The 47,924-nt window shown below is 35.1% G+C and carries 40 protein-coding genes and 1 tRNA gene; 10 read left to right on the top strand and 31 right to left on the bottom strand.

Translation table 11 applies throughout. The features are described from left to right. Positions 1-195 precede the first annotated feature (195 nt). Positions 196-1,029 (top strand): S1-like domain-containing RNA-binding protein, encoded by an 834-nt coding sequence (locus PSU83_RS08170; RefSeq protein ID WP_300588799.1) that lies wholly within the window; start codon positions 196-198, stop codon positions 1,027-1,029. Here the strand turns inward: PSU83_RS08170 and PSU83_RS08175 are convergent, their stop codons facing one another. The 11 genes from PSU83_RS08175 to recF all read right to left on the bottom strand — a co-directional run bounded on the left by PSU83_RS08175 (position 1,030) and on the right by recF (position 12,290). Next, entirely contained in the window at positions 1,030-2,262 is a 1,233-nt protein-coding gene (locus tag PSU83_RS08175; RefSeq protein ID WP_300588719.1) for a serine hydrolase domain-containing protein, read from the bottom strand. A gap of 157 nt (positions 2,263-2,419) precedes the next feature. Next, the gene (locus PSU83_RS08180; RefSeq protein ID WP_300588722.1) at positions 2,420-3,235 is read right to left on the bottom strand and encodes an energy transducer TonB; all 816 of its coding nucleotides are present in this window, start codon (positions 3,233-3,235) and stop codon (positions 2,420-2,422) included. Between the two features lie 161 nt (positions 3,236-3,396). After that, positions 3,397-3,948 carry a sigma-70 family RNA polymerase sigma factor gene (locus PSU83_RS08185; protein ID WP_300588724.1) on the bottom strand — a complete coding sequence of 184 codons (552 nt, stop codon included), beginning with the start codon at positions 3,946-3,948 and terminating at the stop codon, positions 3,397-3,399. Continuing rightward, positions 3,939-5,045 (bottom strand): glycosyltransferase, encoded by a 1,107-nt coding sequence (locus tag PSU83_RS08190; RefSeq protein ID WP_300588801.1) that lies wholly within the window; start codon positions 5,043-5,045, stop codon positions 3,939-3,941. Before PSU83_RS08190 ends, PSU83_RS08185 begins: the two co-directional genes overlap by 10 nt. Before the next feature lie 75 nt (positions 5,046-5,120). Beyond that, entirely contained in the window at positions 5,121-5,732 is a 612-nt protein-coding gene (locus PSU83_RS08195; RefSeq protein ID WP_300588726.1) for an FMN-binding negative transcriptional regulator, read from the bottom strand. 47 nt (positions 5,733-5,779) lie between these two features. Further along, positions 5,780-6,793 carry a UDP-N-acetylmuramate dehydrogenase gene (gene murB / locus PSU83_RS08200; RefSeq protein ID WP_300588728.1) on the bottom strand — a complete coding sequence of 338 codons (1,014 nt, stop codon included), beginning with the start codon at positions 6,791-6,793 and terminating at the stop codon, positions 5,780-5,782. 41 nt (positions 6,794-6,834) lie between these two features. Beyond that, positions 6,835-8,682, bottom strand: coding sequence for an asparagine synthase (glutamine-hydrolyzing) (gene asnB / locus PSU83_RS08205; RefSeq protein WP_300588731.1), 1,848 nt, complete (start codon positions 8,680-8,682; stop codon positions 6,835-6,837). 6 nt (positions 8,683-8,688) lie between these two features. Further along, the gene (locus PSU83_RS08210; protein ID WP_300588733.1) at positions 8,689-9,756 is read right to left on the bottom strand and encodes a glycosyltransferase; all 1,068 of its coding nucleotides are present in this window, start codon (positions 9,754-9,756) and stop codon (positions 8,689-8,691) included. Positions 9,757-9,762: 6 nt separating this feature from the next. Beyond that, positions 9,763-10,437 carry a DUF2461 domain-containing protein gene (locus PSU83_RS08215; protein ID WP_300588735.1) on the bottom strand — a complete coding sequence of 225 codons (675 nt, stop codon included), beginning with the start codon at positions 10,435-10,437 and terminating at the stop codon, positions 9,763-9,765. Between the two features lie 37 nt (positions 10,438-10,474). Then, positions 10,475-11,170: a rhodanese-like domain-containing protein gene (locus PSU83_RS08220; RefSeq protein ID WP_300588737.1), complete on the bottom strand. Its 696-nt coding sequence runs from the start codon at positions 11,168-11,170 to the stop codon at positions 10,475-10,477. Positions 11,171-11,210: 40 nt separating this feature from the next. Next, the gene (gene recF, locus PSU83_RS08225) at positions 11,211-12,290 is read right to left on the bottom strand and encodes a DNA replication and repair protein RecF (RefSeq protein WP_300588739.1); all 1,080 of its coding nucleotides are present in this window, start codon (positions 12,288-12,290) and stop codon (positions 11,211-11,213) included. Between the two features lie 178 nt (positions 12,291-12,468). Between recF and PSU83_RS08230 the strand changes: the two genes are divergently transcribed. From PSU83_RS08230 to PSU83_RS08260, 7 genes are all read left to right on the top strand, one after another. Continuing rightward, positions 12,469-13,260, top strand: a complete 792-nt coding sequence (locus PSU83_RS08230; RefSeq protein ID WP_300588741.1) for a tetratricopeptide repeat protein — start codon at positions 12,469-12,471, stop codon at positions 13,258-13,260. Between the two features lie 69 nt (positions 13,261-13,329). Further along, positions 13,330-13,827, top strand: coding sequence for a 6,7-dimethyl-8-ribityllumazine synthase (gene ribH / locus PSU83_RS08235; RefSeq protein WP_300588743.1), 498 nt, complete (start codon positions 13,330-13,332; stop codon positions 13,825-13,827). A gap of 163 nt (positions 13,828-13,990) precedes the next feature. After that, positions 13,991-15,847: a DNA mismatch repair endonuclease MutL gene (gene mutL / locus PSU83_RS08240; RefSeq protein WP_300588745.1), complete on the top strand. Its 1,857-nt coding sequence runs from the start codon at positions 13,991-13,993 to the stop codon at positions 15,845-15,847. After that, a complete protein-coding gene (locus PSU83_RS08245) occupies positions 15,844-16,677 on the top strand; it encodes a rhomboid family intramembrane serine protease (RefSeq protein ID WP_300588747.1) in 834 nt (277 codons plus the stop codon). The genes mutL and PSU83_RS08245 overlap by 4 nt, the downstream gene beginning before the upstream one ends. A 3-nt stretch (positions 16,678-16,680) precedes the next feature. Next, positions 16,681-17,562 (top strand): rhomboid family intramembrane serine protease, encoded by an 882-nt coding sequence (locus PSU83_RS08250; RefSeq protein WP_300588749.1) that lies wholly within the window; start codon positions 16,681-16,683, stop codon positions 17,560-17,562. A 99-nt stretch (positions 17,563-17,661) separates the two neighbouring features. After that, positions 17,662-18,711, top strand: coding sequence for an endonuclease/exonuclease/phosphatase family protein (locus PSU83_RS08255; RefSeq protein ID WP_300588751.1), 1,050 nt, complete (start codon positions 17,662-17,664; stop codon positions 18,709-18,711). Between the two features lie 32 nt (positions 18,712-18,743). Next, positions 18,744-19,133: a hypothetical protein gene (locus PSU83_RS08260; RefSeq protein WP_300588753.1), complete on the top strand. Its 390-nt coding sequence runs from the start codon at positions 18,744-18,746 to the stop codon at positions 19,131-19,133. Between the two features lie 134 nt (positions 19,134-19,267). Here PSU83_RS08260 and PSU83_RS08265 read toward each other — a convergent pair whose 3' ends face one another. The 14 genes from PSU83_RS08265 to PSU83_RS08330 all read right to left on the bottom strand — a co-directional run bounded on the left by PSU83_RS08265 (position 19,268) and on the right by PSU83_RS08330 (position 38,673). Continuing rightward, complete coding sequence (locus PSU83_RS08265) at positions 19,268-19,879, bottom strand: WbqC family protein (RefSeq protein ID WP_300588755.1); 612 nt, start codon at positions 19,877-19,879, stop codon at positions 19,268-19,270. Between the two features lie 89 nt (positions 19,880-19,968). Beyond that, positions 19,969-20,277: a four helix bundle protein gene (locus PSU83_RS08270; RefSeq protein ID WP_300588757.1), complete on the bottom strand. Its 309-nt coding sequence runs from the start codon at positions 20,275-20,277 to the stop codon at positions 19,969-19,971. A gap of 65 nt (positions 20,278-20,342) precedes the next feature. Then, positions 20,343-22,073, bottom strand: a complete 1,731-nt coding sequence (gene lepB / locus PSU83_RS08275) for a signal peptidase I (protein WP_300588759.1) — start codon at positions 22,071-22,073, stop codon at positions 20,343-20,345. 68 nt (positions 22,074-22,141) lie between these two features. After that, entirely contained in the window at positions 22,142-22,846 is a 705-nt protein-coding gene (gene dapB / locus PSU83_RS08280) for a 4-hydroxy-tetrahydrodipicolinate reductase (RefSeq protein ID WP_300588761.1), read from the bottom strand. Then, positions 22,847-23,404 carry a DUF5683 domain-containing protein gene (locus tag PSU83_RS08285; protein ID WP_300588763.1) on the bottom strand — a complete coding sequence of 186 codons (558 nt, stop codon included), beginning with the start codon at positions 23,402-23,404 and terminating at the stop codon, positions 22,847-22,849. Then, on the bottom strand, positions 23,404-24,306 hold the full coding sequence (locus PSU83_RS08290; RefSeq protein ID WP_300588765.1) for a ParB/RepB/Spo0J family partition protein: 903 nt from the start codon (positions 24,304-24,306) through the stop codon (positions 23,404-23,406). Before PSU83_RS08290 ends, PSU83_RS08285 begins: the two co-directional genes overlap by 1 nt. Before the next feature lie 3 nt (positions 24,307-24,309). Next, positions 24,310-25,077, bottom strand: coding sequence for an AAA family ATPase (locus PSU83_RS08295; RefSeq protein ID WP_300588767.1), 768 nt, complete (start codon positions 25,075-25,077; stop codon positions 24,310-24,312). 181 nt (positions 25,078-25,258) lie between these two features. Continuing rightward, positions 25,259-26,140, bottom strand: a complete 882-nt coding sequence (locus PSU83_RS08300) for an SDR family oxidoreductase (protein ID WP_300588769.1) — start codon at positions 26,138-26,140, stop codon at positions 25,259-25,261. Positions 26,141-26,287: 147 nt separating this feature from the next. Next, positions 26,288-27,898, bottom strand: a complete 1,611-nt coding sequence (locus PSU83_RS08305; RefSeq protein ID WP_300588771.1) for a hypothetical protein — start codon at positions 27,896-27,898, stop codon at positions 26,288-26,290. A gap of 142 nt (positions 27,899-28,040) precedes the next feature. Next, on the bottom strand, positions 28,041-28,562 hold the full coding sequence (locus PSU83_RS08310; protein WP_300588773.1) for a DUF4440 domain-containing protein: 522 nt from the start codon (positions 28,560-28,562) through the stop codon (positions 28,041-28,043). 247 nt (positions 28,563-28,809) lie between these two features. Next, positions 28,810-29,223 (bottom strand): response regulator, encoded by a 414-nt coding sequence (locus tag PSU83_RS08315; RefSeq protein ID WP_300588775.1) that lies wholly within the window; start codon positions 29,221-29,223, stop codon positions 28,810-28,812. Continuing rightward, positions 29,220-31,562 carry a PAS domain S-box protein gene (locus tag PSU83_RS08320; protein ID WP_300588777.1) on the bottom strand — a complete coding sequence of 781 codons (2,343 nt, stop codon included), beginning with the start codon at positions 31,560-31,562 and terminating at the stop codon, positions 29,220-29,222. The genes PSU83_RS08315 and PSU83_RS08320 overlap by 4 nt, the downstream gene beginning before the upstream one ends. Before the next feature lie 331 nt (positions 31,563-31,893). Further along, the gene (locus PSU83_RS08325; protein ID WP_300588779.1) at positions 31,894-35,175 is read right to left on the bottom strand and encodes an ice-binding family protein; all 3,282 of its coding nucleotides are present in this window, start codon (positions 35,173-35,175) and stop codon (positions 31,894-31,896) included. A gap of 354 nt (positions 35,176-35,529) precedes the next feature. After that, the gene (locus tag PSU83_RS08330; protein ID WP_300588781.1) at positions 35,530-38,673 is read right to left on the bottom strand and encodes an ice-binding family protein; all 3,144 of its coding nucleotides are present in this window, start codon (positions 38,671-38,673) and stop codon (positions 35,530-35,532) included. A gap of 470 nt (positions 38,674-39,143) precedes the next feature. Here PSU83_RS08330 and PSU83_RS08335 point away from each other — a divergent pair, with 470 nt between their 5' ends. After that, complete coding sequence (locus PSU83_RS08335) at positions 39,144-41,993, top strand: ice-binding family protein (protein ID WP_300588782.1); 2,850 nt, start codon at positions 39,144-39,146, stop codon at positions 41,991-41,993. Positions 41,994-42,477: 484 nt separating this feature from the next. Here PSU83_RS08335 and scpA read toward each other — a convergent pair whose 3' ends face one another. From scpA to udk, 6 genes are read right to left on the bottom strand one after another with little or no spacing between them, the layout of a single operon-like run. Continuing rightward, complete coding sequence (gene scpA, locus PSU83_RS08340) at positions 42,478-44,652, bottom strand: methylmalonyl-CoA mutase (protein ID WP_300588784.1); 2,175 nt, start codon at positions 44,650-44,652, stop codon at positions 42,478-42,480. A gap of 11 nt (positions 44,653-44,663) precedes the next feature. After that, positions 44,664-44,957, bottom strand: coding sequence for a type II toxin-antitoxin system RelE/ParE family toxin (locus PSU83_RS08345; protein ID WP_300588786.1), 294 nt, complete (start codon positions 44,955-44,957; stop codon positions 44,664-44,666). Continuing rightward, entirely contained in the window at positions 44,947-45,180 is a 234-nt protein-coding gene (locus PSU83_RS08350; protein ID WP_300588787.1) for a hypothetical protein, read from the bottom strand. Before PSU83_RS08350 ends, PSU83_RS08345 begins: the two co-directional genes overlap by 11 nt. A gap of 26 nt (positions 45,181-45,206) precedes the next feature. Next, on the bottom strand, positions 45,207-46,565 hold the full coding sequence (locus PSU83_RS08355) for a methylmalonyl-CoA mutase subunit beta (protein WP_300588788.1): 1,359 nt from the start codon (positions 46,563-46,565) through the stop codon (positions 45,207-45,209). A gap of 9 nt (positions 46,566-46,574) precedes the next feature. Further along, positions 46,575-46,928, bottom strand: coding sequence for a septum formation initiator family protein (locus PSU83_RS08360; RefSeq protein ID WP_300588790.1), 354 nt, complete (start codon positions 46,926-46,928; stop codon positions 46,575-46,577). A gap of 12 nt (positions 46,929-46,940) precedes the next feature. Next, positions 46,941-47,549 (bottom strand): uridine kinase, encoded by a 609-nt coding sequence (gene udk, locus PSU83_RS08365; protein WP_300588792.1) that lies wholly within the window; start codon positions 47,547-47,549, stop codon positions 46,941-46,943. A 165-nt stretch (positions 47,550-47,714) separates the two neighbouring features. Between udk and PSU83_RS08370 the strand changes: the two genes are divergently transcribed. After that, positions 47,715-47,792, top strand: a tRNA-Pro gene (locus PSU83_RS08370). Positions 47,793-47,924 lie beyond the last annotated feature (132 nt).

Below are 47,924 nucleotides of genomic sequence, written 5' to 3' on the forward strand. Positions count from 1 at the left end.
AATTCAAAAGCCAATATCAAAAAGCAATATCAAAAAGCAATGTCAAAAAGCAATATCAAAAAGCAATATCAAAAATCAATATCAAAAATCAATATCAAAAAGCAATGTCAAACTTCTAATTTCCATTTTCTAACTTCTAACTTCTAATTTCTGACTTCTAATTTCTATCTTTGTCCCACAAAATTACAAGCATACATCATGGAAATAGGACATTACAATACACTCAAAATTGACAGAGAAACCAAAGTCGGACTTTTTTTAACCGATGGGAAAGACGATGTTTTATTACCGGTGAAATATGTTCCAAAGGAATATAACATAGGCGATGATCTTATTGTATTTGTATATCTTGACCATGAAGAACGACCGGTAGCTACTACATTAGAGCCGTATATTTTAATGGATGAATTTGGTTTACTTCGTGTAAATTATGTAAATAATTTTGGAGCTTTCATGGATTGGGGATTAGAAAAAGATTTGTTTGTTCCGTTTAAAGAGCAAGCACGTCCAATGGAAAAAGGAAAGCGTTACCTCGTTTTTGCTTTTATGGATGAAAAAACCAACCGACTTATGGCATCAAGTAAAACCAATCAGTTTTTGAAAAATGATGAACTAACGGTTGCCGTTGGTGATGAAGTAGATCTAATTATTTCGCATATCACCGAATTAGGAATCAACGTAATCATAAATGATATTCATAAAGGACTGTTGTATAAAGATCAGGTTTATGATGATATTAGAACCGGTGACCGAATGACAGGTTATATCAAAACCATTCGTCCTGATAATAAAATTGATGTTTCACTACAAAAATTGGGTTATGAAAACATTGAGCCAAACGCAGAAAAAATACTTGACGAACTTAAAGCCAGCCGAGGTTTCCTAAGATTGAACGATAACAGCCATCCAGAAGATATCAAGACGGTATTGAAGATGAGTAAAAAGACTTTCAAAAAAGCGATTGGTTCACTTTATAAAGACAAACTCATCGAGATTAAAGAAGACGGAATTTATTTGGTGAAAGAATAATTAGTGTCCAAGTTCCTGCAGTTCTTGTTCTGTTGGTACTGGAGTTTCAATTTCTGTTTTCTTTTTATAAAAAAGGCTACTCACCAGACTTAAAGTTGAGTAGGGTCTGTTTGAATATTTATTTCCCAAGCACACCACTGTTACTGTATCTTTTCGCACTGGCACAAATGACGTATTGTTTCCATGCCACCAGCCGTTGTGATAAATCATTTTTTCACTAGTAGGCGGCAAAAATCGCATACGCATTCCCAAGCCATAATCTTTGATGGGTTTTGCTACTTTTAAGGCGCTGTAACCAGAATACGCTTGCTGTAATAGTTCGGGTTTTAGAAAATCGGCAGAGTAGGTTGCCAAGTCAAATTTGACCAAATCTCTAGGAGTAGAATAAATATTTTTATCGCCATACAAATCATCAAACTGATCCCAAGGGAATATATTATTTCCTCTGTATGATTTTGATGAAGTTTCCTTATCTGTACTGTAGTTGAAAACAGAAGTGTTTTTCATTCCCAAGGGTTTAAAAACCAATTCCTGCATCGCCATACGGTAATTCAATCCGGTAGCTTTTTCAATAATTAGTGCCAGAATAATATAATTGGTATTGCAATAATCAAAACGCGTGTTGTTAGGACTAATGAGTTTAAACTTATTCTGAACCATCAAATTAAACACATCTTGATTGGTTAGGATTTTGCTCTTGTTCCAGTTTTTTTTCATCAACTCTGGAAATTTAGAATAGTGCTGCAAACCACTGCGGTGATTAAGTAAAGTACGAATGGTTGTGTTGGGGTAAGGAAATTTAGGGAGCCAGTCTGTCACCTTTTGATCCAGCGTGATATTATCCTGCTGCACTAATCTTAGAATTGCCGTCGCAGTCAATACTTTACTGACCGAAGCCAAATGTATTGGAGTTGTGGCTGTAATTTTTTCTCCCGTTTTGGCATTGGAAAAACCTTTATAATCTTCATAGAGAACACGACCATTTTTGACCACGATAAAGCCGCCACTATAAAACGGCGAGTTGATATTTTTGTTGTAAAAGGAATCGATAAAATGTTTTTTTTCTGCAATATAAGCTTCGGAAACCTTTCCCATTTTAATTGGAAATGTTGAGCTTATATGTAAACTATCATCTGGTTTTTGTCCGATTGGTGCTGTTGTTTCTTCTCCTGTTTTTGGACTGGAAAAGAAGTATGTTATCAATAAAAGAAAGGCAAGTAGCGTAAACTTCATAATGAATGTAAAGTTTACAATTATAACACTATTTAGCCAAAATAAATACCTTTACTTTCTAAAGTTATCCCTGATTTATTAATACTAACAAACCTGGACAAGTTTTAACACAAGCCAGGTTTTAGGGCAAAAAAACACAAAAGAGGCTAACTGATTTCTAGAGAGCTACTTTGATCGGAAGAAGGTATTGCGTTCTTACTTTTTCACCGTCTTTATATCCCGGTTCCCATTTCACTTTTAGTTTTTTCAATACTTTGATAGCTTCTCGTTCCAAATTTTTATCAGAACCTCTAACGACTTTAATGTCGGTCATTGAGCCATCTCTTTCAATTACAAAAGCCATTATAACATTTACCGAGAATGAACTACTTTCAATTTCTTCTTTATCGATAGTGTTGCCAACGTATTGATAGAATTTTTCTATTCCGCCAGGATATTTCGGAAGTCGGTCCAATTCATTCGTTGTTACTGGTCCGTCTGGCTTATCAGTCATTATAGTTCCAATGGTGTTTACTCCCGAAAGTGCTGGTGTGTCAATAGCTGGTCCGTTATCAGTTCCACTGCCTGTTGTTGTCGTTTGAGGTACGATATCAGTGTTTTTTACAACGTCAACTTCTGTATCTGGATTTTTATCAGCAACATATTTTTTAAACTTATTTGGTGAATTGGCACTTGATGCTTGTTGAATAGGTTCTACTTTAGGCTTTACAATTTCAGGTTTCGGTTCCAAATCTATCGGTACAATTGTTGGACCTTTCGGAATACTAGCTATGGGTACATCTGGCATTTTTGTAAAGGAGGAGAAAATCATCCAGCCACCAACTAATACTAGCACTAAGGCAATACTACTAAAGAAGGCAATCAATGTAGTTCGGGAATTTTCCTGACGCAATTGGTAGGCGCCATAAGCTTTGTTTTTGTCTTCAAAAACTAGATTGATCCAGTTTTTTTCATAGATACTAACGTTTGACATAATTCAATGGTTTTAAGTTAAGTATCAATGTTACATAAGCAGCAGTAATTTAGTATAAAACGCGGAAAATTATAGAATAGTATATATTTTGTTAATTATTTTAAAAATAAAATAACAAAGCCTTAAAATGTTGAGGATTTATAAGGGTTTTAAGAAATGTATTATTTCTTGTTTTCGATAATTTCTGCTAATAATTTTTTGGCGCGAAGCAATTTAATCTTAACGTTGCTCAAAGGTTCGCCAAGTTGTTCAGCAATTTCCTGATAGCTCATTTCTTGAAAGTAACGCAACTGAATTACTTCTTGATAATGCGGTTTTAATTCCTTTATGAATTGCAATAAACGCGAAAGATTTTGCTCTGTAATCAAAGCATCTTCCACCGAGGGTGATGTATCGGCAATGTTGTAAGCCAATTGATCTTCTTCATCCGTAATCTCTACAAAAAGAGTCGATTTCTTTTTGCGTAGCATGTCAATATGGACATTTTTGGCAATAGCGATTAGCCAAGTATTGAATTGAAAATCGGGGTTGTAAGTGGCAATTTTATCGAATGCTTTAGAGAAGGTTTCGATGGCAATATCTTCGGAATCGGTTTCGTTTTCGGTACGTTTTAGCATAAAGCCATACACTTCATTCCAGTAATGATCCAGAAGAAAAGTGAAGGCAACCTGATCGCCTTTCTTCGCTTTTTCTATGTATAGATTTATTTCCAATGTACTGGTTTTGAGGAAGTATTTGTAATAAATACATTTAATTGGGTGAAAACTACTATGATTTCAATTATTGGAAACCAATACATCACGTCTTTTTCTTTTAGCTTTCCAGCGGCAAATCCCATTATAATCCACGCAAAAATATATCGGAACCCAATAATACTAAGAACAGCAATCCATTGGAATTGGAAAATTAATAAAACGATTGGCAATAACAGAAACAGTAACTGAGTTACATAGAATATTCCGAGTTGGTTTTGATCAAAAATTTTGTAATGCTTGGCTGTAGAAACGTGGCGTCGCTTTTGGGTAAACCAATCTTTGAACGATGTTTTTGGCCTTGAATGCGTAAAGCTTTCGGGCATGTAACAAACGGTAGTGTTTTTTGCTTCGGCAGCCTGATTGATAAATAAATCGTCATCGCCCGAACGTATTTTCATGTGATCCATAAAGCCACGAACCTTGAAAAATTCTTCTCTTTTGTAGGCTAAATTACGACCAACGCCCATATAAGGCTTTCCTAATTTTGCCCAAGAAAAATATTGTGTTGCCGATAATAAAGTTTCAAAACGGATGATTTTATTCAGGAATGACCCCGCAATTTTTTCATAAGCGCCATATCCTAAAACGATAGTTTTTTCTACCGTAAATTGCGAACTCATACTAGTGATCCACTCTTTTGATGCCGGTACGCAATCAGCATCTGTAAATAAAAGATATTCATATTTAGCTGCTTTGATACCTAAGGTTAAAGCATATTTTTTGTTACCCCAAAAAGCTTCATTGTTTTCAACTTTAACCAATTTTATATTTGAATGCAACTTCTCATATTCTTCAAAAACTTCGAGCGTACCATCGCTTGACGCATCATCAATTAATACAATTTCAAATTGTGGATAATTTTGTTCGACAAGCAACGGAATCAAAAGTCGAACATTTTCTTCCTCATTTTTTGCGCAAACAATTACGGATACCGGGATTCTTTTTGGAGTAGCGGTTTGAGGTTTAGCAAACGAGAATTTACTAAAAACAACAATGTAATACAAGAATTGAACAACAACAACTACAACAAATAAACAGAAAATAGATAGTAACATAGCGCTTTCTTCGACTTTAAAAAGGTCTGCAAATGTAGGTATTCCGAATGCAATAAACAATCGAAAATTAACATTTTACTTTCTGTTTTTTTTCATCTCTTTTGCAATGGCAATCGCTTGAGTATCATTCGTTTTTTCGAGTTCAGAAATGATCGTTTTGTAGTTTTTATCGTCCCTGTTTTGGGATAATTTTTTCTTGGCTTCCATAGCAGTTATTTCAATTTCAAATGAAACAATTCCTCTAGCTTGGAGCATGGTTTTCTTTGATAGTTCTTCTACACGAATAGGATTTTCTGATTTGGATTCGTACTTATCGACCAGTCTTTTCAAGGCTTCGATGCTTTCTTCTAGTGAATGAATTTTTAATTTTCCATAAACATGCACCGCTAGATAATTCCATGTCGGAACATTTTCATGATCGTACCATGAAGAAGAAATATAAGTATGTGGTCCCGAAAAAATAGCTAGAACGTCATCATTGAATCTGAAGCTTTCTGCCTGAGGATTTTCTTTGGAAATGTGCCCGACCAAAATTTGTTTTCCATTTTTTTCTTCCAAAAGCAACGGAATATGTGTCGCCCAAGGCTTTCCATCCGTTTGATTCACGAGAATTCCAAATCCATTCTGATAAATGAAGTTTTGGATCTCTTGTTGATTGTCATTTTTATAGAGTTCTGGAATGTACACAATTAATTATGAATTGGTTTTCTTATTACTAATCTCTTTTCCCTTTTTCAAATCACATTAACTTCAGCTTCAATAGCGATTCCAAATTCCTTTAGAATGGTAGCCTGAATATCTTTCGAAACATTCAAAATTTCTTGTCCTGTAGCATTTCCATAATTTACTAAAACTAATGCTTGATTTTTATGAATTCCAGCATCGCCAAAACGCTTTCCTTTGAAACCAGCTCTTTCAATAAGCCAACCTGCTGGGACTTTCACTTCAGTTTCTGAAATTACATAATGCGGCATTTCAGGATGTAAAGCATGTGCTTTCTCGTAATTTTCTTTGGAAATAATTGGATTTTTGAAGAAACTTCCACTGTTTCCTAATTCTTTTGGATCCGGCAATTTACTTTGACGAATAGCAATTACCGCATTGGAAACATCCTTTAAAGTAGGAGCGGAGACGTTTTGCTTCTCTAATTCCTTAGTGATATCGCCGTAGGATATATTGATTTTATGATTGCGTTTTGTCAGTTTAAAAACAACAGAAGTTATAATGAATTGATCTTTCACATCGTTCTTGAAAATACTTTCTCTGTACCCAAAACGGCAGTCTTCTTTACTAAACGTTTTCATTTGCTGAGTCGCAATATTAATAGCCTCACATGAAACAAATGTATCTTTGATTTCGGTTCCGTATGCACCAATATTCTGCACTGGAGTCGTGCCAAGATTGCCTGGAATGAGTGACATATTTTCTAATCCGCCGAAGTTTTGACCAATGGTCCAAAGAACAAATTCGTGCCAATTTTCACCAGCTTGGCTTTCAACCCAAACGAAATCATCGTCTTCTTTTAGGATTTTTTTTCCTTTCAAATCAATATGAATGACCAAAGCCTCGATATCTCTTGTCAACAGCATATTGCTTCCGCCACCAAGAATGAACTTTGGTTCTGATAGATTTTGCTGCAAAATATTTTTTAAATCTTCCACAGAATGAACCGCTACAAACTGTCGGGCTTTGGCTTCAATACCAAAGGTGTTGTATTTTTTTAAAGAGAAGTTGCTTTGGACCGTCATGCTTAAAAAATATTTGATGACAAAAGTAAGCCAAAGATTTTTTAAACAAATTTATTATAATAGTTTTTTTGCCATTTGTGGAGCATAAATAGAGGCATAAAATAAGGCAGGATTTTAGTATTTCCTTTTCTGACTTCGGCAACTAATTTTTGACCGTCCAGATTTTCCAACATTGGTATCTCAAAAATTGGGCTTTTAGCAAAATGGTCCAATTCGTCTATGAATCTGGGAAAACTCAATAAATAGCTTCCCCAAGGTGCACTCAATCCAATTTTTCTGAAATCGAGAATCTCTTTAGGAAGTCGGTTTTCCATCGTTGTTTTAAGAATAAATTTACCTTTTTTACCACTAAACATCCATTTATCGTCTAATGTTCCCAAACCGGCAATTAATCTTTGATCTAAAAAAGGCTCTCTGCATTCGATAGAAGTTCCCATAGTGCAACGATCGTTTCTATCTAATAGCGAGCATAAATAGGTGTGTTGGTCAAAATACAAAGCTTGACGTTGTAGATTTTTTGGATATAATTCTTGTGCTTCTTTTAAAATTTGGTACCTATATTCATTTACTGGTTTCTTTTTGTTGCCATAAAACTGATTGATGTCTTCTGGATACACATTAGAACCGTTGAAAATTACCAAGTCAGCTTCACTGTTAATTTTTGAATAGCGGAATAATTTATCGTAACGAGGTTTTTTATTAAAGGTTTCAAATTTGCTGATTTGCGAAATTACTTTTAATAAAGAAGGGTTTTTTAAAGCTTTATAGCGAACGTAACCGCCCATTAATTCGTCGGCGCCTTCCCCTGAAAGCAACACTTTTACTTTTGGTTTAGCCAATTTCGCAATAGCCAGAAGATGCGGCTCATTAAGGTGCATAATTGGTTCGTCCTGGTAATAGGATGCTTCAATTAGGTTTTGATATAAACTTTCATTTTCTAGTTTAGTATGATTGAAAGTGTATCCGTAATCATCCGTAATTTTCTTTGCCAAATGGTATTCGTTGTGCTCCTCTTCAGAAAAACTGATATTGAAGGTTTCAATTTTTTGGAATTTTTGTGCGTGTAATGAAGATAAAATCGAGCATGAATCTAATCCGCCGCTCAACAATACTCCGACCGGAACATCACTGATCATTCTTAGTTTTACCGAGTCAAAAAAAGTTTCTTCAAACCATTTTTTCGGGTTGAGAATTGGAGTATGTTTCTGAATTTGTTCTTTTAGATTCCACCAACGAGTCGTTTTGCTGTTTCCTTTTTCATCGATAACCATATAATGTCCAGGAAGCAATTTTTTTACATCTGTAAATAAGGTATCTGCTCCAGCAACAAAGCGGTTGAAAATGTATTCTTGCATGCCGTTTTCCGAAATTTCGATTGGAACTCCCGCTGCAAATAGCGCCTTTTGTTCGGAAGCGAAATATAAAGTGCTCTTATACACGCAATAGTATAAAGGTTTTACACCCATTCGGTCACGGCAAAGCGTCAATTTTTTTTCTACCGTATCCCAAATAGCAAAGGCAAACATTCCGTTAAGACGGTGCAGCATTTCCAGTCCGTATAATTCGAAAAGGTTGAGTAAAACTTCCGTATCGGAACCTGATTTTAAAGTAATTCCTTTACTTTTTAATTCGGGATAAAAAGATTGGTAATTATAGATTTCACCGTTAAAAACGATGCTATATCTTCCGTTATCTGAAATAAAGGGTTGATGTCCTGCGGATGAAGTGTCAATAATGGATAAGCGTCTGTGACCTAGTCCAATGTTATTGTCGAGATATATTCCTGCATCATCTGGACCTCGGTGCTCCAGAATATCGCGCATTTTAATCAGTTGATCTTTATCAACTTGTTTATAATTTAAATGGAAAATTCCATTAATCCCACACATATTTTTCTAAGAAGTAGTCGATTTAATTTTGATTAAATCATTATAAGTATCAGCAATTTTTTTCATGTTTGTTTTGTAGTTAGCTTTTTCTTCTACAAGTTTCCTATTCTCAATAATAGCGTTTTCAGTAACTTTAGGATTGTTAAATGCCCACTCCAATTCTTCGGCTAATTTAGTATGATTTTCGGATTTTACAAGTATTCCATTAACTTTTTCTTTTATCCAATTTTTATTCCCTGGCAGATTGCTCACGATGGGGAAACAGCCGCATGCCATGGCTTCAAAAAGGGAGGCTGAAACGCCTTCGGTTATTGGCATACTGATATAAAAATTAGACTGCTGGAGAAATTTTGGAATATCAAAATTGTGTACTCTTCCGGTAAAATCAACTTCGGTTTGTATATTTAATTCTTTAGCTAAAAATCTTAGGTTTTTTAATTCAATCCCATCACCAACGATTATCAACTTAAACGGAATGTTTTTTTGTTTCAGAATACCAAAAGCTCTTAAAATTACATCATGTTTGTATTCAGGTTGCAAGGCTCGAGTCACAACCGCATGAATCATTCTCGTATCGGAAGTATTCTTAAATTCGAATAAATCTAGGTTTATTCCTTTTGGTAAAAGCAGTACTTTTGACATTTCGACATTGCTTTCTTTCATGTGTTGTGCCATAACATCGCCCCACGCATGAATTAAGTCAGCGTTTTTGAAGGCGTAATTTTGAAGGATTTTTTTTAAAAGATAGGTTGCAGAATTTGTTGGCCATAAATCGGAGATTCCTTGCTGGGCAACTGCCATTGGTTTAACGCCGCAGATAGCAGCTAAGTATCCGTAACTAGTAGTTCGTTCGGCAATAACCATGTCGGGGTTGAGCTTTTTAGCTGTACTTTTTATCGTTAGTATTGCTTTTGACAATTCAAAAATACGTTTAACTCTATTAACACCATTATTATTGTTCCCCAATTCCCAGGTTACAATTTCGAAATCGCCAAAGTCCCTAAGGCCATTCATCCAAGTTATAGCATCGGCGCGATAGGTTTCGCCAAGAAATAGAATTCGTTTTTTTGGCATACAAATTTATTCGTCAGTATTTAAGGCTCTGCGTAAAAAATCATTCATCGGTTTCAACACAATTAATTTTTGTGCTATAATTTTGCTAAAATTTTTATCTAAAAATAATTTATCGTCGATTTTTTCAGAAGCAGTAAAACTCTTCATTTTTAAGAATTCAATTGCGGGATGATCGGCCTCAAAATCTTTAGGTGCTTTTTTTAAGGTGTTTTTTTCATCATGACTCAACGTGCCAAATTCTGATTTGAATTTTTTATCAGAAACTATCGCTTCTAAATCATCATAAAAATAGGCAATTTCTTTACGGATTTGTTTTAATTCACCAGGTTCCGGACACCAGCAACCGCCAGCTATGAAAGAATTTCCTTTCTCGAAATGAATGTAATATCCTGGAGCATTTTTGCTATTTTTATTCTGCGTAAGCCAAACGCCAATATTGGTTTTATAAGGAGATTTATCTTTTGAAAACCGAATGTCACGATTAATTCTAAAGGTACAGTTTTTAACTTCCAAAGAATCCAAAGTAGAATCTAATGGTTTCATTTCGGCCAATATCGAACTGATGTAAGCATGATAATCCTTTTTGAAATCGTCATACCTTTTTTTATTGGCATGCATCCATTCGGTATTATTGTTGGCAACTAAATCCTCAAAAAACGTTACAGCTTCTTTAGTAATCATAAATACAATTATTTTTTAAATCTTTGATAATCTGTTTTTACAAGTGTTTTTTTAGATCTTCTTCAGAAATATAACCGACGTTTCTCCATACTTCTTTACCTTTTTCGTAAACGATGATTGTTGGCAATCCGTCTAATTTCATTTGCTCAACGATAGTTTTATTTTCATCGGCATCCAATTGAACAATCTTTATTTTATCCTTCATTTCTGCCTGCATTTTCAAAATATAGGGTTTCATTTTTTTACAAGGCGCGCACCATTTAGCATTAAAATCAATCAGCACTTTATCACTTGATTTTATTAAGTCGCCATATTCCTGATCGCACATTCCAATGATTTTATCACTTGGTTTTGCATTTCCGGCTGCATCCCATTTCATAATGCCACCATCAAGATTATAAATTTCTTTAAAACCCAATTCGGATAATTTATCCGCAGCTTGTGCGCTTCTACCACCCACTTTGCAATACACAAAAATAGGTTTTGACTTGTCATACTTATTGGCTTCAGCAACAAAATTACTGCCATTCCAGTTTACATTTTTAGCATTTTCAATATGACCCGTGCTAAATTCTTCTGGAGTTCGAACGTCTAAAAGTTGTGGCTTTTCTGTTGTTTTTAGTTTTTCAGCATACGATTTTACATCTACAGTTTGAATCGCCTTTGAAGATTGTCCTTGACAACTAATAAATAAAAAAGAAAGCAATACGAGTGAAAGAAATTTAGATTTCATAGGTTTTATTTTTTAGGTAAAATTACGAATTTGAGCGATATTAAAGGTTAAAAATTTTATAAGTCTGATGCGTTGTTTTTACTATGTTTTCTGTCCGTTCTGGATGTGTATCTGAAATGAATAATTGACCAAATTCGTCGTTATTCACCATTTCGATAATCTTGCTTACCCGAAATTCATCCAGTTTATCAAAAATATCATCAAAAAGCAGAATAGGCTTTTCACCGCTTTGTTTTTTTACAAAATCGAATTGCGCTAATTTTAAAGCAATCAAAAATGATTTTTGTTGCCCTTGCGATCCAAATTTTTTAATCGGATGATTGTCAATTTCAAATGATAAATCGTCTTTATGAACTCCGACAGAAGTATATTGCAATGCGCGATCTTTTTGGATGTTTAGTTTCAATAGAGTCAAAGTGTCATTTTCAAACAAGTCGCTTTGGTAAACCAATTGAACACTTTCTGCTGAATCGGTAATGTTTTGATGGTATTTATTGAAAATCGGAATAAAATCCGCCAGAAATTTTTTTCTCTTCTCAAAAATGGATTGTCCAAGTGCATTCAACTGCTCATTATATATGGATAAGGTATCGTTTTCAAATAAATGATTGAGTGCAAAGTATTTCAACAGAGCGTTGCGTTGGATAATAATTTTTTGATACTGAATAAGTTGTTGCAGATAGGCGTTATCCAATTGTGAAATAACACTGTCGATAAATTTTCGTCGTGTTTCACTTCCTTCGGTAATTAAATCCCTATCGGCAGGTGAAATAATCACAAGCGGAATAAAGCCAATGTGATCGGAGAATTTTTCGTAGATTTTTCCGTTGCGTTTCAGGATTTTCTTTTGGCCTTTTTTTAAACTACATAAAATTTGTTCGTGTCGTCCATTTTTTTCAAATTCGCCATCAACCACAAAAAACTCTTCATTGTGCTTGATGTTTTGTACTGCAAGCGGATTGAAATAACTTTTTCCATTTGCCAAATGATAGATCGCATCGAGAATATTAGTTTTTCCGATACCATTTTTGCCAACGAAGCAATTGATTTTGGAATCCAATTCGAACGTGACTTCCGAGAAATTTTTGTAATTGAGTAATGAAATCTGCTTTAAAAACAATTTAGTTTTTGTTTAAAATTAGTGCTACAACCCTTTGTTTATATAAAATACTAATAGATTTATTAGTTTTAATTCCAATTCATAAACTTAAGAGGTGCAAATTATTCAAAAATATCGACAAAAATACCTTTAAATATCAATAAAAATTTTATTTTTGCGCACACTAAATTAAAAATAGATGGCAACTTTTAACAAAAGAGGTTATAAAGCACCCAAAGAAAAAGCTGAAAAATTAGACAACAATTATATTGAAGATCTAAATGTTGATGAAAAAGACAGCGCAACAGCAAAAGCATTCGACACCTTAGATCAATCCGCTTCAAAAGCAGAAGATTTTGTTGAAAAAAATCAGAAAGCCATTTTTGGACTTCTTGCTGCGGTAGCTTTGGTAACTGTTGGCTATTTGATGTATCACAAATTTGTTGCTGAACCAAAACAAGAAGATGCTGCAAATGAATTATTTGTATCGCAACAAAACTTCCAGAAAGCAGTTGATGATGCTACTGGAACAAAATCAGATTCGTTATTTAATTTAGTCTTGAAAGGTTCTGAAGGTAAATTTGGAGTGGTTAAAATTGCAGAAGAATATTCAGGAACGGATGCTGCAAATCAAGCTAATTATATGGCAGGTATCGCTTACCTTAACACTGGTAAGTATGCTGAAGCAATTACAAGCTTAGAGAAATTCTCATCAAAAGACATGATGTTAAGCGTTTTAGCAAAAGGTGCTATTGGCGATGCTTACGCTCAACAAAACAATCAAAAAGAAGCTTTAAATTTTTACGTTAAAGCGGCGGACGCTGATAAAAACGAATTAACTAGACCAAGATTTTTACTAAAAGCGGGTAAAACGGCTCTTGGATTAGGAAACAAAGCAGACGCTTTAAAGTATTTCACTGACATCAAAGAAAACTACGAAGCTGCTCCAGAAGGACAAGGTATCGAAGCTTTAATTGGTTTAGCTCAATAATTAGAAGGCAGAAATTAGAAAGCAGAATTTAGACTGCAATCTCAAATCTGTATTCTGCAATCTTAAAAGATGGCTACAGCAAATAAAAACTTATCCAATTACGATAAAAATACAATCCCAAACGCGAAAGATTTTCGGTTTGGGATTGTTGTTTCAGAGTGGAACGATCATATTACTAATGGTCTTTTTTCTGGAGCAGAAGCCGCATTGTTAGATTGTGGAGCGCAACCTGAAAATATCATCCGTTGGAACGTTCCCGGAAGTTTTGAGTTGGTTTACGGCGCTCAACGCATGATCGTCACGCAAGAAGTTGATGTGGTAATTACCATTGGTTGTGTGATAAAGGGCGAAACCATGCATTTCGAATTTGTATGTGAAGGTGTAACTCAAGGAATAAAAGATTTGAATGTTCAGACGGATGTTCCGGTAATTTTTTGTTTACTGACCGATAACAACGAACAACAATCCATTGATAGAAGTGGTGGAGTTCATGGTAACAAAGGCACTGAAGCTGCAATTGCTGCAATTAAAATGGCCCAACTAAGAAAGATTTCAGAAGAAAAATAACCGAAATAAATCTTGATTTTTATAAAATTAAACCTGTTCAAATTGTGGATAGGTTTTTTTATTTTTAGGTAACTATTAACTGTAAATCACAGTTGTTTTTCCTTAAATTTGCTAACTTCAATTTTGATATTGAATTCTTATTTTTGAACACTGAATACTAACTATGTCGAGCATAATTCAATTACTTCCTGATCATGTTGCCAACCAGATTGCTGCGGGCGAAGTGGTTCAAAGACCAGCTTCTGTAGTCAAGGAATTGTTGGAAAATGCTGTGGATGCCAAAGCTACGGATATCAAATTAATCATTAAAGATGCTGGAAAATCTCTAGTTCAGGTGATTGATAACGGAATGGGAATGAGCATCACCGATTCGCGCTTGTGTTTTGAACGTCATGCAACTTCCAAAATTCGTCATGCTGAAGATTTATTTTCTTTGCATACCAAAGGTTTTCGAGGCGAAGCTTTGGCATCTATTGCCGCGATTGCGCATGTTGAAATGAAAACGAAGCAAGATCAAGATGAATTGGGAACACACATTATTATTGAAGGAAGTAAATTTGTGTCACAAGAGCCAGCTGTTTTGCCAAAAGGTACTTCGTTTGCCGTTAAGAATTTGTTTTTCAATATTCCGGCACGTCGTAATTTCCTAAAATCAGAAACGGTAGAGCAACGTCATGTTGTGGACGAATTCCAACGTGTTGCGATGGCGCATCCGAACATACATTTTACCATGTATCATAACGGAAGCGAAATGTTCAATCTTCCGATTTCGAATTTTAGACAGCGAATTGTCAATATTTTTTCGGGTAAAACCAATGAAAAGTTAGTTCCTGCCAAAGAAGAAACGGAAATTGTCAACCTTCACGGATTCATTGGCAAACCCGAATTTTCTAAGAAGAATAGGGGCGAGCAGTTCTTTTTTGTCAACAACCGATTTATCAAAAGTGGGTATCTGCATCACGCCGTTATGGCAGCTTATGATGGTTTGTTGAAAGATGGCGCGCAACCCAGTTATTTTTTGTATCTAGATGTTCCGCCGCATACCATCGATATCAATATTCATCCGACAAAAACCGAAATTAAATTTGACGATGAGCACGCCTTGTATGCCATTTTACGTTCGTCTATCAAACACAGTTTAGGACAATTTAATGTTTCGCCAGTTTTAGATTTTGATAGAGATCCCAATTTGGATACGCCTTATCAATATCAAAATAAAGCGGCAGAATATCCAAATGTCCAAGTCGATAGAAGTTATAATCCGTTTTCGGATGAGAAGCCAAACAAATCTTTTTCCTCTTCTTCAAGTTATAAAAAACCAGAAGCACAACCGAGTTGGGAAAGCTTGTATGTTGGTTTAAAACAGGCTAGTACTGAAGTTGATATTGCAGAAATGACTTTTGAAAATGAGGCCGTAACTTCTTCTTTATTTGATGAAACAGATAGTGAGCAGGAAGTTAAACGTACGTATCAAATTCATAAAAAATATATAGTTAGTCCAATTAAATCGGGCATGGTTATTATTAATCAGAAGCGTGCACACGAGCGTGTTTTATATGAAGAATTCTTGACTAGCATGACCGTGCAAAAGGCCTCAAGCCAACAATTATTATTTCCGCTAGATTTGTATTATTCATCTTCAGAAATCGAATTACTGGTGGAATTAAAAACATCATTGGAAAATACAGGATTTGTCTTTGAAGCTTTTAATAAAGATCATGTTATGATTTCTGGCTTGCCAATCAATGTAACGGAAAGTGAAATTTCTATTGTATTAGAAGAATTATTGTGTGATTTACACGACGGAATTCCGGATAACAGTTTCAGCCAAAATGATACGATTGCCAAATCAATGGCGCGAAGTTTAGCCGTAAGAACCGGAACCTATTTAACCGAAAAAGAGCAGGAAAATTTGGTGCATAATCTTTTTGCCTGCAGAGAACCCAATGTATCCCCGTTTCAAAAACCTACTTTTATCACCATGAGTGTGGAAGATTTAGATAAAAAATTCAGTTTATGATGAAAATGACCGAAACTGTTAAGCAGTTACTAATTATTAATATTATATTTTATGTAGGTTCCAATATTATTGGCGATGTAGCTTATCAATTATTTTCACAGTATTATCCAGCTAATCCTAATTTTCGACTTTGGCAACCGTTGACAGCAATGTTTATGCATGCACCTGTTTATGGTCAGGGTTCTTCAGCGGGAATCATGCACATCGTTTTTAATATGTTTGCTTTGGTTTCTTTTGGTTCCGCATTAGAGCATTATTGGGGCGCAAAAAAGTTTATATTTTTTTATATTTCATGCGGATTAGGTGCTGCTTTATTGTACACCGGAGTTAATTATTTTCAGATGCAATACGCTTTAAATCAAATTTCTGATTTAAATGTATCTAAAAGTGATCTCCAAATTTTATTAAATGCCGATTACGGTAGTGTCTTTGATACCAATGGTCAAATGGTATCGAGTAAGGTGAAAACCATTTTAGATAATGCAAAATTCACACAAGAGCAATTTAATATATTAACAGAAGCTATTCAAATATTTAGAGGTAGTGCTCTTGGTGCATCAGGTGCCATTTACGGATTGCTGACTGCTTTTGCTTTTATGTTTCCGATGGCTGAATTGGGAATTATGTTTATTCCAATTCCAATAAAAGCTAAATACTTCGTACCAGGAATTATTGCCATAGATTTGTTTTTAGGTTTTAAAGGAAACTCCCTTTTTGGAGCCGGAGGAACCGGAATTGCACACTTTGCTCATATTGGTGGCGCCTTAACTGGATTTTTGATGATGTGGTATTGGAAGAAAAATTCATTTAACAAAAATCGTTGGAATTAAGATATGAATGTACTAGATGATTTAAAATTTCAATATAAAATAGGTACTATAACTATTCGTTTGATTTTCTGGAATATGCTATTTTTTGCAGTTCCTGCAATTGTTTTTGGACTATTGCTCTTGTTTGATGTTCGTGTTGATTATTTAAATTTCGTCAGTTTATCAACTGATTGGAGTGATTTATTATGGAAACCTTGGTCTTTACTATCCTATGCTTTCTTTCATTCAGGGATTTTCCATTTGATTTTTAATATGCTGATGTTGCATTTTGTTGGACAACTATTTTTGACTTTTTTTACCCAGAGACAACTCCTTGCCTTGTATATTCTAGGTTCAGTTTTTTCAGGATTATTATATATGATTGGTTATCAATTTCTGCCTGCTTTGACAGGAGTAAACGCAACTATGGTTGGTGCTTCTGGTGCAGTTATGGCGATACTCTTGGCAACCGTAAGTTACCAACCATATATGGAAGTTAGACTTATACTATTTGGTACAGTAAAATTATGGCAAATTGCTTTAGTTTTTATTATCTTAGATTTGATACAATTGCCATTAGATAATACTGGCGGCCATATTGCTCATTTGGGCGGTGCATTATTTGGTTATATTTACATTAAGTTGTTGCAAAGTGGAACAGATTTGAGTCGGATAGTAAGTTCGGTAATTGATTTCTTTGCCAATTTGGTTAGTCCTAAAAAAGCAACACCGTTTAAAAAAGTACATGTTAATGTTAAGAAACCTGTTGTGAAAACAGAAAGTAAAATAATTGTTAAAGACAAAAAGCAGCAGCAAATAGATGAAATTCTTGACAAAATTAGTCAGTCGGGTTACGATAGTTTGACGGCTGAGGAGAAAGAATTTTTATTCAAAGCAGGAAAATAGGTTAGTGTTCAGTAATTAGTTTTGGCTTTCAGTTCTTTATCTTTTGTTCTAGTAATAAAAAAATGATATTCTAAGCCTAATAGACTTTTAAAAAAATAAATGAAGAAACTTTCGTGGTTTAATAAAGTGGTATTTGGAATCAATATAGTAGTTACTGTATTGACTTTTGTTGCTTATGTTTTGCCTTTTCTGGCACCAAAAATGTTTCCGCTGCTTTCAGTGCTAACTTTGATTTTGCCACTGTTTCTTATTATGAATACCTTGTTTTTTATCTATTGGTTGGTACAGCTTAAACGTCAGGTAATGCTTTCGGGATTGGTTTTATTGCTCGGAATTACTTTTATCAATAAATTCTACAAATTCTCTTCAAATGACACAGAAAGAGAAGAAAAAGATTTTACTGTAATGAGTTACAATGTTCGATTGTTCAACTTGTTTGACTGGCTTCCACAAGATAATGTTGGCGGGACTATCTTAAGTTTCATCAACGAGCAGAACCCTGATATTTTGTGTATTCAGGAATACTCCGAAAAAGCTAAAGTAGATTTGAGGATTTATAAGTACAAAGCCATCTTTATGGAAGGAGAGCAAATCAAAACGGGTCAAGCTATTTTCTCTAAGTTTCCGATTTTCAATTCTGGTGATTTCAAGATTCCAGCTGCCGGAAATAACATAGTTTATGCCGATATCAAAAAAGGAAAAGATACAATCAGAGTTTATAATATTCATTTGCAGTCCATAAAAATTTCTCCGGATGTTAATGAGATTTCAGAAAATGTAGATGTTATCAACCAAAGTAAATCTCAGCAGCTTTTTTCAAGAATTCGTGAAGCCTTTAAAAAGCAACAGCAACAAGCTGAAATTTTGGTGAAACACAAAAACAAATGCAATTACCCGGTTATTATCTGTGGCGATATGAATAATAGTCCATTTTCCTATTTGTACCGAAATATAAAATCTGATTTGAATGATTGTTTTGAGGAAGCCGGAAGTGGTTTTGGACAAACGTATAAATTCAAATATTATCCGGCACGAATTGATTATATATTTGCCAGTAAAAAAATGAAAGTAAAAAACTTTACCACCTTTACAAAGTTTGAAAATTCAGATCATTTACCTATAATGACTAGACTTTCGTTTATAGAGTAGTTAGCAGCTGTGCTCAAAAAAATGACCATAAAATGAATCGAATAGAGTTTTTTAAAACACATGCTCGAAATTTGTTTTCGGTTCTCGAAAGCGAGTATCAATATACTTTCGAAGAAGAAAAAATGTATAGATATGCAGATTTAGATTGGTCGGTTAAATTACTTTATAGTAGTGAAGTAGCAAACTTAAGAATAGAAATAGAACAAGCACCTTATTACACAGATTACGGTTTTACTTTCGGTATCCAAAATCTTATTACAAAAGAAGATGTAATAATTTTTAATATAGCTCATGAAAGACAGGATACTGAAAACAAATTTTTGGGGAATGCTTGTGAATTAATATTTTCAAATAAAGAGGCTGTTGATTTAATCAGTGGAAAAGAATGGCAGAGTTACAACAAAATACTCATTCAAAAATAAAGCACAACTGCTAATTACCGTATCGCGCAATTGCGAATTTTGTTCAAAATTCAGCTTTGCGTTTCACAACTCTATTGGCCTTGTAATAAAGTAAATGGTTCCGAAGTTCGCAACTGTTACGAAGCACCAGAAAGTTATAATTCCTGTTTCTTTAAATAATCCAATGCATATCGACCTTCATTGAACAGTAAATCTAGAATGGATAGGTTATTTAAATAACCATGCTTGTCTCCAAAAACTTGTGTGTACGATTCAAAAGAAGAAGTGTCTTTTTTGCCATTAATTAAATTTCTGAAATCAATTTTATCATTTACTTCATGAAAATACTCCGTAGTTTCGTTGTAATCAAATTCAAAGCCTAAACATTTTGAAACAATTGACATCGTTTCCATATTCAAATCCATCAAAAAAGTATGTTTTTTTTCAAATATCGGACGAATGTCATCTTCAAAATATTCAAAAAAGGGAGAAGTTCGGTAAGCCGCTTCTAGTGATTTAAAATGTTGCTTTTGCCACTCAAAAGCGGTTTCAAGTTTTACCTCTTTTGTTCTTTGATGCCTTTCTTGAGTATGTTTTATCGGCACATTCAGCAATTGAATTCCATTTGGACTGTAAATGTACATTCGGCTGCGGTTGGTTTGTTTCTGGAAATTATCTTCCATTTCAAAAGTTACTATATCCGCTTTTGCCATAGCCACAAAACTACTGATGGAAGGAAAAAAGCTTGGATGGATGATGATGCTCATTCGGTTATACGTGAATTTGGTTATTTGATTTCTTTAGATTGATCAATTTGATAATTTCGAAGCGAATTTAGTTTGTTCGTAATACTTTCTTATTGATTTCTTAAATGTAAATAATCTGTTTCAGTAACAAAAGTGAGCTCGAATGATAGTATAAATTGGTTTAGCACTTCTACCGCAGAACTAAAAGCCATAGACGTAAAATGTGCTTTGTCTTTAAAACTTTTTCTAGCAGAACCTTCAGCCATGTTTGATGCTATAGATATTGACGCTCTTCTTAATTGAGAAATTAATCCAAATTTTTCTGTTTCAGGAAATTTTGAAGTTATCGCATATATAGTCTTTGAAAAGTTTTTTGCTTCAATCCAAACTTCTAATTTTTCAAAAGAAAATATATACATTTCGCTACTTGTTAGATTATTAAATGGTTTAGTTATTTAAAAAATTGAATAACCAAATAACCAAATTAACTATTCTTTCTTTTTTTCCAGAAATAATCTCCAACAAAATATAGCGCTAATAAGAAAAGGAAATACTTGAAGTAGGACTGAGGTTGACCATCTCCACCAACAGTGGTAAATAATCGTTCCCAACGAATTTTATTAAGACCTTTTCCGTTAGAATCCCAGCTCATCCATATGAATACTGGTTTTCCAACAATATGGTTTTCTGGAGTGTATCCAAAATAACGCGCGTCTAAAGAGTTGTTTCTGTTGTCTCCCATCATCCAATAATAATCCTGTTTGAAAGTATAGGTTGTAGCTTTTTCTCCATTTATGAAAATATCATTCCCTACAACTTTCAATTTATTCCCTTCATATTCACCAATAATAATCTTATAAAGTGGCAAAGATTTTAGATCTAAATTTACTTTTGCTCCAGCTTTTGGAATGTATATAGGACCAAAATTATCACTGTTCCAATTATTCAAAGTAGTTGGAATTCCGTCAGCAGCATCAGGATAAATTCCATCTTCGACTCCAGTTTTAATAAATCTAGTTACGGAGGCAACATTCGGATCATTTTTTAATAATTCAGCCTTTTGCGCCGTTAAATTCGCTTGATAATACCCAATGCCTAAATTTAATTTTTTAAAGACATCAGCAGTAATTCCACCTGCATTAAAGTAAATGTTTGCGGAGTCTCTTGAAACTTCTGAAACTCTAACTCTTTCCTCATTAAAATAGTTTTTAACCACAGCATTGTCCCAGAGTTTCGCTTCCATTTTAAATACATAATTGTATTCTTTTATATCATTTTGCTGTAAAAATGTATCATCGTTACCATCTTTAAGCTGTACGTTATATGAAAATTGTGGTCTTGCTCTTTCAGGCAGAATTAATATTTTTCCATTAATATACACATCACCATTCTTAATCTGCAGACTATCACCCGCAATCCCGACGCAACGTTTTACATAGTTGGTTTTTTTATCAATGGGCTTGCTGTATCGTCTGTCTGCCGGTTTGTACATATGAAATAATGTATCTCGAGGCCAGTTGAAAACCACAATATCACTGTTTTTAATTTTCTCGAAACCAGGAAATCTAAAGTAAGGTAATTGTAATTTGTTCTTCCAAGATTCGGGATTGTTATCGTCATATAAGTACGATTTTGTGTGTATCACTGGAATAGTGTCATGAACCATTGGTGCTGCCACAGAAGTCATTGGAACTCTTGCGCCATAATGAAACTTACTTACAAAAAGAAAATCACCTATTAGTAAAGATTTTTCCAAAGAAGAGGATGGAATAGTGTAGGGTTGCATCACATAGGTGTGAACCAAAGTGGCTACCACAATTGCAAAAAGCAACGAGCTAACGGTATCTCCAGTTTTTGTTTTGGCAACCAAACTTCTGTCAGCTATGTGTTTAAAATCTTGAGTGTAATTGATATAATAAATGTATAGTCCGAAAGTGAAGATACCTAACCATGTATCCGCAGTAGAATTTTTCCCAAAACTTCTCAAAGTTTCAACCCAAACGACAGGGAACATAATTAGGTTAATAACTGGAATGAATAATAAAATTGTCCACCAAGCTGGGCGGTTGATTATTTTCATCAATACGATGGAATTGTATACTGGAATAAAAGCTTCGATTGGTTTTCTACCTGCTTTTTGGTATAATTTCCAAGTTCCAAGTCCATGAATGATTTGAACAACTAGGAAAAATATAAACCAATGAAATAATGACATGATGTTGAGTTTAAAAGTTTATGTGTGTATAAGTTTAACAGTTCCTTAATTTGTTACAACTTTAATATTTATTTATGTAAATCTAAAACGTCTTTCATCGAGAAAACGCCTTTTTTGTCAATAATCCATTCGGCAGCAATAACAGCTCCGAGGGCAAAACCTTCTCGGTTATGAGCCACGTGTTTTATTTCGATATAATCTACTTCAGAATTGTAAAAAACGCTGTGCGTTCCCGGAACATCATCTATTCTTTTGACATCAATAAAGACATCATCTTCTTTTGGATTTTCGATAGCCCAATTGTTTTTATCAGAATGATTGATTATAGCGTTTGCTAATGAAATTGCGGTTCCGCTAGGTTTGTCCAGCTTTTGGGTATGATGTATTTCTTCCATTGAAACGTTATAGTCTTTGAATTTAGCCATCATCTTTGCCAGATAATCATTGAGTTCAAAGAATATATTCACACCAAGACTAAAATTTGAGCCATACAGAAATGCGGCTTCTTTTTCGTTACAAAGTTTTACGATTTCATGGTAATTTTCAAGCCAACCTGTAGTGCCAGAAACAACCGGAACTCCTAAGTTTATAGCGGTAGATATATTTTCAACGGCAACATTTGGCGCACTAAAGTCGATAGCCACATCAGCAGTTGACAAACCTTCATAGGTATTAGATTCCTCTTTTTTGAGTACAATTTCGTGACCTCTTTCGGTAGCAATTCTTTCGATTACTTTACCCATTTTACCATATCCTAATAAAGCTATTTTCATTTAGAATTTGTAATTAAAAGTTAGTCCCAAGTTAGGTTTGTAGTTGATGTCATTGGTATATACATCGGGTTGGAATGACAGTTTATCACTCACGTTGAACTGCATTAAATGCGCATCCACATTGGCGTCCACGATATTTAAAATATAAAAACCGACGGTTACTAGCAGTGATAAATCCCTATTTCGTTGATAAAATCTTTGGGCGGCAATTAACCGAGAATCGTCAAGGTAGCCATACTGCGTATCTTCTTGACCTAATAATCGTTTTTTATACGCATCTCGATAACTATGGTATTTTTTGTTGTTGTCGATATAAAAATAAAGACTGGTGCCTATGGCTCCATACACAACTGGAATTTTCCAATACTTTTTGTTGTAGGCTTGACCCAATCCTGGTAATATAGCCGAATAAAACGCCGCTTTTGAAGGGCGCAACGGATCAATTTCTTCTAATTTTGTAGTGTCTTTTGCTATAATCATTGTTTCACTTTTCTGAGAAAAAACAGAGTGATTTCCCAATAAAAAGACAAACAGCGCTATGTATAAAAGTTTAGACACTATCCTTGGATTAGTTTGATGATGCGATTAAAATCTTCTTCCGAATGAAACGGAATCGTAATTTTTCCTTTACCATTTCCGGCAACTTTCACGTCTATTTTAGAACCAAAAAAGTTGGTAAATGCTTTTTTCTGATCTTCTGCTATGGCAAATGTTGACGCATTTTTAGCCGCTTTTGCTGGTGCAGGTTTGATGCTTTCCTGATAATTTTTTACCAAAGTTTCTGTTTCACGAACTGAAAGATTCTGGCTAACAATTTTTTGATAAATAGCGGTCTGAACGTCTTGATCTTCAATATTGATGATCGCTCGACCGTGTCCCATACTGATAAATCCATCTCTTATTCCGGTTTGAATAATCGGATCTAACTTTAACAACCTTAAATAGTTAGCAATGGTAGAGCGTTTCTTTCCAACGCGATCGCTCATTTGTTCTTGTGTCAATTGAATTTCGTCAATTAACCTTTGATACGAAAGCGCAATTTCTATTGGATCTAAGTCGTGACGCTGAATGTTTTCTACCAAAGCCATGATTAACGACTCATTGTCATTGGCAATTCGGATGTAAGCCGGAACGGTAGTCAATCCAACTAATTTGGAAGCACGCAAACGTCTTTCTCCCGAAATCAATTGGTATTTATTGAAGTCTAATTTACGAACGGTAATTGGTTGAATAAGCCCTAATTCCTTGATAGATGAAGCTAATTCTTGCAACGAATCTTCGTTGAAATTAGTTCTCGGTTGAAACGGATTGATTTCGATAGCGTCAATATCCAATTCGATAATATTACCCACAACCTTGTCGGCATTTTTATCATTCATCGATTGAATATCATTTTCAGGATCTTTCAATAAGGCAGATAAACCTCTTCCTAATGCTTGTTTTTTTATAGCTTTTGCCATAGCTTACTTACTGTTTTTTTTAATGACTTCCTGTGCCAAACTCAAATAGTTACTGGCGCCTTTACTTGTTGCATCGAAGTTTATGATACTTTCACCAAAACTTGGCGCTTCACTTAGTTTCACATTTCGCTGTATAATTGTTTTGAAAACCATATCGTTAAAATGCTTCTGAACTTCTTCTACAACTTGGTTAGACAAACGCAAACGCGAGTCGAACATGGTCAATAAAAGCCCTTCAATATCTAAGTCAGGATTGTGTATTTTTTGTACACTTTTGATCGTATTCAGTAATTTCCCTAAACCTTCTAAAGCAAAATATTCGCATTGAATTGGAATTATCACGCTATCAGCAGCAGTAAGTGCATTTAGCGTAAGCAAACCTAAAGACGGAGCACAATCAATTAGAATATAATCGTACTGATCTTTCACGCTTTCTAGTGCTTGTTTCAGCATGTATTCGCGGTTTTCTTTGTCAACTAATTCAATTTCAATGGCAACCAAATCGATATGCGAAGGAATTACCCAAACATTCGGAGCGCTACATGAAATTATAGCTTCTTCTGGGCTACTGCTGTGTTCCAGAATTTGGTAGGTGCCAATAGCTACATTTTCCACATCAATACCCAAACCAGAACTTGCGTTGGCTTGCGGATCCGCATCTATCAATAACACTTTTTTTTCTAAAACTCCCAGTGATGCTGCAAGGTTTACAGAAGTTGTTGTTTTTCCAACACCACCTTTTTGATTGGCAATAGCAATGATTTTACCCATTTAATTTTTTAAAATTTAGAGCCGTAAAAATACAATTATTTATGGCTTTGCCTACGGATTTTTGTTAACAATCTTGTAAAGTTTTGAAGTAGTGAATAGTAGAAACAGAAAAGAAAAAAGACTATAATTCTTGAATACTCTTAAATCAAATCGTGAAGATCAATACTCTTAAATCAAAAATTTATTTATTCCCTTTATTCTTTATCATGGTTTCCAACATATCCCACATTTCTTGTGGAATTTTTTCAAGAATATTGAATTGTCCAGCACCTTGCAACCATTCGCCACCATCAATTACAATAACTTCTCCGTTGATATACGCAGAGAAATCAGAAACCAAATAAGCGGCTAAATTGGCTAATTCTTGATGATCGCCAACACGTTTCAAAGGCACTTTCTTAGCCATATCAAATTTTTCAGCTAAATCACCCGGAAGTAATCGGTCCCAAGCGCCTTTTGTTGGAAATGGTCCTGGTGCTATCGCGTTCATTCGGATGCCGTATTTTGCCCATTCTACAGCCAAACTTCTGGTCATAGCCAGAACTCCAGCTTTCGCAGTGGCACTCGGAACTACATAGCCCGAACCGGTCCAAGCATAAGTGGTGACAATATTCAACACATTGCAGTTGGTTTGTTTGGTTTCGATCCAATGTTTTCCAAACGCTAGGGTACAGTTTTTAGATCCTTTCAGAACGATATCGATAATAGTGTCAAAGGCATTCGCAGACAATCTTTCCGTAGGAGAAATGAAGTTTCCTGCTGCGTTATTAAGCAATACATCTACTTTGCCGAAGGTTTCTAAAACTTTTGCCAACATAGCTTCAACTTGATCGTAATGACGCACATCGCACTGAATCGGAAGACATGTTCCACCGGTTTCTTTCTCTAATTCGGCTGCCGTAGTTTTTAGCTTATCCATATCGCGTGACGAAATCGCTACTTTAGCACCTAATTCAAGGAAATATTTGGTCATGGCTTTACCTAATCCGCTTCCGCCACCAGTTACTACTATTACTTTACCAGATAACGCATTATCGCGTAACATTTTTGCTGAGAAATTCATAAGTTTTTAATTTTTAGTAAATATATAAAACTAATTATTTCAAAAACAAACAAACTGCATCTAAGAACGGGAATTTCAATCCCATTTTTGAGATTAATCGACAAGTTTATTTAATTTCAGAAAAATAGCAATTAGCTTCTGGATTGTTTATACTGCCAAAATAAAATCGGTAAGATTTTCTTCGGTGCTGAGCTGTAGTTTTTTGCGCAGGCGATGGCGTGCCGTTTTAACGCTATCAGGAGAAATATTGAGGATAGATGCCATTTCTTTTATGGATAGATTTAGTTTTATTAAGGCACAAATTTTTAGATCATTCGAACTGATATCGGGATATTTGCCTTTCAAGCGGGTGTAGAAATTCTTGTTGACACTTTCAAAATGGCTATCAAAATCCTTCCAATTATTCTCCTGAATCGTGTATTTGGAAACTATTTTTTTTATTTCGGTTTCCGATGTGGCTTCCTTTCTATTGAGAAGTGTTTTGATTTCGTCTAGAAGCTCATTTTTCTCCAACATTTGGATAGTAATCGCACTCAACTGACTTTCTTTAAACTCTAAATCGTTTTGAAACTGATGCTGCTTAAGTTGTTTTTGCTCTTCTAGCACCAAAACTAATTCTTCTTTAGTTTTCAAAAGTTGCTTGTCTCTCTTATTGATACGTTTCAAAAACAGATACAGAATCGTAAAGACAAGAATCAATAAAACCAAAAGTGCGACGAGAAGATAATTCGTTAGTGCAGAAACTTCATGTTCTGCGGAGATCAATTTAAGCTTTCTGTTTTTCTCCGAAACATCGAATTGAACTTCCAAACTTTTTACAATTTGGTCTCTTTCGAATGAATAGAAGCTGTCTTTAATTGTTAGTATCTTATGTTGTAATTGGCTTACTTCTTGATAATTTTCTTCTTCTTTTTTTAGTTCAATTAAAGCTTCTAGCGCTTTGATTTCAAATGTTTTGTCTGAAATTGTTGCCGAAGTAATTCGCGCTTTATTAAAATAATTTTCGGCTTGACTTAGATCATTTTCAAATTTCATATACCAATTTCCCATGGCAATTAAAGCGGTAACCTGTGCTTGTTTATTTCTCGTACTTTGGGCAGTAGTCAAAGCTTTTTTGAAGTAGTTTACACTAATTTCTTTTTGGTTTCTATCCTTTGCAATTTCTCCCAATCGACAATAAGAAGAAGGTAAATAGGCAACATTCTTTGCTTTTTCAAATTCGTGTAAGGCTAAAGTATAATATTCTTCTGCTTCGACTTTTTCGTTTTTTAATTCGCTTAAAAATCCTAGGCTATTGTACGCTAATCCAAGTGTTCCTGATGTATCGGTTTTGTCTTTTAACTCGGCTACCACCTCAGCGCTTAATTGCATTGCTTCCTTATACTTTTTCTGTCGCGCATAAATCGTGCTGATTAACTGCAGGCATTTGTAACGACCAATATGTGCTTTTTCGGGATTTGTTTTTTCGAGTTGCTTGTATTCGTAGAGTGATTTGGTAACGAACTGTAGACCTTTTTCGAGGCTAGAACCGTACGAGCAGATTCCTAGATAGAATAAAGATTCAGCTTTATCTGCCGTATTTTTTTCTTTTGTGGCTATTTCTAATGCTTGCGAAAAGTATCCAAAAGCTTCATTTTCATTATCTTGTATGAGTTCAGCCCACCCTTTTTGCATCAACGGATTTGCAGATGGCGCGGCAAAACCAGTCATCAAAAGCAAAAAAGAAATAGAAAGAAAAAGACGTTGTACAAAATTCATCAGCCAAAATTAGAACTTTTTATTGAATTCTCAGTTCTTTGATTCCGTTGGAGTATATTTGACTTAGGTACTTAGTAAATTATCTTTACAAAAAAAGCACCTTAAAATAAAGTGCTTTTTCAAATAGTAAAGTTTAGTAGTATTATTTTTTAGTATCTTTTTTGTCTTCAGGTTTTGCGATTTCTATTTTAGGTCTGTCAGATGCGGCCATATCTCTGATACAAACATATTTTCCATCTCTTTTTTCAAAAACGGCCATGAAATTTCCAGTATATATTGCGGTAGAAGTAGAGTCTGACACTCTATAGCTTCCAATTTCAACCACTTGATTGCCTTGAGGAGAAGGTAATACTTCGTTCGCTACAAAAGCGATCTGGTGTCCTTTCTGAAAACTTAATAAATCTTCTTTAATGGATTTGTAAATAGCTGCTTTACCTTCAAGCGGTGGTTTGTTTTGTGAAAAGCTAATCGCATCATCGGCATAATATTCTTCGGTAGAAAGTTCACGGTTGTTATACATTTCAGCCATTCTATTCTCTATAGCTTGAATCTCATTTTTGATTTGTTCTTTGTCAATGGCAACTTCTTCCGTTTTTTGTTTACATCCAATTGCAAAAGAAACAATCGCTACAAAAATGACAGTGTTTAAAATCTTGTTTTTCATATTATGGTTGGTTTAAAGGTTTCAATTTTATTGAGGTTACAAGACTAGGGAATATAAATGTAGTAATAAATTGCTGAAGTTCAAGTGCTGAAGTTAAAATTTTTGGCTCTATCGAATTATAGATAAATTACATTAAAGTTAAAATTTGAAGTATTAATATTTAAAGAAGTTAAAAACGTCATTGAAATAAAAATTAAATTAGGGAAAAGAATGTTGTTGCGAATCCCTATTTTAATTCGCAACAACACTAATTACTTATCGTCATATTTTCAAGTGTTATTTTAGAAATCGGCTTTTCGCAAAAACCGATGATATTTTTATCTTCTTCGGCTCGCATGATATCCTTTTGGTCAATTGATGAGGAGACTACGTAAACGTTGCAATAGTCCTTGACGCTTTGTGGCAAATCATCGTAAGCTTCCATGAATTCAAAACCGGACATTATAGGCATATAAATGTCTACCAAAATAATTTGTGGCAAAGCCGATACGTTTTTACTATTTTCTATCAAATAGTTTAATGCTTCACTTGCAATGGAATATTGCAATATTTGCCTTCCAAAATTCTGTCTTGTAATTACATGTGAGGTAATGTACAAATCAATAGTATTATCATCAATAATCATGACAATCGGAAATCTTGGGTTGGTATCTGGTATCATAATAAATTTTTAAGTGTGAGTGTGAATGAAGCTCCGTGTCCTTTTGTATTCTCTAATACAATTTTACCTAGAAGTTTCTCTGCTGTTTCTTTCACGATGTATAACCCGATTCCTGACCCCGGTTTTTCACCTGAAAGCCTGTAAAACATATCAAATATTTTTTCGTGGTGTTTTGTATCTATACCAATTCCGTTATCTTCAATATTAAGTTCTAACTTCTCTTTATCTGTTACTGCTGTGATATTTATGTACCTGTCAGTTTTATTTTCCGTGTGGTACTTTATGGCATTCGAAATTAGATTTTCTAAGATGGTGGTAAAACGCTTACGATCCGTATGAAATTGGATAAACTCTTTTACTCTTACATTAAATATAATTCCATCTGCCGCTTTTACATCAGTCAACGAACTTAAAACGTCATGAATTGTTTTTTCTATATTTATTTGTTGTACGTCGAGTTCAGCACGGTTATTATAAGAATAATTCAGGATATTTTTAATTGAGTTATCCAATCGATGGATATTGTTTTTAATCAGTTTAATGTGTTCGAGCGTTTCTTTTTCTTGACTATCTTCCTCTATAAAAGAAATTAATCCAAGCATAGAGGTAAGTGGCGAACGCAAATCATGCGATACGCTGTAAACAAAACGGTCGAGTTCCAAATTAGTCTTAATAAGTTCTTGGTTTTGTTGCTGTAATTTTAAATCTGATTTTCTTCGGGTTGTAATATTTTGCGAGAAACAGGCAGTACCTATTATTTCGTGTTCTTTTCGGATGGGATAAAAGGACATTTCTGACCATCTTTCAATTGGTTTTTTATCATAAATAACTTCTGTAAAAATTTCTCCCGTAAATGCGCGTTCATAAAATTGTTTAAAACGTTTCTGCTGTTCTTGTGATAATCCACTGCACAATAAAGTATTTTCTCCTTTAAGAATTTCTTTTCCAAACAGATAGCGCATTAATTTGTCAAACGGTTCATTTGAAGTTATGAGTTTAAAATCAGTGTCAACGCTCCACATTAAATCTTCGGTATTATTGATTAGCGCAGTAAGATTATTTTGTTCAAACTCGAGTTGTAGAGCTGCTTCTTTTCTTTCAGATACATCAGTAAAACTAGCAAACATTGCGTTTATTCCTGCTTCATCAAGAAAGTTGGTTAAGGTGCCTTCACACCAAACCCAATATCCTTTTTTATGTAAAAGCCTAACTTGGCGCTTTACGGTTTTACCAGGAGTAACTACCAGTTTTTTTCTTGTCTTGATTAGCATCGGAACATCGTCTGGATGATAGAAACTGAAAGACTTCAACGCTATAAATTCTTTAGGTGTGTAACCCAAAACCTTTTTTATGGATGGGCTGACATAAAAGAGTCGTCCCTCTATATCCGAAAGTGTTTTTATTTCGCTACTTTTTTCAATAAGCGCGCGAAATTTATTTTCGTTACTTACTATCAGGTCTTCTACTATTTTATGATACTTTGCCTTTTCGAACAAATCAAGTGCATACGATATATCACCTGCTAATTCTACCAATAATTCCATTACTTCTTTATCCGAAAAGTTTACTTTGGTTGAATAGAGGTTAAAGGTTCCTATAATAATCCCTGATTTTCTTATTGGGAGTACCATGCCCGAACGAATGTTGTTCTTTTTAGCAAAGGGCTTCCATGATCCAAGTTGTGGATTTTTATCTATATCATCACAGATATAGTAGGTGTTGTTTTGAAGTACGTATGCTTGGGCGCCATTTACCATATAAGCACCCTCAAAGCGCTTAAGATCTTTTTGTGGAACCCCGCATTGTTCGACCAATTTTATAGTTTTTTCTTCTTTATTAAAAATACCAATCCAAGCCATTTTAAATGCACCAAATTCTAAAGCCATAGTACAAGCATTTTGAAAAAGCATTTTTTCATTTTCTACGCGAACAATTTTCTGATTTACTTGACTAATGAAAGCGTAGAGGTTCTTCATTTTTTTTAGTTTTTCCTCAGCCACTTTATGTGCCGTAATATCAAGTGACATTAAGCAGATACCTTCATCGACAGGAACTACATTTAAATCGAACCATTTAACGGATTTATCAAAATAAACAAACTCAATCTCTAATCTTTCTTCTTTGCGTGACGTCATGCAATGCTGTAAGACTTTAAATACTTCGGTATTCTCAATATCGGGAAATTTTTCCATCATCGTATGTAAGTGAAGGCCGCTATCCGCTGATGTATTGGTATACACATACCGCCAATTAAAATCGATGATTTGTACTCCTTCTAGCAAGGAATCCATAGTATGCCGAATTTGGCGTTGTGTAATTGTATTAATATAATTTTCCATTGCTAGATAAGATTACCTGAATTGATAGAATAAATTTGTTAATTTTCTCCTTTAAATTGTGTTAAGGCACTATTGTGATGAAGTATTGTATAGATTTTAGTGCTATAATATGTAGGAATATGTAAGCAGTAATTAAACAATGCAAAATAGTACTACACTAATTGCTTGTGTTATACTATTGTTAATCAAACTTATATAATTGCCACTTTTATGTAAGATTATGTGGCGTATGTTTAAAAATGAAAAAAGAGCTCATAGTTTGTTTAACAATGAACTCTCAATCCTAACAATTATTATTTGTTTTAAAACAAATAATATTTTCTGAATAAATTTACCAAATCACTTTCTTAACACAAGTACTACCGGTTTCTGAAGTAATTTCTACAAGTAATAAACCATTTGACCGTAAACCTGTCAAGTTCATTTGTAGTTCATTTATTCCTTTTTGCGCTGTTAGCAACCTTCCGCTTATATCAAATATTTTTACAGAATCTAATGCTAAAGCACTGCTGGAAATTATTAAATTACCATTGTTTTTGTAAGCCTTTACCTGATTGCCGAAAGGGGAAACACTACCAACTGCTAATGAATTGGTATATACAATCTCAAAACGGTTATTGAAAGTTCCCGCTTGACTTGCAAAAGTATAGCTTCCGACTTTTAAATCTTGAACTGTAGCATAGACGTTGTCTTTAAGGTAAATGCTTTGACTATCAGAAAATAAGCCAGCTGTGTGGTCAATAGAAATTGTATAATTTCCGGCAGCAGTAGTTTTGTATGATAAGGGGACAATGTCATTAGCTTGAAAATCAGGACGGCCTTGGATTGAATAGTCGTCAGTTCCAATCAAACTGGTTAAATAAAACTCATTATTGATGTTTTTACCATCAATGCCTCTATCAACTTCTAAAGTACCTTGTGCACTATATCCAACTGCCATTTGACTGTAAATTCCATCGCTTTTTGTCAAGTTTAACCAATACAATCCAGTGTTTGTAGTAGTAACAGAACTTGTTTTAAAGAATTGATTCTCGTTTAAATTTCTTCTCAAAGCGTTAGTAAAGTTTAAGTTTGAATCACTAGTTGCTAATACAATAAAACCTTGTCCTATATTAACTACGCTATTTGCTTCATCTCCAAAATCGAAAAAACCTATTCCAGTATCTCCGCCAGCAGCACCATTGGCAACGTAGGCCATTTTGGTAAGCGTGGCATGTGAAGTTGCGGTGTAATCATTCGTTTTTCTCCAAAAATATAAAGTTCCAGTAATATTGGGATTTGAATCAATAAAATTATGAACATTAATTCGAGATGGATATGGATTTCCTACTGCATTGTAACCTGTTTGCAACGGAAAAGTAATATCACCATTATTTGGTACGCCGGTGAATGAACCATTCCAGGCTGTCGCTACTGTTGGGTGATTGTAAGGCATGCGTATTAAATACCCTTTTGCTGTGGCGAATGGAATATTGGTAGTATCGGTTCCATTGACTCCGGTTGGAGCTACTAAAGGCGATGGATATTGTAAACCGCTTAAATTAAATTCTAATGATGTATATAAATTTGTGCTTGTATCATAAACATAAAAACGTGTTGGTAAAGTAAAAGGAGAAAAAGCATATATTCCTTGACCTGCAACTGGAGAGGACCATAAGGTGTAATCTAATCGCTTTAATAAAGATGAATTTCGTTTTACAATAATAGTACCTGAATTAGCAATGGTTGTATTTTGAATTAAATTGGCATTGTTTTCTAATATAAAAGTACTTCCTTCATCAACAACTAATTTACCGTTCAAAGTCACATCAATTCCAGACAATACTGTAATAACTGCATTATTTTTTAACCTAATAGAACATGAAGCTAAATCACCGCTTATTGTTCCTGTAGCACCATCAAAAACAACTGCTTGACCACTTGGTATTCCATTAGACCAGGTAATTCCGCCGTCGGTTGTAGTTGTTAAATCAATAGTTAGCGTAATAGCAGTTCTACTAGCACTAATAGAGGTACCATTAAAAGTCTCTGCATAATATGTTTTTGAGCCTGCCCCAACTTGAATAGGGCTTGAAACAACAGTACCTGAAGTTGCAGCATCAAACCAAGTTACTGTACCTTCATCAGTAGTAGCAGTAGCAGTAAGTGTTTGTGTAGTCGTTCCGTCTGAGCAAACCGTTTGGTCTCCGCCAGAAATAGGGGCAGACAACGAAATCAATAAAGACTGAGAGGTTATGCATTCTGGAGTAGTATAAATTATACCTGTGTCAGAATTAACTGCTCCACCTGTAGAAAGTTGTCTACCTGATAGAAATACACCTGCTCCTGAGTTACAAGCTCCACCATGGGAAATAAAATTTCCTTTTACATGAGAGGCCGCTCCTATATTAACGGCACCAGTAGCAACTCCAGCTCCACCAATCCAAAAAACATTACAACGACGCGTTTCATTAGTTAAAATTATTTTTGATAGTGCCGCTATATTAAATGCCCCAGCAAACTTAAATACAAAAATTGCATCTGGATTATTTTGACCATCTAAGGTTATAGTACCTGCTAAAGATCCTGCGCCGTTTATGAAATAAACTCCAGCAGTAAGTGTTTCTCCAAGTCCAAAAGCTGGCACATGAGAAAGTATAGTATTTGGCAGCGCCATAAGCGCAGTATAAGCGTTATCTAAATCTATTTCGGCTTGTGCTGTAAGCGCATCCGCAGTATGCTCCGTTCCGATATGAATTCCATTAGTATAACCACTTATAGCTCCATCACTACCAATTTTTCCATTAATTCCAGAAATACCAGTATTTGCTACGGCACCTAAATTAGTAAAAAGGGCAAAGTCTGAAATAACTCCCAAAACAGCTACAGAAGGAGCAGGACTGCAACTCGCTTCACAAAATATTGGAATGGTACTCACACCAATTGGAGGATTTGCAACAGCACCCACTCCGGTAGTTATGGCTCCAGCCATAGTAAGCATTCTTCCTTCAAGGATTGTACCGGCACCAAGGCCAACAGCTCCTACCTTTGAAAACAAAGTTCCTTTTACAGTAGCATTTGCTGCAACAGAAATAGCTCCATTAGCAATCCAAAAAACATTACAAGATTTTGTTCCATTAGTTAAAGTAACTGAAGCACTAGCGCCTACTGTCATTGCTCCATTAAATTGAATTACAAAGAAAGCATCTGGATTTCCTCCTCCATCAAGAGTAAGAGAACCTCCTATAGATCCAGCACCAGATAAGAAATATACGCCAGGAGTAATAGTTTCGCCTGCTCCAAAAGCTGGAGCATGAGTATCAGGAAAGTTTACAAAAAGATCGTTAAGATGAATGTATAACCTAAGTAAATCTTTTCTGGCTTGATCAGTAATTGCATTAGCATTGTATGTGTTACCAGTATAAGGTGGTGAAACAAATCCACTAATTATTCCAAGGTGTGTACCAACATCTCCGTTAATAGTAGCTCCAGCTCCATTTGCAATTCCCCCACTTCCAGTATAAGCTTCAAAAGAGGTTAGTATTCCTAAATTAACGGTTTGACTAAAAGAAGCGCTAAAGAAAAAAATGAAAAGTAACGAAAATATCGATTTAAAATTATTTATATTTTTCATAATGAATTAAATAAAAAAGTAAGGAGTAAAGTATATAAAAGTAGTAGGCTGAACTGGTGTAATCGAAGTGTTAATAAAAGACAATAGCAAAGACGTTGTTAATGCTAACAATAAATAGGTTTTCATATTAATCGGAAAGGTTAGAAGCAATAGAATTATTGCATCGGGGGTAAAGGTGGACTTATTAAACTACAATACTACTACGAATTAGTTATATTAATTAATAATCAATAACTTAAGGTTTTATAACTGTAAATAATAGTCGATGTTTTCAATGAGAGTACGCCACAACACCCACAATTTTTCTTTCAAATATTTATTAATAATAGCAGAATTTTATTACCTTTCTAAAGGTTATGGAATGATTTTTTTAGTAATAATTTGATTGTCTATAGTTTTTATCTGAACCAATAACAACCCATTATTGTTTATTGTACTAAATCGGAATTCGGTAGCATCAATAGCTTTTTTTGCAAAGAGCTGGCGCCCCATGACGTCAAATACAGTTACTTCTGCCATTGCAACGGTACCTGAATGAACAATCATTTGTTGCTGCTCTTTATAAATTAAAATAGAACTTGCAGCTAGAACGGGATTGGAAACATCCAAAGTTGAACTAGTGTAGCGTAATACAAAACGCGTATCAAAAGTTCCTTCTAGAGTAGTAAAAGAGTAAGGCGAATCTTTTAGATTATGAATAACATTTAACAACGTATCTTCAAGATATACTGATTGCTCAGTAAATAAACCGTCAAAAGCTGATAATGTTATACTATAAGTTGATGCCACCGTAGTTTTATAGCCTAAAGCAACTTCATCATTTGTATCAAATGGTAATCCTCTTCCTTGAATCGACAGCTTTTTGATATTCGAAAAAGAGTAAAAACTTATGGAGTTACCTGCTTCAGCAATGGGTCCATCAAAACCAGTCTCAAAACCATTTGTTGCGTTTCCTAAATAGCCTACTAAAATTTCTTTGAAAAAGCCTTGTTCATTTTTTAAATCAAGCCAAACGCGGTGTTTTTCTGCAGTAGTTATTGAAAGGTTATCTTGATTTTGTCTGTAAAAATGATTGTTATTACCACTAATACGCATTTTATTACTAAAAGTAGCTATTCCTGAATTTTCAGCTCCAACCATGAAGGATTGTCCAGCGGCGATTTTACCCGTTGGGATTTCATTATTTTCTCCTTCAACAGCCTTAGTTCCGCCTGTTCTGTTGTAAGAAGCATAATCGCTATACGCATATTCGTTATTGGTAATGGGTGTATTGTGGGTCCAAAAGTAAAATGTAGTTCCAGTTAAACCCAGGGTATCTGTATTCTCATCCATAAATTCATCGGCGCTAATGGCACTTGGATAAGGATTCCCCAATAAATTAAAAGTAGTACTTTCACTAGCGTGAATCGTTACAGGATAGTTTCCATTATTTGGTACACCAATAAAATTGGCAGTAAAAGGGGTTGCTACAGTAACAGAAAAGCTGCTTGGTGCTCTTGCGATATATCCTTTTCCAACAATCATGATAGTACTTAAGGGTGCCCATTGCCAATTTGCAATGAGAGGATTAAACGAATACGACAAAGGAGATCCTGGTGTAAAACCACCTATAGTTTGCGGACTTACCGGCGTTGACCAATAAGTATAATCAAATTTACGCATTGTAGTGTCTCTTTTATACGTGATAGTACCGGAATTAACTGCATTACTAATTTGAACCAAACTTGCATTATTTTCAAAAATCAAAGAGCCTTGAGTAATAGCAACACTATTTTGAACCGTTAAAGTATCCTCTGAATTGATTAGCACATTAGCATTATTAACAACAATTACTGCGCAAACATGTATACACTGCGTCGAAGTATAGTCTTCGGTAAAAATGACTGTGGTTGAAGCATTAGGTAGACCGCGATCCCAATCAATCCCATTCCACGACGTAGCAATACCTACTTTAATTTTGGCTGAAAAAGAATATTGCGCAGTGCCTTCAAATACTACTCTAAACCAAGTAGTTTCATAAATATTCCCAATACTACTACTAGTAAGAATTGCGGTAGTATTTGCGATGTCTATGGGGTTGGTAAATTGTTTATTGCTAGATTTTTGCCATTTAAGTACAGTTTCAGTAGTGCCGGTAAGCACTAAATCTGCTGGAGAAGTTCCGTAACAAATCGTTTGATTATTTCGTACTTTTTTGATTATTGGAATAGTTAATGACAATCCATTTATAGTGGTTATGGCACCTGTAAGCGTAAGTGCACGCCCTACTAAAGTGCAATTAGCCCCAATATTTATGGCTCCGGCACTTGTGATAAAAGTTCCTGCACCGACCATATTACTCTCTAATGTAATGGCACCTTCAACAACCCAAAACACATTAGCAGCGCTCGCACCATTAGATAAAATGATTTGAGTACCAACAGCGGTTGTGAGTGCTCCGCCTACACGTATGATAAAGATAGCATTAGGATCTCCCAAAGCATCTAACGTTATTGTACCAGCAATTGAACCAGCTGCTCCAATACTATAAACACCAGGAGTTAAAATTTCGCCACCACCAAAAGCAGGACTATGCGCTATATTGTTCGGTGCTCTTGTTTGTAAATCATTATAAGCGAGTGCTAAATCTTCTGCACCAAGTACAGTAACGCTATCTTCAATATATATAAATTCGGTTGAAGGTGCAAAACCAGTAATGGCACCAGCATCTGTTCCTATACTACCACTTAAAAAAGTGGTGCCTGTATTTGTAATTGCGCCAACAGTTGTAAACAGTATAAAATCAGCAACACTACCCATATCGGGTCCTTCGGCTGGTGTTGGTGGTAAATTAATAAAATTTTCATAAGTAGTAATAGCTCCTGCAAGCGTTAATGCTCTGCCTTGTAAAACAGCCCATGCGCCAAAACTAATGGCACCGTTATGCGCTAAAAAAGTTCCTTTTGCATTCACATTGGAGGCAAAAGACATCGCTCCTTCTGATACCCAAAATACATTGTTTACATCAGCACCATTGGCTAAAATAATTTGAGCATTGGCTGCTGAGGTAAAAGCACCACCAATCTTGAAAATGAATATAGCATCAGTATTTCCCTGGCCATTTAATGTTAGCGATCCTGCAATTGAAGCAGCGCCAGTAATTTCATAAACTCCAGCAGTAAGTTGTTCTCCGTTCCCAAAAACTGCTGCATGATCTGTAACGGTAGCAGCGGTTGCAAATAATTCATTGTACGCATTTAATACATCCGTAGCACAAGTAGCGGTAAAACTATCCGTCGTATACATGTTGTTAGTTACGGTTCCAAAACCTGTAATGGTACCACTATTAGTCCCAATATTTCCTGAAAATTGGGTGTTACCCGTATTACTGATAGTTCCATTTGCAGTAAACAAGTCAAATGCTGCCGCTGCACTTAGAGTGGGGGCTTGGGCATTAACGGTAAAAAAAGAAGATAAGAAAATGATTGATAATCCTAGAAAACATAATTTTTTATTCATTATGATTTTTTTATCTGCGACAGAAATATCGCAACAGCTATGTATAAAATTTTAAGTCAACTCTTCCAAATTTTTTGTATCGGAGATAAAAGTCGTTTTGTTAATTTTATACGTCAATGGTAAACCTTTTAATCGATTAAAAGCAAATTAATCGGATTAAATGTCGTTTATTGAGTTTTATAAGGTAATAAAGCTACAAAAAATACATTATAAATCTTTTATTTTGTAAAGTCATTATCTGCAATAAATTCAAAATAGATGTTACTTGACCGCTTAATTGGTTGATTGTAGATAATTAGTATCAATGTACTTTATTACAAACTAAGTTCGCATTGTAAACGACCCTAAATTGTTTAATTAACAATCAATTATAATGGACAATTGATTGCGGAAAATGGCATAAAATGCATATTTAAGGATCCTCCTTATCGCATTAACTAGATTACCCAACCCCATTTCAATCTTTTATCATGACGAAAAAATTATTATTTAGTGTAATAGCTATGATGCTATTATTATGCTCAACGATTACTGTAAGTCAAAATCTTAATTTAGGAACGCTTTCTGGCTTTGCCGCCTATTCAGGTACCGGAGCAGTTTCTAATATCGGAGTTTCAGTGCTTACTGGAGATGTTGGTACCAATGTCGGAGCCGTAAGCGGATTTAATCTTCCAACAACCTTAAATGGTTCCTCGCAAAATGTAAATGCATTAACGGTTCAGGCAAAAATTGATCTTCTTAAGGTTTATATACACCTTAGCGATTTATTTGTGACCAATACGACTCATGCAGCAGCCTTTGGAAGTGGTGAAACCATTACACCAGGGGTGTATTCAGTTGGTGGAGCAGGATCTTTAGCAGGAACTATTACTTTAAATGGACAAGGAAATCCTAACGCAGCTTTCGTAATTAAATTTGAAGGAGGTTTTACAGCCGCAGCCGCATCAAATGTTGTTCTAAGCAACGGAACGCGTTCTTGCAATGTTTTTTGGATTGCTGAAGGTGCAATTACTATTGGCGCTGGTAGTACTACAAAAGGAACATTACTGGCACATCCAGGAGCAATCATGGTTGGAGCTAATTGTAATTTAGAAGGAAGAATGCTTTCTTCAGAAGGTGCAATAACTTTTGGACCTGGTATTGCATCGCTTCCAGCAGGACCAATTACTATTCCTATAAATTGTGTAGATACATGTGACAACGCTATTTTAGGATCTGTTGCAAATTTTGCACTATTTACAAGTGTTGGTGCTGTAGCAAATGCAGCTACATCTGGAATTATTGGCGATATTGGATCAAATGCAGGAGACATTAGCGGATTCTTTAGTTCTACTGTTGCAGGTTCTTTTTATAACGTAAATGCAGTTACCGTCCAAGCCAAAATCGATTTAGATGCCGCTTACATTCAGCTACATAATACTCCAAATACGAATACCACACACACGCCCGCTTTCGGAAGTGGAGAAACCCTTAACGCAGGAGTGTACTCAATTGCAGCTGCCGGATCGTTAGCAGGAACAATCACATTAGATGGTCAAGGAAATCCAAATGCATTATTTATCTTTAAATTTAATGGAGCCTTTACAACCGCAGCACAGTCAAAAGTAATTTTGGCAAATGGAACGCGCCGTTGTAATGTTTTCTGGATTGCTGAAGGTGCCGTTTCTATGGGAACTTTTACGTTCATGAAAGGAACACTTATCGCCCATAATGGAGCAAATACAATGGGAGCTAATGGAAATCTAGAAGGAAGAATGCTTTCAACTACAGGAGCCATCGGATTCAGCACGGGTGTAATCTATAATAAAACACTTTGCTTTGTTGAACCGTCAACTCCAATTATTGCTAATGATGACAATGGAACTGTTGCAAGTGGAGTACTAGGAGGAAGAGCAATAAACAATGTATTGACTAATGATGTTTTAAATGGATCTACTCCTTTAATGTCTAAAGTTACTATGCTACATGATTCCCATGAGTTTTTAACATTAAACGCCGACGGTTCTGTAGATGTTTTGCCAAATACTCCAGCAGGTAATTACGTATTTACATACCAAATATGCGAAAAAGCTAATCCAACTAATTGTGATTCGGCAATAGTAACTGTTATCGTTCCTTGCGGACTAATAGAAGCACCAACAGTTTCGGTTATTCAGCCGTCATGTACTACTGAAGGAGGGAGCATAACAATAACATCTCCAACTGCAGAAGGTTCAACGTTTAGTGTTAACAACACCACCTACGAATACAGTAATAATTTTACTGCTCTTACGCCTGGTACCTACACTGTTACTGTTGAAAATAATGGCTGTATCTCAAGCGTAGCTATTGTAGTAATAAATGCAAGACCAGAATTACCGGTTGCGCCAACAGTTTCAGTTACACAACCAACGTGTTCAGTAACTACCGGAAAAATCACAGTATCAGCTCCAGTGGGAACTGGTTTAACATACAGTATCAATTCAATCAATTTCCAAAGTAGTGTGATTTTTTCGAATCTTATCGCAGGTAATTACACAGTAACAGTGAAAAATGCCAGTGGTTGTATTTCAACAGGAACAGTAGCTTTATTAATCGCACAACAAAAACCAACTACCCCAGTAACTTCTCTTACTCAACCTACATGCTCAGTAGCAACTGGAACAATCAAGATTATTAGCCCTACGGGAACTGGTATCACATATAGCATCAACAATGTTACGTATCAAAGTGGTACTATTTTTATGGGTCTTATTGCGGGAAATTATAATGTGACTGCAAAAAGTGTAGGAGGCTGTGTTTCAGTGGTAAGTTTAGTGACCATTACTGCGCAACCCGCTGCACTTGTTTGTCCGATAGTATCTGTTACGCAACCTACACGTAATTGTGGTACTGGAATTATAAAAATTACAACTCCAATCGGAACCGGTTTGACTTATAGTATAAATAGTAGTACTTATCAAAGCGGTACAGCCTTTATAGCTGTTGCACCTGGTACGTACAACGTGAGAGTTAAAAATGCAACTGGCTGTATATCTAATGCAACTGTAGTAACAATAATGAAACAGAATCTTGCAAAAAAAGCACCAATACCAAAATCAAATTTGATTGTTATTATTGCACCAAATCCGACATCATTTAATTTTGGATTGAATATCAATACTGAAAGTGACGAACAACTTTCCATTAGAATAATTGATATCAACGGAAGGATTATCGACCAGTTCACCTCTAATCCTAAAGATACTATTGACTTTGGAAATGACTTAAGTAAAGGATTGTATTTTATAGAAGTTAGTCAAGGAAATGACAGAGTTGTAGTAAAAGCTCAAAAATCATAACTGAAAGAATAAACCTAGAACCGAAATAGTAACTTTTTGATTAGATTATTTTTAGATTATATTTCCTTAAAGCCTGCAAATTTTGCGGGCTTTATTTTTTATAATTTCACAACATAACATAAAAAAATTAAACCGCCTTTTTGGGCGGTTCTAAAAAATAATATTCAACATCTTGTTTACTCTTTAAATTTCTAAATTTTAACGAAAGATGAGCGCGAAGTTACCATTCCACTACAGCTTTCAAAATTTTAATTATTTGATTAGTTATCTAAGTAGTGGAACACATTTAAAAAACTATAATGAATTAAATTTTTTTGACAGAAGTGTCTTCGGTTCAGATTTAAAATTTATTATAGAGGTTATAAAAAAAAACACCAACTTCTCAGTTGGTGTTTTTTATAATTGCTATCTAACACTTCCTTTTTCAGCTTGATAAGTTTGCGTTATTTGGATTCCCACCTTCGCGAGACAGACAAGTAGGAAGTTACTCTTCCAGCAACACCTCCAAAATACTTATCGCCGCCTCAGCTATCTTAGTTCCAGGACCAAAAACGGCAACGGCTCCGGCATCAAAAAGAAATTGGTAATCTTGTTTTGGGATCACACCACCTACAATTACCATAATGTCTTCGCGTCCGTATTTCTTTAGTTCTTCAATTACTTGAGGAACTAAGATTTTGTGTCCGGCCGCTAAAGAGGAAACACCTAGGATGTGCACGTCATTTTCAACTGCTTGTTTTGCAGCTTCGGCTGGGGTTTGAAATAGGGGGCCAATATCAACATCAAAACCAACATCGGCATAACCCGTAGCGACTACTTTGGCACCACGATCGTGACCGTCTTGTCCCATTTTGGCAATCATAATACGAGGACGACGCCCTTCTTTAACAGCGAAGGCATCGGCTAGTTGTTTTGCTTTTTCGAAGCTTTGGTCGTTTTTTATTTCTTTGCTATACACGCCGCTGAAGGATCTGATTTGTGCTTTGTATCTGCCAAAAACTTCTTCTAGCGCATCACTGATTTCTCCTAATGTGGCTCTGTTTCGGGCAGCTTCTACGGCTAAAGATAACAAATTTTCATCCGGATCACTATCAGAAACTGTTGAATTATTCATCGAAGACTTTGCGCAATCGGTTAATTTTGCCAGACATGCTTTTACTTTTTCGGTATCGCGTGTTGCCTTAATGTGTTCTAATTGCTCAATTTGTTGCTTGCGTACCATTTGGTTATCCACATCCAAAATATGCAACGGATCTTCTTTGTCCAATCGGTATTTGTTCACACCCACAATAATATCTTGACTACTGTCAATTCGAGCTTGTTTACGCGCCGCAGCTTCTTCAATACGCAGTTTCGGAATTCCGGCTTCAATGGCTTTGGTCATTCCACCTAATTCTTCAACTTCCTGAATTAAAGCCCAAGCTTTTTCGGTAATTTCAGCCGTAAGTTTTTCTACGTAGTAACTTCCTGCCCACGGATCCACCGTTTTCGTAATCTTAGTTTCTTCTTGTAAAAATATTTGGGTGTTCCGTGCAATTCGTGCTGAGAAATCGGTTGGCAACGCAATAGCTTCATCTAAAGCATTGGTATGCAAAGATTGTGTTCCGCCGAAGGCCGCAGCAGTGGCTTCAATAGCGGTTCGTGCCACATTGTTAAAAGGATCTTGTTCGGTCAAACTCCAACCCGAAGTCTGGCAATGCGTGCGCAAAGCCAATGATTTTTCATCTTGCGGACTGAATTGTTTTAGGAGTTTTGCCCACAACATTCTTCCGGCACGCATCTTGGCAATTTCCATAAAATGGTTCATACCAATGGCCCAAAAGAACGATAGGCGTGGAGCGAATTCGTCTATTTTCATTCCGGTTGCCAAGCCCGTTCTGATGTATTCTAATCCATCTGCTAAAGTGTAGGCCAACTCAATATCGGCAGTAGCTCCAGCTTCTTGCATGTGATAGCCGGAAATAGAAATCGAGTTAAATTTCGGCATTTTCTTGCTCGTATATTCAAAAATATCAGCAATAATTTTCATGGAAGGCGTAGGAGGATAGATGTACGTATTACGCACCATAAACTCTTTTAAAATATCGTTTTGTATGGTTCCCGAAAGTTTATCGGCAGCAACGCCTTGTTCTTCAGCAGCAACGATGTAGAAAGCCATTATAGGTAAAACTGCACCATTCATTGTCATAGAAACCGACATTTCATCTAGCGGAATTTGGTCAAATAAGACTTTCATATCTTCCACCGAATCGATTGCAACGCCTGCTTTTCCGACATCACCAACCACACGTTCATGATCCGAATCGTAACCACGGTGTGTAGCCAAATCGAATGCCACGGATAATCCTTTTTGTCCCGCAGCTAAGTTTCTACGATAGAAAGCATTACTTTCTTCTGCCGTTGAGAAACCTGCATATTGCCGAATCGTCCACGGTCGACGTACATACATCGTACCGTAAGGACCACGAAGGTTAGGAGCAAAGCCTGCTCCAAAACCAATGTGCTCTAGGTTTTCAATGTCTTCCTGAGAATAGGTTGGTTTCAGCTCGATGCCTTCTGCAGTTAAGAAGTTATTAGCTATCAGCTTTTGACTATCAGCTTTTGGCTGACTGCTGACTACTGACTGCTTTATATTTATATGTTGGATGTTTTTTCTCATAGTTTTAAAAACTATTTAGGGAATTTTTTTGAATTTTTTGAAGTGTGGAAACAAGATAGTACTTTTATTATTTTCTTTTTTTCGTCGCAAACATAGAACAATAAAAAAGGAAATATTTTTAATGGAATTGCTCTGTAATTTTTATGTCTAATTTGATAAATTGGATTTAATTCAAGTCTTTTATAAGTCTCTGTTAGCTCATTGTAAAATCTTAATGCAAGATTCAAATTTATTTCTGCATAATATTCGGTTGCATTTTCAATTTCATTCTGTGCTTTTTTAGAAACAATAATATTAAAACCCATATTTTTCTTTAATTCTATTTAAAGATTCAGATGATTTTACGTATTCAGACTCTGGCTCATTTACTCTATCATCGAGAAGTTTTATTTGTTCATCAGAAAGCTGAAATTCATTTTCATTTTTTGCAATGATAATTACTTCTACTTCATCTGCCATAAAATCTTCAGGTAAAGTTATATTTATCTGATGATTTTTCACTTTTACAAATTGTCTAATAGCTTCCATTTTTATCTTTTTTATAAAGGTATAAATTATTCGATGCTCAATCTTTCTTGTTCTAGTTTTTCTGCCAAACGCTTTTCAATAACTGGCGTAATCAATGTTTTTCGCGGATTTTGTTTCACAAAGGGATACAATTCCAAATCGTGTTTCATTTTGTCATTTTTGTTCGGATACTTATTTGTTCCTAACAATATTTCTTTACCGCTATCAAACAGTTCTTGTTCTTTGGCCGCGCTTTCGCTAATTTTCTTTTGGATAGTTCCTTCGATAAGTTGAGAAACAAATCCCCCTTTTTCTTCAATTTCCTTGAACAACAATAATGCTTTATCAGCGAGTTGTTCAGTTAGAGTTTCGATATAATAAGCACCATCAGCAGCATTATTGACTTTATCAAAATAACTTTCGTGCTTCAATACGAGCAATTGATTGCGCGCAATTCGGTCACCAAATTCATTGTCCTTATGGTATAAAGCATCATACGGAAGATTTGCAACAGCATCTGCACCGCCTAGAATTGCACTCATGCATTCGGTAGTGGTACGTAGCATGTTCACATTATAATCGTATAAAGTTTTGTTGCGTTTGGTTGGTGTTGCGATAATATGACACTCGAAATTGTGATTGTATTCTTTTGCTAAAGTGTTGAATAAAATACGTAGTGCTCTTAATTTAGCAATCTCAAAAAAGTAATTGGTTCCAACAGCAACTTCGATAGTTATTGGTTGGTTGATACTTTTAATTCGGTTAAAATATTCATTGACATGCGCCAAAGTGTACGCGAGTTGTTGTACTATATTGGTTCCTGCATTTTGATAAATTCCGGCATTGATCGTTATAAATGGAATTGAAGTTGTACTGGCAATTGCATTTAATTTCTCAAAGTCTTTATCTAAATTGTCAAACCAGTTTCCATCCTTTACCAGTTGTCCAATTGGATCCACCTGAATAAAAAATTTGGCATTATTAGTAGTTGCAAAATTATTTATATTAGCCACGCAGCCAGTTGATAGAAAAGGGAAATAAAAGAAATAAGCCGTATTTTCTAAAGGAAGATTCCGCATTAGGTTAGCTATGTCAATAGTCTCATTTTCAAATGTAAAACGAATACTTTCAGCACCACGATTTAAAGTATCTAAAGCTCTTTTATTCGATAAGGCAACATCATGAACGTAGATGTTTTGTAGTATCAAAAAAGGCGTCGTATTTTCTTTTAAAGTGTACTTGACTTCCGATTCATCGTTGTGATAAAATGGTCGTACTTTGATTCCTTCTGGACTTTCCCAAACCAAAGTTTCGTTATAATCAGCACCTTTTAATTCGTACTGAATCTGCTGTTTCCATTGTTTGGATGAAACGGGTTCAAATGCATCAAATAAATTCTCAACCATGGTTTGTATTTATAAAGATTTTGATTTAGTCACTTCGTCTTTTATAGAATCACCTTCAAATTCGATGATGTAAATGTCTTCACTATCCCGTTTCATATAGTATTTTTCGCGGGCGTATTTTTCTATCTGGTCTGGATTTTTAAGCTGCTTGATGTTCTCGTCATCTTTTTTTATCTCGTCCTGATAGTATTTTTTATTGTCTTCGAGTTCGTTCAACTGCTTGTTCAGAATTCGATGCTCCATGTACGAAGTGTTATCCAAGAAAACCATCCATACGGCAAAAAAAGCCAAAACGAGTACGTATCTGTTTCCAAGAATTTTTAGAATAGGATAGGAATCGGTTAGGTTTTTAAAGAAACTCATAGAAGTATGATTTTAAGTAATTCTCTGGTTGATTACGGCTCTCACTACATCAATGGCAACCGTATTGTATTTGTCATTTGGAATAATAATATCTGCGTATGCTTTTGTTGGTTCAATAAACTGTTGGTGCATTGGTTTTAAGGTCGTTTGGTAGCGATTCAAAACTTCTTCCATATCACGACCACGTTCAGCTATATCTCTTTTTAAACGACGGATTAATCGTTCGTCAGAATCGGCGTGAACAAATATTTTTACGTCAAACATATCACGTAATTCAGCATTAGCAAGTATCAAGATTCCTTCAACAATCATAACTTTTCTTGGATGTGTAATGATGCTGTCATCTGTTCGGTTGTGTGTTACAAATGAATACACCGGCTGTTCAATGATTTCCCCTTTCTTTAATTCGGTAAGATGGTTTACCAATAATTCGAAGTCGATTGCACGTGGATGATCAAAATTGATAAGGCCTCTTTCTTCAAAACTCAGGTTATTATTTTCTTTATAATACGAATCTTGAGAGATTACACCAACTTCTGCTTCGGGTAATTCATTAATAATCTGTTGGACAACAGTTGTTTTTCCACTTCCAGTACCGCCAGCGATTCCAATAATTAACATATAGTGTTGTGTTGTTTTAGTTTCAACAAAAATAGAAATTATATCCGCTTTTTTTGTTTTAAATTTTGAATTTTACATTTAAAATTGAAGAGAAATTAATCTGTAGATAAAAAATATAAAAACCTTTTGTTTACTAATTAATAATTCTATATTTGCACTCGCTTTCGGGGTGTAGCGTAGCCCGGTTATCGCGCCTGCTTTGGGAGCAGGAGGCCGCAGGTTCGAATCCTGCCACCCCGACCAGTAAATCCTTTCTGCTTTTGCAGAAAGGATTTTTTATTTGAAAAAAGAAACGAAGTTCACTTCGAATTTCTTTTTTCAAATAAAAAATACTCGCAGTTTGCAAAACTGCGAAAGGATTTATTTTTGATAGAG

It is taken from the genome of Flavobacterium sp., from assembly GCF_029945805.1.
Classification (GTDB): domain Bacteria; phylum Bacteroidota; class Bacteroidia; order Flavobacteriales; family Flavobacteriaceae; genus Flavobacterium.

Bases quoted from the DNA above. Each gene is read 5' to 3' on its own strand.
- PSU83_RS08175 (WP_300588719.1), bottom strand. From the start codon at position 2,262: ATGAAGTTTACGCTACTTGCCTTTCTTTTATTGATAACATACTTCTTT.
- PSU83_RS08180 (WP_300588722.1), bottom strand. From the start codon at position 3,235: ATGTCAAACGTTAGTATCTATGAAAAAAACTGGATCAATCTAGTTTTT.
- PSU83_RS08190 (WP_300588801.1), bottom strand. From the start codon at position 5,045: ATGTTACTATCTATTTTCTGTTTATTTGTTGTAGTTGTTGTTGTTCAA.
- murB (WP_300588728.1), bottom strand. From the start codon at position 6,793: ATGACGGTCCAAAGCAACTTCTCTTTAAAAAAATACAACACCTTTGGT.
- asnB (WP_300588731.1), bottom strand. From the start codon at position 8,682: ATGTGTGGGATTAATGGAATTTTCCATTTAAATTATAAACAAGTTGAT.
- PSU83_RS08210 (WP_300588733.1), bottom strand. From the start codon at position 9,756: ATGCCAAAAAAACGAATTCTATTTCTTGGCGAAACCTATCGCGCCGAT.
- PSU83_RS08215 (WP_300588735.1), bottom strand. From the start codon at position 10,437: ATGATTACTAAAGAAGCTGTAACGTTTTTTGAGGATTTAGTTGCCAAC.
- PSU83_RS08220 (WP_300588737.1), bottom strand. From the start codon at position 11,170: ATGAAATCTAAATTTCTTTCACTCGTATTGCTTTCTTTTTTATTTATT.
- PSU83_RS08230 (WP_300588741.1), top strand. From the start codon at position 12,469: ATGGCAACTTTTAACAAAAGAGGTTATAAAGCACCCAAAGAAAAAGCT.
- ribH (WP_300588743.1), top strand. From the start codon at position 13,330: ATGGCTACAGCAAATAAAAACTTATCCAATTACGATAAAAATACAATC.
- mutL (WP_300588745.1), top strand. From the start codon at position 13,991: ATGTCGAGCATAATTCAATTACTTCCTGATCATGTTGCCAACCAGATT.
- PSU83_RS08245 (WP_300588747.1), top strand. From the start codon at position 15,844: ATGATGAAAATGACCGAAACTGTTAAGCAGTTACTAATTATTAATATT.
- PSU83_RS08250 (WP_300588749.1), top strand. From the start codon at position 16,681: ATGAATGTACTAGATGATTTAAAATTTCAATATAAAATAGGTACTATA.
- PSU83_RS08255 (WP_300588751.1), top strand. From the start codon at position 17,662: ATGAAGAAACTTTCGTGGTTTAATAAAGTGGTATTTGGAATCAATATA.
- PSU83_RS08260 (WP_300588753.1), top strand. From the start codon at position 18,744: ATGAATCGAATAGAGTTTTTTAAAACACATGCTCGAAATTTGTTTTCG.
- PSU83_RS08265 (WP_300588755.1), bottom strand. From the start codon at position 19,879: ATGAGCATCATCATCCATCCAAGCTTTTTTCCTTCCATCAGTAGTTTT.
- PSU83_RS08270 (WP_300588757.1), bottom strand. From the start codon at position 20,277: ATGTATATATTTTCTTTTGAAAAATTAGAAGTTTGGATTGAAGCAAAA.
- lepB (WP_300588759.1), bottom strand. From the start codon at position 22,073: ATGTCATTATTTCATTGGTTTATATTTTTCCTAGTTGTTCAAATCATT.
- dapB (WP_300588761.1), bottom strand. From the start codon at position 22,846: ATGAAAATAGCTTTATTAGGATATGGTAAAATGGGTAAAGTAATCGAA.
- PSU83_RS08290 (WP_300588765.1), bottom strand. From the start codon at position 24,306: ATGGCAAAAGCTATAAAAAAACAAGCATTAGGAAGAGGTTTATCTGCC.
- PSU83_RS08295 (WP_300588767.1), bottom strand. From the start codon at position 25,077: ATGGGTAAAATCATTGCTATTGCCAATCAAAAAGGTGGTGTTGGAAAA.
- PSU83_RS08300 (WP_300588769.1), bottom strand. From the start codon at position 26,140: ATGAATTTCTCAGCAAAAATGTTACGCGATAATGCGTTATCTGGTAAA.
- PSU83_RS08305 (WP_300588771.1), bottom strand. From the start codon at position 27,898: ATGAATTTTGTACAACGTCTTTTTCTTTCTATTTCTTTTTTGCTTTTG.
- PSU83_RS08310 (WP_300588773.1), bottom strand. From the start codon at position 28,562: ATGAAAAACAAGATTTTAAACACTGTCATTTTTGTAGCGATTGTTTCT.
- PSU83_RS08315 (WP_300588775.1), bottom strand. From the start codon at position 29,223: ATGATACCAGATACCAACCCAAGATTTCCGATTGTCATGATTATTGAT.
- PSU83_RS08320 (WP_300588777.1), bottom strand. From the start codon at position 31,562: ATGGAAAATTATATTAATACAATTACACAACGCCAAATTCGGCATACT.
- PSU83_RS08325 (WP_300588779.1), bottom strand. From the start codon at position 35,175: ATGAAAAATATAAATAATTTTAAATCGATATTTTCGTTACTTTTCATT.
- PSU83_RS08330 (WP_300588781.1), bottom strand. From the start codon at position 38,673: ATGAATAAAAAATTATGTTTTCTAGGATTATCAATCATTTTCTTATCT.
- PSU83_RS08335 (WP_300588782.1), top strand. From the start codon at position 39,144: ATGACGAAAAAATTATTATTTAGTGTAATAGCTATGATGCTATTATTA.
- scpA (WP_300588784.1), bottom strand. From the start codon at position 44,652: ATGAGAAAAAACATCCAACATATAAATATAAAGCAGTCAGTAGTCAGC.
- PSU83_RS08345 (WP_300588786.1), bottom strand. From the start codon at position 44,957: ATGGGTTTTAATATTATTGTTTCTAAAAAAGCACAGAATGAAATTGAA.
- PSU83_RS08350 (WP_300588787.1), bottom strand. From the start codon at position 45,180: ATGGAAGCTATTAGACAATTTGTAAAAGTGAAAAATCATCAGATAAAT.
- PSU83_RS08355 (WP_300588788.1), bottom strand. From the start codon at position 46,565: ATGGTTGAGAATTTATTTGATGCATTTGAACCCGTTTCATCCAAACAA.
- PSU83_RS08360 (WP_300588790.1), bottom strand. From the start codon at position 46,928: ATGAGTTTCTTTAAAAACCTAACCGATTCCTATCCTATTCTAAAAATT.
- udk (WP_300588792.1), bottom strand. From the start codon at position 47,549: ATGTTAATTATTGGAATCGCTGGCGGTACTGGAAGTGGAAAAACAACT.